At 64.3% G+C, this 53867-nt stretch carries 56 protein-coding genes and 1 pseudogene; 19 read left to right on the forward strand and 38 right to left on the reverse strand.

Translation table 11 applies throughout. The features are described 5' to 3' along the window. On the forward strand, positions 1-1311 hold a 1311-nt coding region (locus F1542_RS05720), incomplete at its 5' end, for a DUF6056 family protein (RefSeq protein WP_227672514.1). Between the two features lie 111 nt (positions 1312-1422). Here F1542_RS05720 and F1542_RS05725 read toward each other — a convergent pair. Continuing rightward, on the reverse strand, positions 1423-1719 hold the full coding sequence (locus F1542_RS05725) for a hypothetical protein (RefSeq protein ID WP_193732197.1): 297 nt from the start codon (positions 1717-1719) through the stop codon (positions 1423-1425). Between the two features lie 182 nt (positions 1720-1901). Between F1542_RS05725 and F1542_RS05730 the strand changes: the two genes are divergently transcribed. Further along, positions 1902-2090 (forward strand): hypothetical protein, encoded by a 189-nt coding sequence (locus tag F1542_RS05730; RefSeq protein ID WP_193732198.1) that lies wholly within the window; start codon positions 1902-1904, stop codon positions 2088-2090. A 231-nt stretch (positions 2091-2321) separates the two neighbouring features. Here F1542_RS05730 and F1542_RS05735 read toward each other — a convergent pair whose 3' ends face one another. The 4 genes from F1542_RS05735 to F1542_RS05750 form a co-directional block, all read right to left on the reverse strand. Beyond that, a complete protein-coding gene (locus tag F1542_RS05735; protein ID WP_193732199.1) occupies positions 2322-2618 on the reverse strand; it encodes a hypothetical protein in 297 nt (98 codons plus the stop codon). Positions 2619-2722: 104 nt separating this feature from the next. Further along, positions 2723-3757 (reverse strand): alcohol dehydrogenase AdhP, encoded by a 1035-nt coding sequence (gene adhP / locus F1542_RS05740; protein ID WP_193732200.1) that lies wholly within the window; start codon positions 3755-3757, stop codon positions 2723-2725. A 142-nt stretch (positions 3758-3899) separates the two neighbouring features. Then, complete coding sequence (gene metC / locus F1542_RS05745) at positions 3900-5159, reverse strand: cystathionine beta-lyase (protein WP_193732201.1); 1260 nt, start codon at positions 5157-5159, stop codon at positions 3900-3902. Between the two features lie 11 nt (positions 5160-5170). Continuing rightward, positions 5171-6019 (reverse strand): sulfurtransferase, encoded by an 849-nt coding sequence (locus tag F1542_RS05750; RefSeq protein WP_193732202.1) that lies wholly within the window; start codon positions 6017-6019, stop codon positions 5171-5173. A 118-nt stretch (positions 6020-6137) separates the two neighbouring features. On the opposite strand from F1542_RS05750, the gene F1542_RS05755 reads away from it, so the two are divergent. Continuing rightward, complete coding sequence (locus F1542_RS05755; protein ID WP_193732203.1) at positions 6138-7214, forward strand: AI-2E family transporter; 1077 nt, start codon at positions 6138-6140, stop codon at positions 7212-7214. After that, positions 7211-7909: an endonuclease/exonuclease/phosphatase family protein gene (locus F1542_RS05760; protein WP_193732204.1), complete on the forward strand. Its 699-nt coding sequence runs from the start codon at positions 7211-7213 to the stop codon at positions 7907-7909. The genes F1542_RS05755 and F1542_RS05760 overlap by 4 nt, the downstream gene beginning before the upstream one ends. A 9-nt stretch (positions 7910-7918) precedes the next feature. Here the strand turns inward: F1542_RS05760 and F1542_RS05765 are convergent, their stop codons facing one another. From F1542_RS05765 to F1542_RS05775, 3 genes are all read right to left on the reverse strand, one after another. Continuing rightward, positions 7919-8320, reverse strand: a complete 402-nt coding sequence (locus F1542_RS05765) for a cytochrome c3 family protein (protein ID WP_227672515.1) — start codon at positions 8318-8320, stop codon at positions 7919-7921. Continuing rightward, the gene (locus F1542_RS05770) at positions 8308-9012 is read right to left on the reverse strand and encodes a ferric reductase-like transmembrane domain-containing protein (RefSeq protein WP_193732205.1); all 705 of its coding nucleotides are present in this window, start codon (positions 9010-9012) and stop codon (positions 8308-8310) included. Before F1542_RS05770 ends, F1542_RS05765 begins: the two co-directional genes overlap by 13 nt. 204 nt (positions 9013-9216) lie before the next feature. Beyond that, entirely contained in the window at positions 9217-10635 is a 1419-nt protein-coding gene (locus tag F1542_RS05775) for a phospholipase D-like domain-containing protein (RefSeq protein ID WP_193732206.1), read from the reverse strand. 121 nt (positions 10636-10756) lie between these two features. Between F1542_RS05775 and F1542_RS05780 the strand changes: the two genes are divergently transcribed. Then, positions 10757-11155 (forward strand): YraN family protein, encoded by a 399-nt coding sequence (locus tag F1542_RS05780; protein WP_227672516.1) that lies wholly within the window; start codon positions 10757-10759, stop codon positions 11153-11155. Positions 11156-11170: 15 nt separating this feature from the next. Here F1542_RS05780 and F1542_RS05785 read toward each other — a convergent pair whose 3' ends face one another. The 10 genes from F1542_RS05785 to purB form a co-directional block, all read right to left on the reverse strand. Next, positions 11171-11503 carry a hypothetical protein gene (locus F1542_RS05785; RefSeq protein ID WP_193732207.1) on the reverse strand — a complete coding sequence of 111 codons (333 nt, stop codon included), beginning with the start codon at positions 11501-11503 and terminating at the stop codon, positions 11171-11173. 142 nt (positions 11504-11645) lie between these two features. Next, positions 11646-11981 carry a Grx4 family monothiol glutaredoxin gene (grxD, locus tag F1542_RS05790; RefSeq protein ID WP_193732208.1) on the reverse strand — a complete coding sequence of 112 codons (336 nt, stop codon included), beginning with the start codon at positions 11979-11981 and terminating at the stop codon, positions 11646-11648. Between the two features lie 37 nt (positions 11982-12018). Continuing rightward, a complete protein-coding gene (locus tag F1542_RS05795) occupies positions 12019-12252 on the reverse strand; it encodes a BolA family protein (RefSeq protein ID WP_010507967.1) in 234 nt (77 codons plus the stop codon). Between the two features lie 19 nt (positions 12253-12271). After that, the gene (purL, locus tag F1542_RS05800; protein WP_193732209.1) at positions 12272-14482 is read right to left on the reverse strand and encodes a phosphoribosylformylglycinamidine synthase subunit PurL; all 2211 of its coding nucleotides are present in this window, start codon (positions 14480-14482) and stop codon (positions 12272-12274) included. Continuing rightward, positions 14479-15183 carry a phosphoribosylformylglycinamidine synthase subunit PurQ gene (purQ, locus tag F1542_RS05805; protein WP_193732245.1) on the reverse strand — a complete coding sequence of 235 codons (705 nt, stop codon included), beginning with the start codon at positions 15181-15183 and terminating at the stop codon, positions 14479-14481. Before purQ ends, purL begins: the two co-directional genes overlap by 4 nt. Further along, positions 15180-15563 carry a Rap1a/Tai family immunity protein gene (locus F1542_RS05810; protein WP_193732210.1) on the reverse strand — a complete coding sequence of 128 codons (384 nt, stop codon included), beginning with the start codon at positions 15561-15563 and terminating at the stop codon, positions 15180-15182. The genes purQ and F1542_RS05810 overlap by 4 nt, the downstream gene beginning before the upstream one ends. Then, a complete protein-coding gene (gene purS / locus F1542_RS05815; protein WP_193732211.1) occupies positions 15560-15802 on the reverse strand; it encodes a phosphoribosylformylglycinamidine synthase subunit PurS in 243 nt (80 codons plus the stop codon). Before purS ends, F1542_RS05810 begins: the two co-directional genes overlap by 4 nt. Continuing rightward, complete coding sequence (purC, locus tag F1542_RS05820; RefSeq protein WP_061274201.1) at positions 15799-16563, reverse strand: phosphoribosylaminoimidazolesuccinocarboxamide synthase; 765 nt, start codon at positions 16561-16563, stop codon at positions 15799-15801. The genes purS and purC overlap by 4 nt, the downstream gene beginning before the upstream one ends. Before the next feature lie 131 nt (positions 16564-16694). Then, entirely contained in the window at positions 16695-17438 is a 744-nt protein-coding gene (locus tag F1542_RS05825) for an NRDE family protein (protein ID WP_193732212.1), read from the reverse strand. A gap of 50 nt (positions 17439-17488) precedes the next feature. Beyond that, entirely contained in the window at positions 17489-18841 is a 1353-nt protein-coding gene (purB, locus tag F1542_RS05830) for an adenylosuccinate lyase (protein WP_193732213.1), read from the reverse strand. A 236-nt stretch (positions 18842-19077) separates the two neighbouring features. Here purB and F1542_RS05835 point away from each other — a divergent pair, with 236 nt between their 5' ends. The 4 genes from F1542_RS05835 to F1542_RS05850 are packed head-to-tail and all read left to right on the forward strand — an operon-like array spanning position 19078 to position 22652. Further along, the gene (locus F1542_RS05835; RefSeq protein WP_193732214.1) at positions 19078-19683 is read left to right on the forward strand and encodes a YjbE family putative metal transport protein; all 606 of its coding nucleotides are present in this window, start codon (positions 19078-19080) and stop codon (positions 19681-19683) included. Then, on the forward strand, positions 19683-21653 hold the full coding sequence (locus tag F1542_RS17405) for a lytic transglycosylase domain-containing protein (protein ID WP_193732215.1): 1971 nt from the start codon (positions 19683-19685) through the stop codon (positions 21651-21653). Before F1542_RS05835 ends, F1542_RS17405 begins: the two co-directional genes overlap by 1 nt. Then, positions 21653-22117, forward strand: coding sequence for a phosphatidylglycerophosphatase A (locus tag F1542_RS05845; RefSeq protein ID WP_193732216.1), 465 nt, complete (start codon positions 21653-21655; stop codon positions 22115-22117). Before F1542_RS17405 ends, F1542_RS05845 begins: the two co-directional genes overlap by 1 nt. Positions 22118-22148: 31 nt before the next feature. Continuing rightward, positions 22149-22652 (forward strand): CinA family protein, encoded by a 504-nt coding sequence (locus F1542_RS05850; RefSeq protein ID WP_193732217.1) that lies wholly within the window; start codon positions 22149-22151, stop codon positions 22650-22652. An 18-nt stretch (positions 22653-22670) separates the two neighbouring features. On the opposite strand, the gene F1542_RS05855 is transcribed toward F1542_RS05850, so the two are convergent. The 14 genes from F1542_RS05855 to F1542_RS05920 form a co-directional block, all read right to left on the reverse strand. After that, positions 22671-22961 carry a hypothetical protein gene (locus tag F1542_RS05855; RefSeq protein WP_193732218.1) on the reverse strand — a complete coding sequence of 97 codons (291 nt, stop codon included), beginning with the start codon at positions 22959-22961 and terminating at the stop codon, positions 22671-22673. 39 nt (positions 22962-23000) lie between these two features. Beyond that, complete coding sequence (locus F1542_RS05860) at positions 23001-23489, reverse strand: type II toxin-antitoxin system RatA family toxin (RefSeq protein WP_193732219.1); 489 nt, start codon at positions 23487-23489, stop codon at positions 23001-23003. Next, entirely contained in the window at positions 23489-24481 is a 993-nt protein-coding gene (gene lipA, locus F1542_RS05865; RefSeq protein WP_193732220.1) for a lipoyl synthase, read from the reverse strand. Before lipA ends, F1542_RS05860 begins: the two co-directional genes overlap by 1 nt. Positions 24482-24717: 236 nt before the next feature. After that, the gene (gene lpdA / locus F1542_RS05870) at positions 24718-26127 is read right to left on the reverse strand and encodes a dihydrolipoyl dehydrogenase (RefSeq protein WP_193732221.1); all 1410 of its coding nucleotides are present in this window, start codon (positions 26125-26127) and stop codon (positions 24718-24720) included. Positions 26128-26139: 12 nt separating this feature from the next. After that, entirely contained in the window at positions 26140-27402 is a 1263-nt protein-coding gene (locus tag F1542_RS05875; protein ID WP_193732222.1) for a pyruvate dehydrogenase complex dihydrolipoamide acetyltransferase, read from the reverse strand. A 14-nt stretch (positions 27403-27416) separates the two neighbouring features. After that, complete coding sequence (locus tag F1542_RS05880) at positions 27417-28787, reverse strand: pyruvate dehydrogenase complex E1 component subunit beta (protein WP_193732223.1); 1371 nt, start codon at positions 28785-28787, stop codon at positions 27417-27419. Positions 28788-28794: 7 nt separating this feature from the next. Beyond that, positions 28795-29754, reverse strand: coding sequence for a pyruvate dehydrogenase (acetyl-transferring) E1 component subunit alpha (gene pdhA, locus F1542_RS05885; protein ID WP_227672521.1), 960 nt, complete (start codon positions 29752-29754; stop codon positions 28795-28797). Between the two features lie 133 nt (positions 29755-29887). Beyond that, positions 29888-30379, reverse strand: coding sequence for a cyclic pyranopterin monophosphate synthase MoaC (gene moaC, locus F1542_RS05890; protein WP_193732225.1), 492 nt, complete (start codon positions 30377-30379; stop codon positions 29888-29890). Further along, entirely contained in the window at positions 30376-31251 is an 876-nt protein-coding gene (gene trpC / locus F1542_RS05895; protein ID WP_193732246.1) for an indole-3-glycerol phosphate synthase TrpC, read from the reverse strand. The genes moaC and trpC overlap by 4 nt, the downstream gene beginning before the upstream one ends. A gap of 18 nt (positions 31252-31269) precedes the next feature. Continuing rightward, on the reverse strand, positions 31270-32664 hold the full coding sequence (trpD, locus tag F1542_RS05900; RefSeq protein ID WP_193732226.1) for an anthranilate phosphoribosyltransferase: 1395 nt from the start codon (positions 32662-32664) through the stop codon (positions 31270-31272). Between the two features lie 6 nt (positions 32665-32670). Then, positions 32671-33267 (reverse strand): aminodeoxychorismate/anthranilate synthase component II, encoded by a 597-nt coding sequence (locus tag F1542_RS05905; protein ID WP_193732247.1) that lies wholly within the window; start codon positions 33265-33267, stop codon positions 32671-32673. Between the two features lie 241 nt (positions 33268-33508). Beyond that, the gene (gene trpE, locus F1542_RS05910; RefSeq protein WP_193732227.1) at positions 33509-35077 is read right to left on the reverse strand and encodes an anthranilate synthase component I; all 1569 of its coding nucleotides are present in this window, start codon (positions 35075-35077) and stop codon (positions 33509-33511) included. Further along, a complete protein-coding gene (locus F1542_RS05915) occupies positions 35074-37065 on the reverse strand; it encodes a peptidylprolyl isomerase (RefSeq protein WP_193732228.1) in 1992 nt (663 codons plus the stop codon). The genes trpE and F1542_RS05915 overlap by 4 nt, the downstream gene beginning before the upstream one ends. 45 nt (positions 37066-37110) lie before the next feature. Continuing rightward, entirely contained in the window at positions 37111-37254 is a 144-nt protein-coding gene (locus F1542_RS05920) for a hypothetical protein (RefSeq protein ID WP_193732229.1), read from the reverse strand. 18 nt (positions 37255-37272) lie between these two features. On the opposite strand from F1542_RS05920, the gene tpiA reads away from it, so the two are divergent. The 4 genes from tpiA to kdsA all read left to right on the forward strand — a co-directional run bounded on the left by tpiA (position 37273) and on the right by kdsA (position 40967). Beyond that, positions 37273-38016, forward strand: coding sequence for a triose-phosphate isomerase (gene tpiA, locus F1542_RS05925; protein ID WP_193732230.1), 744 nt, complete (start codon positions 37273-37275; stop codon positions 38014-38016). A 37-nt stretch (positions 38017-38053) separates the two neighbouring features. Next, positions 38054-38350 carry a preprotein translocase subunit SecG gene (gene secG, locus F1542_RS05930; protein ID WP_193732231.1) on the forward strand — a complete coding sequence of 99 codons (297 nt, stop codon included), beginning with the start codon at positions 38054-38056 and terminating at the stop codon, positions 38348-38350. A 128-nt stretch (positions 38351-38478) separates the two neighbouring features. Then, entirely contained in the window at positions 38479-40122 is a 1644-nt protein-coding gene (locus tag F1542_RS05935) for a CTP synthase (protein ID WP_193732232.1), read from the forward strand. Then, positions 40119-40967, forward strand: coding sequence for a 3-deoxy-8-phosphooctulonate synthase (kdsA, locus tag F1542_RS05940; protein WP_193732233.1), 849 nt, complete (start codon positions 40119-40121; stop codon positions 40965-40967). Before F1542_RS05935 ends, kdsA begins: the two co-directional genes overlap by 4 nt. A 267-nt stretch (positions 40968-41234) precedes the next feature. On the opposite strand, the gene F1542_RS05945 is transcribed toward kdsA, so the two are convergent. The 3 genes from F1542_RS05945 to F1542_RS05955 all read right to left on the reverse strand — a co-directional run bounded on the left by F1542_RS05945 (position 41235) and on the right by F1542_RS05955 (position 44399). After that, entirely contained in the window at positions 41235-42308 is a 1074-nt protein-coding gene (locus F1542_RS05945; protein ID WP_193732234.1) for a glycosyltransferase family 4 protein, read from the reverse strand. Between the two features lie 60 nt (positions 42309-42368). Beyond that, positions 42369-43529, reverse strand: a complete 1161-nt coding sequence (locus tag F1542_RS05950; protein ID WP_227672517.1) for a hypothetical protein — start codon at positions 43527-43529, stop codon at positions 42369-42371. Positions 43530-43628: 99 nt separating this feature from the next. Beyond that, positions 43629-44399, reverse strand: a complete 771-nt coding sequence (locus F1542_RS05955; protein ID WP_193732236.1) for a helix-turn-helix transcriptional regulator — start codon at positions 44397-44399, stop codon at positions 43629-43631. A gap of 56 nt (positions 44400-44455) precedes the next feature. On the opposite strand from F1542_RS05955, the gene F1542_RS05960 reads away from it, so the two are divergent. Next, entirely contained in the window at positions 44456-45769 is a 1314-nt protein-coding gene (locus tag F1542_RS05960) for a P1 family peptidase (RefSeq protein ID WP_227672518.1), read from the forward strand. 305 nt (positions 45770-46074) lie between these two features. Next, positions 46075-46602, forward strand: coding sequence for a superoxide dismutase[Cu-Zn] (gene sodC, locus F1542_RS05965; RefSeq protein ID WP_193732237.1), 528 nt, complete (start codon positions 46075-46077; stop codon positions 46600-46602). A 161-nt stretch (positions 46603-46763) separates the two neighbouring features. Here the strand turns inward: sodC and F1542_RS05970 are convergent, their stop codons facing one another. Continuing rightward, positions 46764-49031 (reverse strand): TonB-dependent siderophore receptor, encoded by a 2268-nt coding sequence (locus F1542_RS05970; protein ID WP_193732238.1) that lies wholly within the window; start codon positions 49029-49031, stop codon positions 46764-46766. A gap of 373 nt (positions 49032-49404) precedes the next feature. Here F1542_RS05970 and F1542_RS05975 point away from each other — a divergent pair, with 373 nt between their 5' ends. After that, a complete protein-coding gene (locus F1542_RS05975) occupies positions 49405-49695 on the forward strand; it encodes a hypothetical protein (RefSeq protein ID WP_193732239.1) in 291 nt (96 codons plus the stop codon). A 490-nt stretch (positions 49696-50185) separates the two neighbouring features. Here the strand turns inward: F1542_RS05975 and guaA are convergent, their stop codons facing one another. After that, positions 50186-51787: a glutamine-hydrolyzing GMP synthase gene (gene guaA / locus F1542_RS05980; protein WP_193732249.1), complete on the reverse strand. Its 1602-nt coding sequence runs from the start codon at positions 51785-51787 to the stop codon at positions 50186-50188. 168 nt (positions 51788-51955) lie between these two features. On the opposite strand from guaA, the gene F1542_RS05985 reads away from it, so the two are divergent. From F1542_RS05985 to F1542_RS05995, 3 genes are all read left to right on the forward strand, one after another. Then, on the forward strand, positions 51956-52345 hold the full coding sequence (locus F1542_RS05985) for a hypothetical protein (protein WP_193732240.1): 390 nt from the start codon (positions 51956-51958) through the stop codon (positions 52343-52345). A 96-nt stretch (positions 52346-52441) separates the two neighbouring features. Then, on the forward strand, positions 52442-52948 hold the full coding sequence (locus tag F1542_RS05990) for an NUDIX hydrolase (RefSeq protein WP_193732241.1): 507 nt from the start codon (positions 52442-52444) through the stop codon (positions 52946-52948). Next, on the forward strand, positions 52945-53292 hold the full coding sequence (locus F1542_RS05995) for a response regulator (protein ID WP_193732242.1): 348 nt from the start codon (positions 52945-52947) through the stop codon (positions 53290-53292). The genes F1542_RS05990 and F1542_RS05995 overlap by 4 nt, the downstream gene beginning before the upstream one ends. Positions 53293-53400: 108 nt before the next feature. Here the strand turns inward: F1542_RS05995 and F1542_RS06000 are convergent. Next, positions 53401-53867: pseudogene (locus F1542_RS06000) on the reverse strand (4-amino-4-deoxy-L-arabinose transferase); the annotation flags it as partial.

A 53867-nucleotide genomic window follows, 5' to 3' on the forward strand; every position in this document is an offset into this window, starting at 1 on the left:
ATCCCCCCCCGCCCCGAACCCGGTGAACGGGTCGGGCTGGCGCTGTGCTTTGCTTTCCTGCTGTGGGCCAACTGGGTCACGCCGCTATGGGCGGATGATTACTGCCGCACCATGCCGTTCAACCCCACCACCATCGTGCGGATTGTCTGGGGCAATTACAATTTCTGGACGGGACGGTGGTTCACCACGCTGGTGACCTTTTTCGTGCTGGACCTGCGTCCCTATGGGTCACTTGCGGCCTTTGCGGTGGTGAATGCGGGCATTTTCACCTTTCTGGTCCGTGTCGTGGTGCATATGTGTCGTGCGGCGGCGGGCCAGCCCGCCCCTGCCCGCTGGCGGGACGGGGTAGCGCAGTACCTGCTTGTGTTCCTCATGCTATGGTGGCTGCCGCGCACCATTGGCGAGGTCGCGTTGTGGAAAACCGGGGCCATTGGCTATCTGTGGCCTGTCGCGGGGGAAACGTGGCTGCTGTCGCGCATCCTGTCGCGCCGCACGGACATGAACATGGCGCAGCATGTCGCCACTTTCCTGATCGCCACGTTCCTTGAACCGCTTTCGCTGCTGCTGACACTGGTGCTGGCAGGGGACGCGGCGCGGGCGTGGAAGCGGGGCCAACGCGCGCCATGGCCACTGCTGTGCAGCCATGGGCTGGGCACGCTGATGCTGGGGATCGCGCCGGGCAACTATGTGCGCATGCGCACCATGACGCCCAGTCCGGTCATGGACCGGCTGGATGGGCTGCTGGGCAATCTTGGCAGCCTGTTTGACCCGTTCTGGCTGCCATTTGTGGCGGTGATCGGTATCGGCCTGTTCCTGGGCCGGCGGCAGGCGCTGTTTCCCGCCAGCCTGCGCGCGGGGCACGGGATATGGTTTGTCGGGCTGGCGCTGGCCTATATGGCGCTGCTGATCATGTTCCCACGTGAAGCCCTGGCCGCGCGGGTGTCCTTTCCCGCCAGCGTGCTGCTGGTGTGCTACCTGACCTGCCTGCTGTTTACCTGTCCCGTCGGGCCGGTTTTCAGTCGGGTCGTGGCGTCGGGCTGTGCCGGGCTGGCTGTCATGCATATGGCCATTGTGGTGCCCGATTTTGTGCGTCTGGCGCGCATAAGCCACGACCGGGTGGCCAGCACCCGCGAACAGGTGGCGCGTGACCAGCCGGTTGTCCTGCCCCGCGTCACGATGGGGCCACGGCACAAACTGCTTTATGTGCGCAAGGACATTATTTTCGTGGGTATCAACCCCGACCCGCACAACATGCTGACCATGTGTTTCGCGCAGGCCATGGGGGCATCATCCGTCCGGTCCGTGCCATGACGGATGATAAAAGGTGATAAAAGTCTTCGGGTGCCGCCTTTTTTCAAAAAAGGCGGCGTTTGCCAAAGCCTTTGGAAAAAAAGCTTCACCAAAAACTTTTACTTTGACCTCTTACTGACCACCGTTACCGGGCGGCGGCGCGGACTGCGCGCCCCCTTCGGGCGGGCCATTTTCGGGCGGCTGCTGCTGGTTTTCACGCGCTTCCTTGCGCGCATGGTGGCGTCGCGCCATGCCTGCGGCACAACCGGCCGCCGCCCCGCCCTTGCCATGGCCACTGCCAACGAAATGCCCCGCCACGCCACCGGCGACGGCCCCCTTTACGCAGCCCCCCGGTTCCGCCTGCGCCGCAAGCGGCAGGGCGAGGACAGTCGTGGTGGCAAGGGCCAATGCGGTACGCCTGAAAAACATATCTTATCCCATCAAATTGGTGTTGAAGCCTTTCAACGGTGGATACTGTCCGGGGTTCCCCCGTTTCGTTCCGGCACGGTTTCAAGGGGTATCAGGGAACGGCAGTCATGCAGGGGCAATGGTTGCCAGCCACCGTGGCATCTTTCATCCTCTGCCCATCAACCCAACGGGAGACTGCCGACATGGCCAAAGAACCGACAGACGTCATCCACGCCGCCCTGATCCACGCCGCCGCCACCCTGACGGCCGCGAAAAAGGACGTGATGGAAAAGGCTTCCCCTGACGAGGTGAAGAAGCATTTCAAGACCTTCCTTCACACGCTGGAAGAAGGCTGGCGCGAGCATGAGGCAGGCGATCACCACCATTCCTGATCGCAGGGCATGAATGCACGAAAGGGGGGCGGTACCATCTGGCACCGCCCCCCTTTTTTTCATGTTTCCCGGACGGACCGGGGCCATGCACGCGCTGGTATCCCCGCAAAATGTCCGGCAACCATATGAAAGTTTCTGGTGAAGCTTTTTTCAGGAAGCTTCAGAAAACGCCGCTTTTTTAAAAAAGGCGATACCCAAAAAATTTCCTGTTTTATCAGTATATTATTCCAATCAGCGATGCCCTGTGAAGAACTGGCTCATGTCGCCCTTGGTATCATGGCCCCACTTGTCCAGCTTCTTGCCGGTCCGGTTGCCCCAGTCCTTGGCATTGTCGGTCTTTTCCGCCGCCTTTTCGTGTGCTTCATGGGCCTTTTCACGGGTTTCCGCGCTGGTTTCGTGTGACTTCAGGCGTACTTCACATTCCGCATGATCCGTAACGCCGTCACAGGCATCCGCCAATGCCGGGGCCAGGGTTGCCACGTTCAGTCCGGTTGCGCACAGCCCTGCCAGAATCAGCGTCTTTTTCATGATTACCTTACCTGTCCTAAATGGTTTGTCAGATGCGGGCACGGACGCACCGGACGTCCATGCCGTGTCTGTATGCCAAACGCACCCGGCAACGCGGAGTTGCCTTACGCCCCGTTGCGGAAATCCAGCACCACGCGCCCCTGCACCCGGCCGTGCTCCAGATTGTCGAAAATGGTGTTGATGTTTTCCAGCCTGTCGGGGCTGACCACCGTCGTGACCTTGCCATCGGTAAAGAAGGACATGGCTTCGATCATGTCCAGCCGCGTGCCGACAATGGACCCGCGCACGGTCGTGCCGTTCATGACCATGTCAAAGATGGACAGCGGGAAGTCACCGGGCGGCAGGCCGTTCAGCACCACCGTGCCGCCACGCCGTGCGTACCCCACCGCCTGGCTGAACGCCTTGTCCGACACGGCGGTGACCAGCACGCCATGCGTGCCGCCCGTCTGTTCACGGATATACGCGACGGGATCCTGCTTCAGCGCATTGACGGTCACGCGCGCGCCCAGCCTGCGGGCTTCCGCCAGCTTTTCATCGCTGATATCCACCGCCGCAACATTCAGGCCCATGGCCACGGCGTACTGGATGGCCATCTGCCCCAGCCCCCCCGCGCCGGAAATGGCGACCCATTCCCCGGCCCGGGTATCGGTCATCTTCAGGCCCTTGTACACCGTCAGCCCCGCGCACAGCACGGGCGCCGTCTTGATCGGGTCGATGTCCTTGGGCAGGTGGGCGACGTAATTGGGATCGGCCACCACGTATTCGGCAAAGCAGCCATTGACGGAATAGCCTGTGTCCTCCTGCTTTTCACACAGGGTCTCCCACCCGCCCAGGCAGTGTTCGCAATGCCCGCAGGCCGAATACAGCCACGGCACGCCTACCACGTCGCCGGTCTTGATCCAGTTGACGTTGCTGCCGACCTCGACCACATGGCCGATCCCCTCATGCCCCGGAATGAACGGGGGCCTGGGCTTGGTGGGCCAGTCGCCACGGGCGGCATGCAGGTCGGTATGGCAGACGCCGCAGGCATCGACCTTGACCAGGATCTGGTTGGCGTTGATCTGCGGAATGTCCAGTTCCTCGATCGTCAGCGGCTTGCCGAATTCCCGTACAACCGCAGCCTTCATCTTTCCAGCCATCTTGCACCTTCCGTTCCGATGTCATGGCCCCGGCCATGGAGCCACCATTCCTGCGCCCCCCGCCCGGCCGGCATGGCCGGGCGGGGGGCATCATGTGTGGGCCAAGTGTCCCATCCCTGCCCCGTCGCAACCTTGATCTACGTCAGCCGGTCCCCCGCCCTGCGCGGGCGGCAGACATGCCATCCAGACCACGCGCCAGATCGGCCACCAGCAATGTGCCCGCCTCCAGCCCCACATGCAGCCTGCAGGCCGGCCCCGCACCGGTAACCGACGGGCAGGAACGCGAGATCCCGCCCGTGGTGGGCAGCACAAGGCTTTCGTACCCGCCCCATGACGCGCCAATGCCGAAATGCTGCAGGCCATCAATCATGGCGGTCAGGTCCGCCTGCGTGAAGCCCGCGTCAAACACCACGCCGAACAGCGAGGACGCGCCACTGAAATCCCGCGCCCAGTATTCATGCCCCGGGCAGGACGGCAGGGCGGGATGCAGCACGCGATGCACCTCGGGCCGGGACTGCAGCCACAGCGCCACCCCCAGCGCGGTGGCCGCCTGGCGTTCCAGCCGCGCGCCCATGGTGCGCAGCCCGCGCAGGGTCAGCCAGCAGTCATCCGGCCCCGCCGTCTGCCCCGCCTGTATCGCCGTGTCGCGCAATGGCCGCCAGTGCGCATCCGACGCCACCGTGACCGCGCCGATGATGGTGTCGGAATGGCCCGCCGCGTATTTGGTCAGCGCCTGCACCGAGACATGCGCCCCATGCGCGAACGGGTTGAACAGGCCGATGCCCCATGTGTTGTCCACCACCAGCGTGGCCCCCGCGCGGGCGGCAAGGCGGCCGAGCATGGGCACATCCTGCACCTCGAACGAATGGCTGCCGGGGCTTTCGGCAAAGATCAGGCGGGTATTGGGCTGCACCAGCGCCTGCAGTTCATCCTCGCCCGCCATGGGCGGGAAGTAGGTGACCTCCACGCCAAAGCGCCGCAGCACCCTGTCGGCAAAGCGCCGGGTGGGACCATAGACGGAATCGGACAGCAGGCAGTGATCCCCCGCCTGCAGGTAGGCCAGCAGCGGCAGCGTGCAGGCCGCAAGCCCCGATGGCACGACCTGCGCCTGGGTGCCGCCCTCGATTTCGGCAATGACCGCTTCCAGCCTGTGCTGGATGGGCGTGCCCATGGCGCCGTAAATCAGTTCCGGCCCGTAGCGGCCATGCCCGGCGCGGTCCATGGCCTCCAGACTGGAAAACAGCACGGTGGACCCGCGCCCGGCGGCGGGATTGACGAATACGCCCCTGTCGCCTTCGGGCGCATCACGCCCCATCTGGACAAGCCGCGTGGACATGTCGCGCCAGCCGCGCACGACGCGTTCAAGCAGGTCAGGCGGCACCAGCGCCATGGGATCGGTCATGTCGTCCGCCCTTACGCGCCGCACACGATGGGCGAATCAGGCGTGGACGCCCATTCCGCCCATGACCCGTCATAGACCGCGGGTTCCCCCGCGCCGGCCCCGATACTGACCAGCGCGAGCGCGATCATGCACGCGGTCATGCCGCTGCCGCATGAACATGTCACGGCCGTGCCGTCGGTCACGCCAAGGCTGGCGAATTTTTCCTTCAGCGCGTCAACCGGCAGGAAGCGGCCATTGTCATCCAGCAGTTCGGTATAGGGCAGGCTGCGCGCGCCGGGCATGTGGCCGGATTCGATCCCGGCGCGGGGTTCGGGGTCGCGGCCTTCGAACCGGCCCCGGCTGCGCGCATCCAGGATCAGCCCCGGCAGGCGGCCCTGCACGATATCCAGCACGTCGCCCGTCCCATGTAGCCGACCGTAGCGCGGGCGGCTGACAAACGGCGCGGGGGCGGCAAGGTCCGGGCCGCTTTCCAGTGGCAGGCCAGCACTTTTCCACGCGGCCAGCCCGCCTTCAAGCACCTGCACCCGTTCATGGCCGAACAGGCGCGTCAGCCACCATGCGCGCGCGGCACATGCCATGCCGTCCTGGTCATAGAAAACGATGTGTTTCGTGTTCGCCATGCCGCGTTCGGTCGCAAGGCGGGCGAAGCGGGCCTGACCGGGGATGGTGTGCGGCAGGGGGGAATCCGGGTCGGAGAACGTGTCGATGTCAAACCGCACGGCACCGGCGATATGGGCATTGGCAAAACGCTGCTGCGGGTCGAAGGCCTGTCCCGGCAGCGCCATGGAGGCATCAAGCACAAGGATGTCGCCATGCTGGATGGCCTGTGCCAGGTCGGTGGCTGAAATCAGCGGATGCATACCTTCTCCCGGTGTTTAGGAATTGCGTGTCGCACAATAAGGTGCAGCATACGGCAAGGGAACGAAAGTCCTGAACATTTGTCTTTCGTTTAATGGCAGGAGGGGATAGGCCACCGTTATGGTCGAACGTATCATGATGGGACTGATGCTGGGGGGGATCGCATTCGGCTGCGTCCTGATCCTGTATCCGTTCATGACCGCCCTGCTGTGGGCTGCGATCCTGACCTTTTCCACGTGGCCGGTGTTCATGCGGCTGCGGCGGCACATGTCGCTGCTGCCCGCGGCCCTGATCATGACGGTGCTGTGCGCGCTGGTGCTGGTGGTGCCGCTGGCCGCCGTGGTATCCAACGGCATTGCCGATGTCCCGGCGACACTGCAGTACATGGTGGACGCGGTGGGTACGCTGCACCTGCCGCCACTGCCCGCGCGCATTGCGCATATTCCGCATTTCGGCCCTGAAATTGTTGAAAAATGGCAGAAATGGTCGGTTGATATCGGCAGCATAGACCAGATCGTGCGCCCCTATGCCGGGCGCATCGGGCAATCGATCCTGACCGGCATGATGCAGCTGGCCAGCGGGCTGGCGCACCTGGCCATGGCGCTGTTCATTTCCTTTTTCTTCTGGCTGGGCGGGGATGCGCTGGGGGATACCTTTGTCGCCGTGGTGCGCAGGATCGCGGGCGTGTACGCCGACCGGATCCTGCGCATCGTGGGCCGGACCATACGTGGCACGGTGTACGGCATTCTTGGCACCGCCATCATCCAGGGCATCCTGACCAGCATCGGTTTCGCCATCGCGGGTATTTCCAGCCCCGTGCTGCTGGGGGCTGTCACCGCCTTTGTCGCGGTGCTGCCGATCGGCGCGCCGCTGATCTGGATTCCCGCCGCCGTGTTCCTGCTGCTGACCCATCATCCGGGCTGGGGCATTTTCCTGCTGCTGTATGGCACGATCATCGTATCGGGGGCGGACCATGTCATCCGGCCCATGTTCATCGCGCGCGGGGCGCAGATGCCCTACCTGCTGACGGTGCTGGGCGTGCTGGGGGGCGTGCTGACCTTCGGGGGCCTGGGCATTTTCCTTGGGCCCGTGCTGATTGGCGTGGGCTATACCCTGACTGCCGAATTCGCTGCCGGTGATCCCCGGTCCAAAGACCCCATTCCTGATGAGATACGCGAGCCGTTTATCGAACCATGACCCTAGCGCGCCCCTACCTTCGCCTGCCCTCCATCCAGCCCCGGCACGGCACCCCGCCACAGATGGACCTGACCCCGCCCGAGCGTGAGGGCGAGGCGATCAAGATCGTCAGCTGGAACCTGCTGCGCCGCATCGGGGCGACGGTGCGCGACGTGATCGACCTGATCCGCACCGAACGGCCCGACCTCATGCTGATGCAGGAAGCGACGGTGGAAATCGACACCCTGCCCACGCTGATCGGCGGGCATTACGCACGCTCCCCCCTGCCCGGCCGCATACACGGGCTGGCATGCTGGAGCCCGTGGCCCTACCGCCGCCAGCCGCTGACCTGTACCCTGCCCGCGGGCACGCTGATCCGCCGCGTGGCCCAGATTGTCGATTGCGGAACGGTGACGGTGGCCAATGTCCACCTTTCGCACGGGCAGCTGCTCAACCGCAGGCAGTTGCGCCGCGTCGTGCAGATCCTGCCGCATCAGGCCGCCATCCTGGGCGATTTCAACCAGGTCGGTCCCGCCCTGATCCGGCATTTCCATGACGTGGGGCCACGCGAACCGACGCACCGCATGGCCGACATGCTGCCCATCCGGCTGGACCGCTGCCTTGTGCGCGGCCTGACCTGTGTCGAACGCCACGTGATCGAGAATTACGCATCCGACCACCGCCCCATTTCCGTCCTGCTCAGACCCATGCGCTGACCCTGCCGGTCAGAACAGCCGCCCATGCGCCGGTATGTCGGGCCTGCGGGCATGGCAGTCGCGGCATTCATGCACCGGTCCTGCCTGCCGTCCCTGCTGCTGCAGGTTCAGGTGGCAGCCTTCGCACAGTTCATGGAACTGGTCACGGATGATGGGGGCCAGTTGCGGCGTTTCCTTGTGGCAGGCAATGCAGGTGCGGTGTGTTGCCGGCGTTACCACCGGCCTTAGGAAATCATGGTGGCAGGTGACGCAGTTATAGCCACCATGCGCGCGGTGGTGGAACACAAGGGGAATGTCCTGCCCCGTTGCGACCGTCATCCGGTGCCCTGCCACCAGCAGGGCGAACAGGCCCGCAAGCCCGACAACCGTCAGCACGGGCGCCATCGCGCGCCGCAGGGTTAATGCCGCCATAACACGAACACCACCGTTTCGAACGCACCCACGCACAGCATGATGCCTGCCAGCCTGCGGGCCAGATACGCCGTATGCAGCCGCCGCCTGCGCCCGTCGTGGCGGGCGGGCATGCGCGCCAGCAGCCAGCGTTCCCCCACCGGCAGCACGCAGGCGACCACGGCAATCCCGATGCACATCCAGACCTGCCACCACCGGGCCACATGCACCCGCGTCGCCACGACATGAAAGACCGAGGCCCCCAGCACCGCCATCGCCAGCAATGCATGTGACCGGCGGAACATCGCCGCCGTCGCATAAAGCCCACGCCGCACGCGCTGCAATGCAAGGCATGGCGTGATGACCGCCAGTAGCGCCGCCGCGGCACCGAACTGCATGCCGGGTGCGCCCGATGGCCACAGATCGTACAGTGTCTGCGGATCAACCCATATGACCATCCCGGCATGCAGCGCCACACACCCGACAAACAGCCATGCCAGCCAGCGGTGCAGGGTCAGGAAAAACCGGCCGTCAAAAAAGGGTTCGGGCAGCGGGCGTCCGGTCAGGGCAAACAGCGCAAGCAGGAAAAACAGCGCCGAAAACCCGCACAGCATGCTGCCTTCCCACGCGGTGGACAGGTGCATGACGCCGCAGGACCAGAAACACAGCAGGAAAACGCTATAGGCTGCGCATAATGGCAGGATCAGGAACATGCGACACGCGCCATATGTGGCATGGCCATAAGGGACTGCTTCAGGGAAATCTGTTGATAGAACGTAGTAAAGATTTTTGGTGACGCTGTTTTCAAAAAGCTTCGGAAGACGCTGCCTTTTTGAAAAAAGGTGGCACCCGGAAACTTTTATTGCTTATATGAAATGATAGGCATGCATGCCCACCCCTGTCAATTTGCCCCTTCCCTACAGGTAAGGCAGGAACAGCCGCGCCGCCGCATCACGCATTTTCAGCGGGAAGGACCGGCGGTCCAGGTCATGATGCGTCAGGCGCACATGGCGGTGGGTGGCGATGAAATCATCAATCATGGTCGCCAGTACCTCGTCATACGCTTCCAGGTTTATTTCAAAGTTCAGCCGCAGACTGCGCACGTCCAGATTGGAACTGCCGACAAATGACCAGTGCCGGTCCACCACCATAAGCTTGGAATGGTTGAACGGTGGCCGCGCCAGCCAGATCCGGCAGCCCGAATCAAGGAAACGCGGCAGGTTGGCCGACCGCGCCCAGTCCAGCAGGATATGGTTGCTGTGCCATGGCACGACGATATCGACCTCGATCCCGCGCATGGACGCAAGCGCAAGTGCGGTCAGGAACCGGTCATCGGGCAGGAAATATGGCGTCATGATCCGGATGCTGCGCCGCGCCAGGGTGAAGGCCTGCAGCATGGTGTATTCGATCTTTTCCAGATCCATGTCCGGACCTGCGGTCACGACGCGGCTCAGGCTGGGGCCATGGCTGTCCTGACGCGGGAAGTAGATGTCCGCCGTCAGTTCCTCGCCACGGGTAAAGGCCCAGTCACGGGCAAAAGCCTCGCTCAACTGGTGGACGATCGGGCCTTTTACTTCAAAATGCGTATCCGATACCGGGTGACGGGGATGGGATGCGGCAATGTTTTCCACGCCGATGTTCAGGCCACCCATGAAACCGGTCAGCCCGTCCACCACCAGTATCTTCTTGTGGTCGCGCATGTTGATGAACGGCATGCGCCACGGCAGCATGGAATGCATGAACCGCCCCACCGGCACGCCCGCATCATGCAGGATGCGCCCCACGCCACAGTTGAAATACCCCGACCCCACGCCATCAACCAGCACGCGCACCTGCGCGCCACGCCTGTGGGCTGCGATCAGCGCATCACAGAACTGCCGCCCGATCCGGTCATCACGGAAAATGTACGAACACATCAGCACGCTGTGCCGCGCGCCGTTGATGGCATCCAGCATGCGGGGATAGACGGTGTCCCCATCATGCAGGGGCATGATCGCGTTACCGCCCAGCAGCGGCCGGCCGGTCAGCTTGCCCACCATGGAAGCCAGCGGCGCGAACACCCCGGATTCGTCACGCCGCCATTGCGATGACATGGTGCGGCTGCGCCACGGGTGCTGTCCCGCCATGCGCCGCGCGCGCCGGTGCACGCGGTTGATGCCGAACATCAGGTACAGCGCCCCGCCCGTCAGCGGCATGAGCACGGTCACGCCAATCCAGCCGATGGACGCCCCGACATCGCGCTTGGTCAGCAGCACATGCACCACCACCGCCGTGATAATGGACACGCGCGCCAGCAGCAGGCAAAGATCCCATATGGTCAGGAAATGAAGAAGCATGTCGCACATCCTGTCGCGGCCCGCGGCGTTCCCCCATGGCCGGCAAGGCCCGGTCGTGCTGCCTGCTATATCCTACCAGCCGGGTTTTACACACCCATCTCCGCTGCGGGAAAAACAAAGCATGACAACGCGTAACGCTGCCCCTGTTCCCTTTCACCGCCAACGGCGCGGCAGGCGGGCCTGCGCGGATGGCATGGCGGCGGAACGGCTGGCGATCGCGGATATTCAGGCCCGTGGCGGACAGGTGCTGCTGCACCGTGCCCGCACGCGATGGGGGGAAGTGGATATCGTGGCGCTGCACGACGGCTGCCTGATCTTTGCCGAGGTCAAGGCCCGCCCGTCCCTGCTGGCAGCGGGAGAAGCGATCCGCCCGGCGCAGGTGGCGCGCATCACGAACGCCGCGCAGTTTTTATGCGCGGCCAACCCGCACTGGGTTTACGACAGCATCCGCTTCGATCTGTGCGCGGTGCTGCCAGGCAATGTCGTGGAATGGATACCGGACGCCTTCAGGCAGTACTGAGGGCGCTGTCCGGGATCAGGTGCGGTGGCGGGCCGCCGTGGGGTGAATATGGTGGGCCATCGTGCCATGCGGGTGATAGACGATGGTATGGACCATGGTGTGCCGCGTATGGGCCGCCGTGCTGTGATTGGCCGCCATCAGGACCGGGGCGCCATGACGACCCGCGCGGCGGGCATAGGCCACATGCCGGACCGGCGGCGGGGCCGCGGTCAGCGCACCCAGTGTCAGCCGGTCGGCTTCCATGTCCGTCACGGCGTGGGTACGGGCATGGGCGGGGGTTACGATACTGCCAACAAGACCTGCGCCAAGCAGTAACATTGTAGCAAAACGCAAGTCGCTATAGCGCATCAGGCCCCCTTGTTTTTCAAACCTGCACGAAGCTAGGCGAAAGCACGGGCGCGACGCAAGGGATCTTGTCCACAAAACATGAAACGGGCGGAACATTTCTGTCCCGCCCGTCCAGATCCACCATGATATGGCGCGTACGCACTCAGGCCGCGGCGGTGGCGATGCCCTTTTCCACCAGCAGCTTTTCCAGCTCGCCGGTCTGGTACATTTCCGTCACGATATCGCAGCCACCAACGAATTCGCCCTTGATGTAAAGCTGCGGCACCGTCGGCCAGTTGGAGAAATCCTTGATGCCCTGGCGCAGTTCGGGATCCGCCAGCACGTTTTCGGTCTTGAACGGCACGCCAAGGTGCTTGAGCACCTGCACCACGCGCGCGGAGAAGCCGCACTGCGGGAAGTTGGCGTCGCCCTTCATGTACAGCATGACGGGATTGGCGTCGATCTGCGCCTGGATGCGCTGTGCGATTGTTTCAGCCATTGTTTTCGTTTCCTGCGTTGGGGGTAAGAATCCGTGGTCAGTCCGGGGTCTGCGTCTGCAGGGCCAGGGCGTGCAGCTTGCCGCCCATGTGTCCCTGCAGCGCATTATAGACCAGCTGGTGCTGCCGCACGCGTGGCAGGCCACGAAAGGCCTCGCTCACGACACGGCAGGCATAGTGGTCCCCGTCGCCCGCCAGATCATCGATCTGGATCTTCGCGTCAGGCAGGGCTTCGCGGATATAGGTTTCGATTTCCTGTGCCGTCATTGCCATCTGGCTTAAAACTCCTGCCCTATCGGTCCATCAGTCGCGGAAAGAATTCGGAATGCACCGCGAGCAGACGTGCCTTGGATATTGTGGACCCGCTGGGCAATGTCAAACCCTGCCCGCCCGAACGGCCCAGCCTGCGGCATGGCACATCCGCCTTTGCCGCAAGGGTGGCCAGCGCCTGCCCGTCGCGCACGGCGACGACATAGCGCGACTGGTCTTCACCAAACCAGAAGGCTTCGGGCCGCATGCCCGACTGCGGCGCGTCCAGCACGCAGCCCGCCTGCCCCGCCATGACCATTTCGGTCACCGCCACCAGCACGCCACCATCTGCCACGTCATGACAGGCGATGACGGTGCCATCAAGGATCAGGCCACGCACGAAGTCACCATTGCGCCGTTCGGCCGCCAGGTCGAGTTCGGGCGGTTCCCCATCCTGCGCGCCAAGGATCTCACGCAGCCAGATCGACTGGCCAAGCTGGCCCTTCGTTTCCCCCAGCAGCATGATGTCGCAGCCATCGGGCATTTCCAGCCCGACCGCCTTGCGCACGTCCTCCAGCACGCCCAGGCCGCCAATGGCGGGGGTGGGCAGGATGGACTGTGACGTGCCATCCGGCGCGCGGGTTTCGTTGTACAGCGAGACATTGCCACTGACGACCGGGAAATCCAGCGCGCGGCAGGCGTCGCCCATGCCCGCGATGGCATCGACAAACTGGCCCATCACCTCCGGCTTTTCAGGCGAGCCGAAGTTGAGGTTGTCGGTCACCGCCAGCGGGCGCGCGCCGGTCGCGGTAATGTTGCGCCATGCCTCGGCCACGGCCTGCGCGCCACCCAGCTTCGCATTGGCGCGGCAGTAGCGCGGCGTGCAGTCGGTGGTCAGCGCCAGGCCGATTTCCGTGTCCTCGACCTTCACGATCGCCGCATCGGCCGCACCGGGACGGCGCACCGTCTGCCCGCCCACCGTGCTGTCGTACTGGTTGTACACCCATGCGCGCGATGCCAGATCGGGGCAGCCGATCAGCCGGATCAGCGCCTGTTCCACGCCCACGGGGTCGATGATCGGCTCCATCGGCTGCGGCTTCAGTGCGGGCGCCGTGGGGCGATGGTAGACCGGGGCCTGATCGGCCAGCGGGGCCAGCGGAATGTCGGCTTCCACTTCGCCCTTGTGACGGATCACGATGTTGCCGGTATCGGTCAGGTGGCCGATGACGGCAAAATCCAGTTCCCACTTGTCAAAAATGGCGCGGGCCTGTTCCGTGCGGTCGGGACGCAGCACGATCAGCATGCGTTCCTGACTTTCGGACAGCATCATTTCATATGCCGTCATGCCGCGTTCGCGCTGCGGCACGTTATCCAGGTCAAGGTCGATGCCAACCCCGCCCTTGCCCGCCATTTCAACCGACGAGGAGGTCAGGCCGGCAGCCCCCATGTCCTGAATGGCCACGATGGCGTCGGTCGCCATCAGTTCCAGACAGGCCTCGATCAGCAGCTTTTCGACAAACGGGTCGCCCACCTGCACGGTCGGGCGCTTGGCCAGCGCGTCCTCGTCAAATTCGGACGATGACATGGTGGCCCCGTGGATGCCGTCGCGCCCGGTCTTGGACCCGACATAGATCACCGGGTTGCCAACGCCTGCGGCCGCTGACAGGAAAATACGGTCCTGCCGTGCCACGCCCACCGTCATGGCGTTGACCAGCGGGTTGCCATCGTATGCGGGGTGGAAGTTGATTTCGCCCCCCACGGTCGGCACGCCCACGCAGTTGCCATAGCCGCCCACGCCGCGCACCACGCCATCAACGATACGGCGGGTCTGCGGGTTGTTGGGATCACCAAAACGCAGGGCGTTGAGGTTGGCTACGGGCCGTGCGCCCATGGTGAACACATCGCGCAGGATACCGCCCACGCCCGTCGCCGCCCCCTGATAGGGTTCGATGAAGGAGGGGTGGTTATGGCTTTCCATCTTGAAGATGGCTGCCAGCCCATGGCCGATATCGACCACGCCTGCGTTTTCACCGGGGCCGTGGATGACCCACGGGGCCTTGGTCGGCAGGGTTTTCAGGAACGCGCGTGACGATTTGTACGAGCAGTGTTCCGACCACATGACCGAGAAAATGCCCAGTTCGGTAAACGTGGGCGTGCGGCCCATGATCGACAGGACATTGCCGTATTCTTCCGCCGTCAGGCCGAATTCGCGCGCCAGTGCCGCATCAACGGGGCGCGGTGACTTTGCACTCATCCGACCAGTGCCTCCACAAGTCCCGTAAACAGGGGTTTTCCATCCTCGCCGCCCATCAGCGGATCAACCAGATCCTCCGGGTGGGGCATCATGCCGCAGATCCGCAGGTTTTCGCTGAACACGCCGGCAATGGCGTTCATGGACCCGTTGGGGTTCAGCTGCGGGTCGCCTTCATCCACGCGGCCATCTTCGGCCACGTAGCGGAAGGCCACGCGGTCCGTGTCCTCCAGCATGCGGATGGTGTCGGGGCTGGCGATGTAATTGCCATCACCATGCGCCATGGGGGTGCGGAACACATCGCCCTTCGCCCAGTGGCGGGTGAACGGCGTATCGTTACGTTCCACGCGCAGGAAGCAGTCCTGCGACAAAAAACGCAGCGCCGCGTTGCGCAGCAATGCGCCGGGCAGCAGCTGCGCTTCGGTCAGGATCTGGAACCCGTTGCACACGCCCAGGATATGCCCGCCCTTTGCCGCGAATTCGCGGATGGCGGCCATGATCGGCGCATGGGCGGCCATGGCGCCACAGCGCAGGTAATCGCCATAGCTGAAGCCGCCGGGCAGCACCACAAGGTCACAGCCCGCGGGCAGCGCCGCCTCCCGGTGCCACACCATGGCGGGCGCCCGGCCGGTCACGCCGCGCAGGGCAATGGCCATGTCACGTTCGCGGTTGGTGCCGGGGAAAACTACAATCGCCGCCTTCATTTGCTGCCGCCGCACGGATAGGATTCATGAAGTGCGGTGAACACGGCCTCCCCCGCCGGGCGGGACAGCGTGTCACGGTGGTCCTTCATCCAGCTTACGACCTTGGTGCGCAGGTCCGCCGTGGGGGTTGCGGGGGTTATGCAGAAGGCCGAGACGTCCTTGGTGTCCTTTTCGGCATTACGCTCGAACAGGTGGTCAAGGGCTCCGGAATCGGCAACGCCGGAAATATAGGCGTCACAGATGCCGGTACCGGCGGGCTTGGTGCAGAGTGAACCAAGCTGCTCGCCCGTCAGGCGCGACAGGCGCTGCGCGGATGCATGGGCTGCTGGCAGCCCGACAGCCATGATGCAGCCAAGGGCAAGAAGGCGGGCGATCTTCATCCAACGACCTCCGTTGTGAAGTCCTCGATCACAAGGTTGGCCAGCAGCGCGCGCGCCATGGCGTCGGCCTGCGCGCGGGCGCGTTCGCGGTCGGTTTCGTCAATGTCCAGTTCGATCACGCGCCCGATGCGGACTTCGCCCACATTCTTGAAATCCAGCACGTGCAGGGCGTGTTCCACCGCCTTGCCCTGCGGGTCGAGAACGCCTTCCTTCAGCATGACGGTCACACGCACCTTCATTGCATTACCTCCGGTCCCTTCATGTCGGAATTCGTGGCCTCGGGCAGGATACCCAGGCGCATCGCAACTTCCTGATATGCTTCCTCAACCTTGCCCATGTCCTTGCGGAAACGGTCCTTGTCCAGTTTCTCGCTGGTCTTGGCGTCCCACAGGCGGCAGTTATCGGGCGAGATTTCATCCGCCAGCACGATACGCATGTTGTCGCCCTCGAACAGGCGGCCGAATTCCAGCTTGAAATCGACAAGGATGATGCCGATGCCCATGAACAGGCCGCACAGGAAGTCGTTCACGCGCATGCTCAGCGCCACGATGTCTTCCATGTCATGCGGGCAGGCCCAGCCGAAGGCGGTGATGTGTTCCTCACTCACCATCGGGTCATTCAGGGCGTCGTTCTTGTAATAGAATTCGATGATCGGGCGCGGCAGGCGCGTGCCTTCCTGAATGCCCAGCCGCTTGGACAGCGAACCCGCGGCGACGTTGCGCACCACGACTTCCAGCGGAATGATCTCGACTTCGCGGATCAGCTGTTCGCGCATGTTCAGGCGACGGATGAAATGGGTGGGGATCCCGATATCATGCAGCCGCAGCATGAGGTGTTCGCTGATACGGTTGTTCAGCACCCCCTTGCCGGTGATGATGCCCTTTTTCGCGCCGTTGCCGGCGCTGGCGTCATCCTTGAAATACTGCACGAGGGTGCCCGGTTCGGGCCCCTCGAAAAGGATCTTGGCTTTTCCTTCGTAAAGCTGGCGGCGGCGGCCCATACTCGTCCTTCACATAACGCTGCGGGGACGGGCCGGGAGTGGCCCCTCCCCTGATCTGCGGGATCCGTTGTCGGCATGATCCCTGATGATGCGCATGGCATAGCAGCGATCCGGCCCGGAAGATACCATATTTACCCTGCCTGCGCGCCCGGGGCTGACAGGTTGATGGGCTGGTAGCCCACGCGGTCCGGGGCGCCGGCGGCGAAAAACCATGAATGCCGCCCGTCGCGCGCCACCCCGATGGCCGACGAACTGCAGGTGCCAAAGCCCGAACGCGGCGGGATGTTCAGCTCGCTGCCCGCGGGCAGCGAACGGTCGGACAGCAGCGTGGTCCATGCCGTCCATTGCGGCGGCACGGGACGCATGGCCGCGCGGAACCGCGGCAGGTGGCGGGCGATGCGCGGCATGGCCATGTCATCGGGGTCGGTGGTGGCGACCATGTGCACGCCGGGCGCCAGTGGCTCGACCTGTGGCTGGCCATAGCCGGGACCACGGATGAAAAAGGCGTCATCACCATCGGCCACGATCATGTTGAACGACCGCCATGCGCCCGCGTCGATCGTGGCGATATGCGCCACGGCGTCGCGCGCGGTGGGAAAACGCCCGGCCAGCAGCGGCAGCGCCCCGCGTGAGTTCTTGCCCGGCATCGGGCCAAGGCTGCCCACGCGGTTCATGATCCCCGCCACAACGCCCGCATCATTCAGCGTCAGCCACGACCCGCCCGCGACCTGGTCCTGCCCGCCCACGACATCAGGCTGCCCCGGCCAGTGCCGCCCCGGTGGCAGCCATGGCCGGTCAAGGCGTTCATCACGGTTGGCCGCCATCAGCAGCGGCCATTCCTGGGCCGGGTCGTGGGAAATGACGACTGTGCACACGCCTTGATATCCTGCTGTTGTTTGCGTCAGGCCACGGGTGGTCCGTGGGGTCAGTCCCGCGCGGGGCCGGGCTCACCAAACACGCGGCTGTAGGTATGGTCGATCTGGCGCAGGTGGGCATTGCTGTCCATGGCCGCGTCCAGCACTTCGGGCGGCACCCGGCCCGCGACCTCGGGGTCGGCGTCCAGGTTCTCGCGGAAGGTCCTTGCGCCCTTCTGGCCCAGCTTCGTCCATGTCTCCATGGCGTTGCGCTGGACGATGCGGTACGCATCCTCGCGCAGGATGCCCGCGCGCGCCAGCGCCAGCAGCACCTCGCCCGAATGCACCACCCCGCCCAGGCTGTCGATGTTGGCCTGCATCTGATCGGGATAGACCACCAGCTTTTCCATCATGCCCGCAAGCCGCATCAGCGCGAAGTCGAGGCCAATCGTGCCATCGGGGCAGATGTTACGCTCGACCGAGGAATGGCTGATGTCACGTTCATGCCACAGCGCCACGTTCTCCAGCGCCGGGATGACGTGCGCGCGCACAAGGCGCGCCAGCCCCGTCAGGTTTTCCGACAGCACCGGGTTGCGCTTGTGCGGCATGGCGGACGAACCCTTCTGCCCCTTGTGGAAGAACTCCTCCGCCTCACGCACTTCCGAACGCTGCAGGTGGCGCACTTCGGTCGCCAGACGCTCTATCCCGCTGGCGATCACCGCCAGCGCGCAGAAATACGCCGCATGCCGGTCGCGGGGGATCACCTGCGTGGACACGCCTTCGGGTTCCAGACCCAGCTTCACGGCCACGTATTCCTCAACGCGCGGGTCGATATGGGCATAGGTGCCCACCGCGCCGGAAATGGCGCAGACGGCGATTTCCGCACGCGCGCGGACCAGGCGTTCACGGTTGCGGGCGAATTCGGCATAATGCCCCGCGATCTTCAGGCCGAATGAAGTCGGCTCGGCATGGATTGCGTGGCTGCGGCCGATGGTCAGGGTATGCTTGTGTTCGAACGCCCGGCGCTTCAGCGCCGCCAGCACCGCGTCCAGATCGGCCAGCAGCAGGTCGGTCGCCTGCACCATCTGCACCGACAGGCAGGTGTCCAGCACGTCGGACGATGTCATGCCCAGATGCACGAAGCGGCTGTCCGGCCCCACCTTTTCCGCCAGCCACGTCAGGAACGCGATCACGTCGTGGCGGGTTTCGGCCTCGATTTCATCAATGCGGTCAAGGTCCGCCTGTGAAAAGGCGGCCATGGCGGCATCGCCCTTCGTGCGGATGGTCTTTGCGGCCTCGGCCGGGATCGCGCCATATTCCGCCATGGCTTCACAGGCCAGGGCCTCGATCTCGAACCAGATTCGGTAACGGTTCTCTGGCGACCAGATGGCGGCCATGACGGGGCGGGTATAGCGCGGTACCATGTTCTCGGGCTTCCTTTGCACAGATGGGCGATACGGGATCAGGCGGCCTTCCTAGCCAATTCTGCCGCGTGCGTCTCCCTTATATTCACCTATATTCACCTGTGATTCATAACGTGGCATATAACACGCGCCGGAACGGGTGTGTTTGCATGATGCGGGCGGCAAACGGCATAAAGCGATTGTGAAACCCCGCGCCATTCCCGCCGTGGCCCATTGTCCCAGGAACGTATCTGTCCATGTCCGCCATTTTTTCCGCCTCCTCCCTGTACGCACTGGCGCAGGTTGTCCTGATTGACGTGACGCTGGCGGGGGACAACGCCATCGTGGTGGGGATGGCGGTGCGCAACCTGCCGCATTCCTCGCGCCGAATCGCCATCCTGTGCGGCGTGCTGGGGGCGGCGGTCATCCGCATCTGCCTGGCGCTGGTGGCGGTCAGGCTGCTGGCCATCATCGGGCTGACGCTGGCGGGCGGGCTTCTGCTTTTGTGGGTATGCTGGCGCATGTACCGTGAAATGGGCGGCGACGCCCATGCCGAAGGGGATGCCCCCGCGCCTGCCTCGCTGCGCAACGCCATCATCCGCATCATCGTGGCCGACCTGTCCATGAGCCTTGATAACGTGCTGGCGGTGGCCGGTGCGGCGGGCGAGCACATGGGCGTGCTGGTGGCGGGGCTGGTCATATCGGTGGTGCTGATGGCGGTGGCGGCGTCGCTGATCGCGCGCCTGCTGGAACGCTATCGCTGGATTTCGTGGGTCGGGCTGCTGGTGGTGCTGGCGGTGGCGATCGAACTGATCGTCAAGGGCGGGGGCGAGGTCTGGACCCATGTGGGGAGCGGCGCATAATGCCGCGCCGGGGCCGCCCCGGTCGCGTTGCGGCATGGGGCGTTGCGGCGGGACTGGCGCTGCTGGCCACGACCCCGCTGCATGCGGCCCCTGCCGCACCGCAGGGCAACTGGCCCACGCCTGGACAGGCCGCGACCGGCAATGCCGATGATGACCCCGTCGCCGCCAAGCTGCTGGTTTACCTGCGCCTGCTGTCGGTCGGCGGCACGGCGGAGGAATACGCCACTTTCCTGAACGAAAACCCTTCATGGCCACAGCGTGCGCTACTGCTGGCGCGTTTCCAGCAGAAGCTGGCGGCCGAACCCGATGATACGGTGGCCGGCGCGTTATGCGACCGCCAGCAGTTGACGGACGTGCATGCGCTGGTGCGCTGTGCGCACGCAACGCCCCGCCCGGCCGCACTGGACAGCTGGGCGCGGGTTGCGTGGGTCAACCGCGCCGATACGCAGCCTGATGCGCAGGCCATGCTGTCCACCTTCGGCCCCGTGCTGACGCCACAGGACCACTGGCTGCGTTTCGACCGGCAGGAACGCGCGGGCAGGATTGACGCGGCAACGAAGCAGGTCGTCATGCTGGACACCATCCAGCAGCCCGTCGCCCGCGCCCGCCTGGCCTTCCGCCGCAATGACCCGGATGCCGAGGACACGCTGGCCACCCTGCCGCCCGAACAGCAGGCCGATGGCGCGCTGGTACTGGACCGCCTGCGCTGGCTGCACCATGCGCAGCGGCTGGATGAGGCCCTGGCCCTGTGGCACGAACGCGGGGTGGAAACCGAAAAACAGCAGACCCCGGCGGTTGCCGCGGTTTTCTGGCGCGAACGCGACGCGATGGCGCGCGACCTGCTGCTGGCCCACCGCACGGATGATGCGCTGTTCATGGCCGATGACAGCGCCGATACCGGGTCGGCCACCCGGTACGACGCCCTGTTCCTGACCGGGTGGATCCGGCTGGAATACCTGCATGATGCCGACCATGCGCTGGCGGATTTCACGCCACTGGCGCAGGCCGTGCCCGTCATTACCCGCAGTCGCGGGCTGTACTGGGCCGGGCGCGCGCTCTGGGCGCAGGGACGGCACGGCGCGGCAAGGGCGCAGTGGCAGCAGGCGGCGGCCCTGGCCAACACGTTTTATGGGCAGATGGCCATTGAACGGCTGGCGGGCGACAGCATGAACCAGCTGATCGTGCCCGATCAGGCGGGGCGGCAGATCCGCGGCTATCTGCTGCGCGAACGCGAACCCGCGCCCAGTGTGGCCGATTCCGTGCATTTCGACACAAGTGACCTGGCCCGCGCGGCCGAAATACTGGTGGCGTGGGGCGACCGGCACCATGCCCGTGACTTCATCCTGGCCCTTGATGCGCAGGATACCGGCCCGATGAAGCATGTGCTGGCCGCGCGCATGGCCACCCGACTGGGCATTCCCGATGCCGCCGTGATGGTGGCGCGCCTGGCGGGCAAGGACGGGCTGACGCTGGTCCATGAAGGCTGGCCGCGTGCCTATGCCCCGCCCACGTCCACCCTGCCCGCCGATGTGGAACTGGCGGTGGCGCGGCAGGAAAGCGGGTTTGACGCGGGCGTGGTCAGCCCCGCCCACGCGGTGGGACTGATGCAGCTGCTGGTCCCCACCGCGCGTGAGGTGGCGCGCAAGGCCGGGCTGAACGTGAATGTCAGCGCGGCCAGCCTGACCGACCCGCAGCTGAACATGCGGCTGGGGGCGGCGTTCCTGGCGGATATCGCGCAGCGTATGGGTGGCGCCGTGCCCTATGTGGCCGCCGCCTACAATGCGGGGCCGCACCGCACGGATACCTGGCTCATGACACTGGGCAACCCCGCGCGTGACACGCCCCAGCCGGACGCCATGCTGGACTGGATCGAGAGCATCCCCTTCGGGGAGACGCGCAACTACGTTGAACGGGTGGAGGAAAACATGGCCATTTACCAGGCAACCGATCCGGCGCTGGGCCACGGCTGATGGCGCGCCCCCTGTCCCACCTGATCGCAAGTTTTGGCGGCACGGGGTTCGCCCCGCGCGCGCCGGGCACCGTGGGGTCGCTGGCGGCCCTGATCGTGGGGGTGCCGCTGCTGGGCCACTGGATCTGGATGGCGCTGGCGGTGCTGGTGTGCACGGCGGTGGGATATCGCGCCACGCAGCTTGCCTCCAACGGGAAGGATCACGGCTGGATCGTGATTGATGAGGTCGCGGGCATGTGGCTGGCCATGTTCCCGCTCGCCCCCCTGCGCCTGTCCGCCCTGCGGTGGGCGGACGGGCTGTGGCTGCTGCTGGCGTTTGCCCTGTTCCGCCTGTTTGACATTACCAAGCCCGGCCCGGTGGGCTGGTTCGACCGCAGGCATGACGCCATGGGCATCATGGGGGACGATATCGTGGCGGGAATCATGGCAGGCATCATCCTGACAGGCATCCGTTTCCTGGCGTGATGCGTTAGGACGGGAAAGGAGACCATACCGGATGTTACCTGATACATTCCTTGCCCACATGCCCGACGCGCTGGCCCGCTTCCGTTCGGCGGGATGCCGGGTCGTCACGGCGGAAAGCTGCACCGGCGGCCTGCTGGCGGCCGCCCTGACCGAGGCCGCCGGGTCGTCGGATGTGGTGTGCGGCGGATTTGTCACCTATTCCAACAGCATGAAGGCCCATGCGCTGGGCGTGCCCGCAAAGCTGCTGGAACAGTACGGCGCGGTCAGCCGCGAAGTCGCGGCCGCCATGGCGCAGGGCGCGCTGGCCCATGCGCCGGACGCCAACCTGTCCGTCGCCATTACCGGCATTGCCGGTCCCGGCGGGGCGACAGTGGGCAAGCCGGTGGGACTGGTCTGGTTTGCCGTGGCCACCAATGGCACGGTGGATACGGTGTCCCATCTTTTCGCGGGGGAACGGTGGGATGTGCGCACGCAGGCCGTGCGCACGGCGCTGGCCCTGCTGCTGGACCATGCGGGGCGGCTGTCGGCGGAATAGCCGCTGCTTCAGAAAGCGTTAGTATCCGGCAACCGTGCTGCCCGTTTCAGGCACGCGGATGACCGGTGCGGTCTGGCCCGTGCCCTCGGCCTGCACCGGGTGGCCGGAGCTGGCGACGGGAGCGGCAGGCGCGGTCTTGAGTGACGCACGGGCCTTCTGCAGGCTCTGGTCATTCAGGTCGGCGGTTTCCGCATCACTGGCGGCAACGGATTCCCGGCTGGCGTGATGGGACGACGCGGGCGCTGCAGACGCAGGCTGCGCCATGCACAGCAGCACGCCCCCTGCCATGGCGGTCATAATGATTTTCATGATGGGTATTTCCCTGTCCGGTTTTACGTAAGGGGGATGTCAGGCGTTCCCGGCCTTGGCCGGGCCAACGGGTTGCGCAGGTGCCGCAACGGCGGGCGGCGGCCCGTAGATGTCACGCGCCCGACGGATGAAGGCCGAAACCATAAGCCGCACCGCTTCGTTGAACACCACGCCGATCGCCGCCTGCAGCAGGCGGGAGCGGAATTCGAAATCCACGAAGAAATCAACCAGGCAGCCACGCGGTTCCGGGGTGAAGGTCCACACGTTGTTCAGGTAACGGAACGGTCCCTTTTCATAACTGACGCGGATGGTGCCGGGCGCTTCCAGCAGGACACGACTGGTGAACGTCTCCCGGAAGGGACCAAAGCCAATGGTCAGGTCAGCCACCAGTTCATCCGCCGTGCGGGTACGCACGCGCGCACTGGTGCACCACGGCAGGAACTGGGGGTATTTCCCGACGTCGGCCACCAGGTCAAAAAGCTGGCTGGGGGTATAGGCGATAAGCCGACGTTCGGCATGGGTGGGCATCACTTCATCTCCGTTGCGCCACGTTCTGTCCGCAGGCGTTGTTCACGTGCGGCGCGCAATTCCGCAAAATCAGAATCCGCATGGTACGACGACCGTGTCAGTGGCGAGGAACTGACCTGCAGGAACCCCTTTACACGGGCCATGCCTGCATAATCGGCGAATTCATCGGGCGTTACGAACCGGGCCACCGCAGCATGCTTCACTGTTGGTTGGAGATATTGTCCCAGGGTGATGAAATCAACGTCCGCAATCCGCAGGTCATCCATGACCTGAAGTATTTCGGCCCGTTCTTCCCCCAGCCCCAGCATCAGCCCCGATTTGGTGAAGATGGACGGGTCCAGCCGCTTCACGTCATCCAGCAGGCGCATCGACTGGTAATACCGCGCGCCGGGCCGGATGGTGGGATACAGCCGGGGCACGGTCTCCAGGTTATGGTTGAATACATCAGGCCGCGCGGCCACCACCACCTCCAGGCTGCCGGGCTTGCGCAGGAAGTCGGGGGTCAGGATTTCAATGGTGGTATCCGGGGCGGCCGCGCGTATGGCCGCGATCACGCGCGCGAAGTGATGCGCGCCACCATCGGGCAGGTCGTCACGGTCCACCGATGTTATGACAACGTGCCGCAGGCCCAGCTTCGCCACCGCATCGGCCACGCGCTGCGGTTCATCCGCGTCCAGCGCATGCGGCAGGCCCGTGGTGACATTGCAGAACGCGCACGCACGGGTGCAGATTTCGCCCATGATCATCATGGTGGCGTGGCGCTGGGACCAGCATTCACCGATATTGGGGCAGGCTGCTTCCTCGCACACCGTGACCAGCTTGTTGTCGCGCATGAGCTTGCGCGTCTCGTGATAGGTCGGGTGGTTGGGCGCGCGCACGCGGATCCATTCGGGCTTGCGCGCGATGGGGTTGTCGGGCCGGTGTGCCTTTTCCGGGTGCCGCTGTGCGGCCTCCCCTTTCTTCCGGTGATCGATCATCAAACGCACGGACATGACGCAAAAATTCCCGTAAACAGGCAGATAACCAGAAGTGTAACGCCTGCCCCACCACGTCAAGCGTTCTTGCCACCTTCGCCCCGGCCGGGGATCACAACCGCACGATCAGCCCGGCCATCCCCTGCGTTTCAGACAACAGAAAGTTTCTGGTGAAGCTTCTTGCAAAAAGCTTCAGGGAACGCCGCCTTTTTGAAAAAAGGCGGCGCCCAAAAAAAATTCCCCTTTTTTATCAATCAGATATGCAGTGCCCCGTCATAGGCCGCCAGCACCGCTTCGTGCATGGTTTCCGATATGGTGGGATGCGGGAAGATGGTTTCCTTCAGTTCCGCGTCCGTCAGTTCCCCGGTGCGGGCAATGACGTAACCCTGGATCATCTCGGTCACTTCGGCACCGACCATGTGGGCGCCCAGCAATTCACCGGTGGCGTCGTCAAATATGGTCTTGACCATGCCCTCCGGCTCCCCCATCGCAATCGCCTTGCCATTGCCGATGAAGGGGAAGCGCCCGATACGCAGCTTATGACCCGCAGCCTTCGCCTTTTCCTCTGTCATGCCAACCGATGCCACCTGCGGGCGGCAATAGGTGCAGCCGGGAATGTTCAGCGGGTGGATCGGGTGGACGGTGCGGCCCGCGATCTGTTCGGCCACCATCACGCCTTCATGGCTGGCCTTGTGCGCAAGCCACGGGGCGCCGGCGATGTCGCCAATGGCATACACCCCCTTTTCCCCCGTGCGGCAATAGGGATCGACCTTGATATGGGTGCGGTCCACTTCGATCCCGGTGCCCTCCAGGCCGATATTCTCGACATTGCCGACAATGCCGACCGCCGAGATCACGCGTTCCACCATGACCTGCTGCACCTTGCCGCCCACGGTCACGTCAATGGTGACGGCATTGTCGCCCTTGCGGATCGCGCCCAGCTTCGCCCCGGTCAGGATCTTCATCCCCTGCTTTTCCAGCGCCTTGCGGGCAAAGGCGCTGATTTCCGCATCTTCCACCGGCAGGATGCGGTCGGCGACTTCCACAATCGTCACCTCCGCGCCCATGTTGCGGTAGAAGGAGGCAAATTCGACCCCGATCGCCCCTGACCCGATCACCAGCAGGCTGCGCGGCAGTTCCCCGGGCACCATCGCCTCACGATAGGACCAGACCAGCTTGCCATCGGGTTCCAGACCCGGCAGCACGCGGGCACGCGCGCCCGTGGCCACGACCACGTTGGGCGCGGTCAGGGTGGCGGTTTCCTTCCCATCCACGCTGACCGATACCTTGCGCTGTCCGCCCGCAGTACCCGCCAGCCTGCCAAAGCCGTTGATGACCGTGACCTTGTGCTTTTTCAGCAGGTGCGCGACACCGGCGGAAAGCTGGGCCGCGACATTGCGTGACCGCTTGATGACCCTGGCGAAGTCAAAGCGCACATTGTCCGCCGCAAACCCGAATTCGCCAAGGTTGTGCAGCAGGTGGTTGATTTCGGACGCGCGCAGCAGCGCCTTGGTCGGGATACAGCCCCAGTTGAGGCAGATGCCCCCAAGCTGGGCGGCCTCGACCACCGCGACCTTCAGCCCAAGCTGGCCCGCGCGGATGGCCGCGACATAACCGCCCGGCCCGCCGCCGATGATAATGACATCAAATTGCGTGGTGCTCATCAGACCGTTTCCTCAGACCACAAGGCTCATGGGGTTTTCGACCACGTTGCGGAAGGCTGATACCCATTCCGCCGCCAGCGCGCCGTCCACCACGCGGTGGTCAACCGACAGGGTCACGGTCATGACGGTGGCGATGGTGATTTCATCCCCCTTCACCACCGGCCTGCGCTCACCCGCCGCAATGGCCAGGATACCGGCCTGTGGCGGGTTGAGGATGGCGGAAAACGCCTTCACCCCATACATCCCCATGTTGGAGATCGAGAACGTGCCGCCCTGGAATTCCTCCGGCTTCAGCTTGCCCGCGCGCGCGCGGGTGGCCAGGTCGCGGATTTCGGTGCTGATCTGGCGCAGGCCCTTGGTGTCGGCACGGCGCACGATGGGCGTAATCAGCCCGTCGGGGATGGAGACGGCAACAGAAATATCCACGTCGTCATATACCAGCGTCGCATCATCGCTGTACGCCACGTTCACCTTCGGCACGCGGCGCAGCGTAAGGGCTGCGGCCTTCACCAGCATGTCGTTGACGGAAATCTTGTACGCGCCCGGCCCCTCGGCGGGGGATGCGGCGTTCAGCTGCCTGCGCAGCGCCATCAGCGCGTCAAGCTGCACATCCATTTCCACATAGAAATGCGGAACGGTGGTCTTGGCTTCCGTCAGCCTGCGCGCGATCACCTTGCGCATGGTGGAATGCGGCACGCTTTCATACCCGGCACCAGCCTCCACCGGGGCCACCGCCGGGGTTGCGGGTTTCGGCGCGGGGGCCGGGGCCTGCGGTGCGCTGGCGGCCTGTTCCACGTCCCGGCGCACGATGCGGCCGTTGGGGCCGCTGCCCTTCAGCGTGGACAGGTCAATGCCCTTGCCTGCCGCGATCCGGCGCGCCAGCGGGGAGGCGAAAACCCGCTTCCCCGTGCCCGCCGGGGCGGCCTGCGGCGCGGGGGCCGCGCTGGCCGCGGCAGGTGCCGCCGTCGCCACGGGGGCCGGAGCCGCCGCCGGGGTCGCAGGGGCGGACACGGCGGTGTCAGGCACACTTTCGCCTTCGGCCACCAGTATGCCGATGGGGGTGTTGACGGCGATGCCTTCCGTCCCTTCCGGGATCAGGATACGGCCCAGCACGCCTTCATCCACGGCCTCGACTTCCATCGTGGCCTTGTCGGTCTCGATTTCCGCAATCACGTCGCCTGCGGCAATCGCCTCGCCTTCCGCCTTGACCCAGCGGGCCAGCTTGCCTTCCTTCATGGTGGGCGACAGGGCGGGCATCAGGATGTTGATGGACATCGTGCGATCCCCCTTCACACAACCTGCCGGACGGCATTGATGATCCAGTCCGGGTTGGGCAGCGCGAGTTTTTCAAGGTTGGCGGCGAACGGCATGGGCACATCGGCCCCGGCCACGCGCACCGGTGGCGCGTCAAGGTAGTCAAAGGCGTGTTCGATCACCTGCATGGCGATTTCCGCGCCAATGCCCGCGAACGGCCAGCCTTCTTCCACCGTGACCAGGCGGCTGGTCTTCTTCACGCTGTCCACCACGGTCTGGGTATCCAGCGGGCGGATGGTGCGCAGGTTGATGACCTCGGCCTCGATCCCCTGCTCCGCCAGTTTCGCCGCCGCTTCCAGCGCCGTGCCCACCATGATGGAGAAGGTGACGATGGTCACGTCCGTGCCCGCGCGCTCGATCTTCGCCTTGCCGATCGGCAGGATGAAGTCCTCATCCACCGGACAGGGGAAACGCTGTCCGTACAGGATTTCGTTTTCAAGGAAGATGACCGGGTTGGGATCGCGGATGGCGGCGCGCAGCAGGCCCTTGGCGTCCGCTGCCGACCAGGGCGCCACCACCTTCAGCCCCGGCACATGGCCGTACCAGCTTGCGTAACACTGCGAATGCTGCGCGCCCACGCGGGCAGCCGCGCCATTGGGGCCACGGAACACGATGGGGCACGACATCTGCCCGCCCGACATGTAGCGCGTCTTGGCGGCGGAATTGATGATCTGGTCAATGGCCTGCATGGCGAAGTTCATGGTCATGAACTCGACAATCGGCTTGAGCCCGGTCAGCGCGGCGCCGATGGCCATGCCGGTAAAGCCCTGTTCGGTAATGGGGGTGTCGATCACCCGCTTTTCGCCAAACTGGTCCAGCAACCCCTGCGAGACCTTGTACGCGCCCTGGTACTGGGCCACTTCCTCACCGATCAGGAACACGTCCCCGTCCCGCGCCAGCTCGGCGGCCATGGCGTCGCGCAGGGCTTCGCGCACGGTAATCTCGGCGGTTTCGCCCCAGTCCTTTTCCGGCTGGGCGGATACGGGCGGCGCGCTGGGGGCGGCTGGCGTCGGGCCACAGGACGGCGATGCGGCAGGGGCCGCAGCCGCACCGGCAGCCGCCGCGCCGGGGGCAGCAGTGGCAGGCTGCGCGTCCGCGTCCTCACCTTCGGCCAGCACGATGGCGATGGGCGTGTTGACGGCCACGTTTTCCGTCCCCTCGGGGATCAGGATGCGACCCATGATGCCTTCATCCACGGCCTCGACTTCCATCGTGGCCTTGTCGGTCTCGATTTCCGCAATCACGTCGCCAGCCGCAATGGCCTCGCCCGGCCTGCGCAGCCAGCGTGCCACCTTGCCCTCCTTCATCGTGGGGGACAGGGCGGGCATGAGTATTTCTGTTGCCATCTTTAATTCAGCTTCCTACCAGAATGTCCGTCCACAGTTCCGAGGGATCAGGCTCGGGACTGGTCTGGGCAAACTCCGCCGCGTCAAGCACGACCGCCTTGACCTTGTCATCCATCGCCTTCAGGTCGCTTTCGGCAACGCCGCGTTCCAGCAGTTCGCGGCGCACGCGGTCGATGGGGTCATGGTTCTTGCGGATTTCGTCCACTTCCGAACGCTGGCGGTATTTCGCCGGGTCGGACATGGAATGGCCACGGTAGCGGTAGGTATCGACCTCCATCAGCACCGGGCCCTTGCCCGCGCGGCAATGCGCCACGGCTTCGGCCGCGGCGGCCCGCACGGCCTCGACATCCATGCCATCGACATACATGCCCGGAATGCCCCACGGTTCCCCATTACGCCACAATGCCTTGGACGCGGAGGAACGTTCGACACTGGTGCCCATGCCGTAACGGTTGTTTTCCAGCACGAACAGGCAGGGCAGCTTGTGGAGTGCCGCAAGGTTGAAGCTTTCGTAAACCTGCCCCTGGTTCGATGCGCCTTCACCATAATACGTGACCGAGACTTCGTCCGTGCCGCGGTACTTGTTCGCGAACGCAAGCCCGATCCCCAGCGAGACCTGCGCGCCGACAATGCCATGCCCGCCATAGAAATGCTTCTCGGAGGAGAACATGTGCATGGACCCGCCCTTGCCGTGGGAATAGCCGCCCTCACGCCCGGTCAGTTCCGCCATCACCCCGCGCGGGTCCATGCCGGCGGCCAGCATCTGCCCGTGGTCACGGTAGGAGGTGATGATCTTGTCCCCCTGCTTCAGCTCCATCTGGATCCCGACCACGACCGCTTCCTGCCCGATATACAGATGGCAGAAACCGCCGATCAGCCCCATGCCATACAGCTGGCCCGCGCGTTCTTCAAACCGGCGGATCAGCACCATCTGGTAATAGGCTTCCTTCAGGTCGGCCTCGGTCATGGTCCGGCTGTTATGTCCACCGGACAGGCCGGGATCTGTCTCGTTACTCATCAAACGTCCTCAGGTTCATGTTTCCTGCGCCGTGCCGGTGCGGGCACGGCAATCGGGGCCAGCGCCGAAAACCGGCATGCCGTCATGGTGTGACGGCACGGTCATAAGTACCCGACGCCCCGCCGGATTTATGGATCACGTGTATCTGACCGATTTCCATGTCCCGTTCCACCGCCTTGCACATGTCATACAGCGTCAGAGCCGCGACGGAGGCCGCGGTCAGGGCCTCCATCTCCACCCCGGTCGGCCCGGTGGTGCGCACGCGGGCGGTGATCTCGATCCCCTCGCCCGCCGTATCGGGTGTCAGCTCCACCTTTACCGATGATATGGCCAGCGGATGGCACAGCGGGATCAGGTCCGACGTTTTCTTGGCCGCCATGATGCCCGCGATGCGCGCGGTGGCCAGCACGTCGCCCTTTGGCATCTCCCCCGACAGGATCATGGCCAGCGTCGCGGGGCGCATCCTGATATGCCCGTGCGCCACGGCTTCGCGCCGCGTATCGGGCTTGGCCGAGACATCGACCATGACCGCATGCCCCGCCGCATCAAGGTGTGACAGGCGCGTGCCCGTCATGGCGCGGCGCTGTCCGCCGGCGCGTCCGGCGCGGTGCCCAGCAGGGCATGCACGGCGGCCCCCACGTCCTCATGCCGCAGCAGGCTTTCCCCCACCAGGAAGCCCGATGCGCCAACGGCGTTCAGCTTCACCACGTCGGCATGGGTGCGGATGCCGCTTTCGGATACGATGATCCGGTCAGGCGGCACCAGCGGGGCCAGGCGGCAGGTGGTTTCAATATCGGTCTGCAGCGTTTTCAGGTTGCGGTTGTTGATGCCGATCAGCGAGGTATCAAGGGCAAGGGCGCGGTTCAGTTCGCCCTCGTCATGCACTTCCACCAGCACGTCCATGTCCAGCCCGCGCGCGATGTCCAGCAGTTCGGCCGCTTCCGCATCGGTCAGGATCGCCATGATCAGCAGGATGCAGTCCGCCCCGATCAGGCGGCTTTCATGCACCTGCCACGGGTCGATGATGAAATCCTTGCGCAGCAGCGGCAGCTTGCACGCCTCACGCACGCGCGTCAGGTCTTCCGCGCAGCCGTGGAAGCACGACCCTTCCGTCAGGACCGAAAGGCACGCGGCCCCCGCCTTTTCATATTCCTGCGCGATCACGGTCGGTTCGTAATCGGGGCGCAGGATACCGGCGGATGGCGACGCCTTCTTGATTTCCGCGATCAGCCCGATCTGGTGATCGGCGGTCTTCTGCTTCAGCGCCTGACCGAAGCCGCGCGGCGGCGTGGTCACTTCGCGCGCGCGCGCCGTGATTTCCTTCAGCGGGGTGACCTTGGCACGCTGCGCCACGTCCACCCGGGTCCGTGCACAGATGCGTTCCAGAACATCGGGAATGCTGTCCACATCCGCCGGCTGGACACTACCTGTCTGGGGGGGGGTCATTGGCGTGTCGTTCATTTTCTACCCTGTTACTCTGTTTGGCATGTCCGCCCGGAAATTCCGGACAGCCTCCAGCACGGCCGCGACCGCACCCTTATCAAGCGCATCGGCCGCAAGGCCGACATTCGCGCGTAGGACGGCATGATCGATTGCGCCGCCCCGGATAATACTGTCGCCCCGCCCCGCCACGTGCAATGCCACCGCGGCATTCAGCAGCACGGTATCACGATAGGCACCGCGCGCGCCCTGCGCCAGCGCGCGCAGGGCCGCGGCATTATGCGCGGGCGCGCCACCGGCAATGGCCGAAATCGGCGCGGGCGCAAGCCCCGCCTGCCCTGCATCCACGATCAGGGACATGACCTGCCCGTCTTCAAGGATGGTGGCATGGTTGGGACCGGCCAGGGTCAGTTCGTCAATGTACCGCCCCGCGCCGCAATCCCCGCATATGGCCCATACGCGCGCCGACCCGGTCGCCTGCAGTGTCCGGACCATGGGGGCCAGCCAGTCGGGGGAAAACACGCCCACCATCTGCCGCGCAACCCCCGCGGGGTTACACAGCGGGCCAAGCAGGTTGAAAATGGTGCGAAAGCCCAGCGCGCGGCGCACCGCCCCCACATGCCGCATGGCGGGATGGTGATTTGTGGCGGCAAGGAAGGCCAGCTTATGCTCCGCCACCATGGCACCGATATGCCCGTGGTCCACCGGCAGCGGCACACCCAGTTCCAGCAGCACGTCCGTCGCCCCCGAGCGCGAGGACAGCGCGCGATTGCCATGCTTGACCACCGGCACCCCCAGGGCGGCCAGCACGAACGCCACGGCGGTGGACACATTCAGCGTGCCCAGCCCGTCGCCCCCCGTGCCGCATACGTCAATCGCCCCCGGCGGCATGCCGGGCACCGCCACCATGCGCGCGCGCATGGCGCGTACGGCGGCTTCCAGTTCGGTCACGGTTTCCCCGCGCATGTGCAGCGCGGTCAGGAAGGCCGCCAGCCCGCCCGCGGGCACAAGCCCGTCCATGATCTGGTCAAAGGCCACCTGCGCCATAGCCGCATCCAGCGCACGGCCCGCCAGCGTCCAGTCCAGTATTTCGCGGAATTCCGGCGTCATGGCCGCAGCCGCGGGCACAGTGGCGCCCGGCCCGGCTGCCGTCGTGGCATCGGCGTCCGGCATCCCGCCCGCAGGCGCGCGGTTACGCAGTTCGGCTTCCAGTTCCACCGGGTCGGACAGGATGCGGCCCTGGATGTACAGCCCGGTCAGGAAGGCGATGGCGGGAATTTCTTCCATCGCGCCCGCCTTGATGGCATCCAGCGCGGCCTTGACCTGTTCAGGCGCCACGACTTCGCCGCCCGCGACACGTCCCGGAAGATCGCGGAACGTGGTGCTGGCGGCCGAGGCGCTGTCCCTGCTGCTGGCCATCGCCGTTCAGGCGGCCTTGCGCGGCGTGTTGGTGCCGCGTGCGATGGACAGGAAATTGGCCATGATTTCGTGGCCGTATTCCGATGCAATGCTTTCGGGGTGGAACTGCACGCCAAAGATCGGCAGCGTCGCGTGCCGCAGGCCCATGATGACCCCGTCGGACGTATGCGCGGTCGCCACCAGCGTATCGGGCAGGCTGTCGGGATCAACCGTCAGGCTGTGGTAACGGGTGGCGTTGAACGGGTCGGGCAGGCCGGCAAAGATATCGGTCCCGTCATGGTACACCGGCGAGACCTTGCCATGCATCGGCACGGGCGAACGCACGACCCTGCCGCCAAAGACCTGACCGATGGCCTGATGGCCAAGGCAGACGCCAAAGACTGGCACCTTTCCCGCCGCCGCCGCGATCAGGTCACAGCAGATCCCGGCCTCGTTCGGGGAACAGGGGCCGGGTGAAATGACAATCGCTTCCGGCTTCAGCGCCAGCGCGTCGTCCACGCTGATCGCATCGTTGCGGTATACTTCACACGTTTCCCCCAGATCGCCCAGGTAGTGAACGAGGTTGAACGTGAAGCTGTCATAATTGTCGATCAGAAGGATCATGGGCGTATCATGGCTTTTCCGCTGGGCCGGGTCAAACCTTCTGGCATGGCCTGGCATGTCTTGCCGTTCCTTACCATGTACGCAGGGGTCATGAAATCACCTTGCGAAATGTTTCAGGTCCCTGCCATTGAAACGGGCCGCAAACCCGGAGATGTTCCTGGTGAAGCTATTTTCAAAACGCTTCAGGAAAGAACGCCGCCTTTTTTGAAAAAAGGCGGCGCCCAAAAACTTTCGTCCCCGTTTACGGGGCATCTCCCGTGGCGAAGCGCACCGCCTCCTCCGCCGCGCGGAACAGGGCGCGGGCCTTCTGGCGGGTTTCCTCATATTCCGCGTCGGGCACGCTGTCGGCCACGACGCCACAGCCCGCCTGCACGTACATCCGCCCGTCCTTGACCACCGCCATGCGCAGGCCGATGCAGGTATCCATGTCCCCATCCGGGCCGAAATAGCCGATGCACCCGGCATAGGTGGCGCGCCGGGTCGGCTCGACCTCGTCAATGATTTCCATGGCGCGGATCTTGGGCGCACCGGTCAGGGTGCCGGCGGGGAAGCCCGACATCAGCGCGTCCAGTGCCTCAAGGTCGGGGCGCAGCGTTCCCTCCACATTCGACGAGATGTGCATGACATGGCTGAAACGTTCGATCACGAACTGCTCCGTCACCTTTACCGAACCCAGTTCGCACACCCTGCCCACGTCGTTGCGGCCAAGGTCGATCAGCATCAGGTGCTCGGCGCGTTCCTTGGGATCGGCCAGCAGTTCGGCCTCCAGCGCCAGATCCTCCACTGTCGTGCGGCCACGCGGGCGGGTACCGGCCAGCGGGCGCACGGTCATGGTGCCTTCGCGCAGGCGCACCAGGATTTCGGGCGAGGACCCGACAAGACTGAACCCGTCCAGGTCAAGGTAGAACAGGAACGGTGCCGGGTTGATCCGCCGCAGCGCGCGGTACAGCGCGAATGGCGGCAGGGTGAAGGCCGCGCTGAAACGCTGGCTGGGCACGATCTGGAATGCGTCCCCCGCCGCGATATAGTCCTGCAGCCTGCGCACCACGTTGCAGAATTCCTCCCGCGTCATGGTGGATTGCGGCACGGGGGCCGCGATCTCGCCCGCTGGCCCGTCAGGCAGTTCAACCGGGGTGGACAGCGCCGCGCGGGCCTGCTGCAGGCGGTCCTGTGCCGCATCCCACACGGCTTCGGCTGTCTGGCCCGGCATGGGACGCAGGGGGGCGGCCAGCAGCAGTTCGTCACGCACCGTGTCGAATATCGCGAACAGGCCGGGCCGGATCATGATGCCTTCGGGCAGGTCGAGGTCATCGGCCGGCATGTCGGGCAGGTGTTCGACCTGCCGGATCATGTCATAGCCGAGGTAGCCGAACACGCCGCCGGTCATGGGCGGCAGCCCTTCGGGCAGGTCCATGCGGCTTGCGTGCAGGATGCGGCGCAGGGACACCAGCGGCGCGTCTGTTTCAGGTACGAAGGCATGGGTGGCGGCTGCCGGGTCGGTGCATACGCTGGCCCGCCCGTCATGGCAGCGCCAGATCAGGTCGGGCAGCAGGCCGATGACCGAATATCGCCCGCGCGACGTACCGCCCTCGACACTTTCCAGCAGGAAGGCGTTATGCCCGCCATTGCCGCCGCCATGGCTGCGCGCAAGGCGTGACAGCCGCAGGAAGGCGGCCACCGGCGTCAGCAGGTCCGCAGGCTCCACCCGCCATGCCACGGTACTCCTGCCCGCGCGCAGGTCGGCCAGGGCCGCCTCGCGCCGGGCGGCATCAACGGGCCGGAAGGAGGGGCGTGGGGCGTGTGCTGTCACTGTGCTGTTCCCGTGTTCTGGCTGCCTGTTACCTCCGCCATGACCGCATGGATGGCGGAATTGTTCGGCCTGGGCTTCACCACGCCTTCCAGCGCGTTGCCGTAGCCCATTTCGATATCATCGCCCATCGACTGGGTCAGGCCCGCGCGCACGCGGTCATACAGGTTCTTCTGCGTGGCCGGGTCGGGGTGGTTGATGGCCGTAAGCGTCGCGACGACGTAAGAATCCCCCGCCTCCGTCATCACGCTCTGCCCGGGCTGGGTCAGGCGGAAGATCAGGGCAGCGACCTCACGCGGGATTTCCGGCGCGGGCTGCATGGGGGAAATCGGCTGGCTGTGTTCCAGCCCGGCAATGGCGGGGCTGACATGGCCCAGACCGCCCTGCCCCTGTGCCTGCGTGTAATACGCGGTGGCCTGCTGGTCGGCCATGTGGCGGCGGGCATCGGCCATCCAGGCCTGCGCCACGCGTGGACCGGCCTCATCCAGCGTCAGGGCATGGCCCGGGGTCACGCCGTCAACCGATACCGCGTACCACATGCCATCCGGCCCCTGCACCAGTTCGGGGTTCGCCCCCTTCGCCTGTGAAAAAATGCGCGCCACGATCGCCTGCCGTGCGGCATCACTGCCCGGGATTGGGGCGGGCGTGCCGTCATGTGTCAGGCCGGATGCATCCACATCACCCGATACGGCGGCAGCCCCCAGATCGGTCGGGATGGAATCCAGCCCGCCACCGGCAATGGTGTCCTGCAGCTTCTGCACCCGGTCGGCCAACAGCGCCTGCGCGCGGGAATGGGCGATCTGGTCATGCAGCGCCTGTCGCACCTCCCCGAACGGGGTGGCGTGGGCGGGGGTGACGCCGGTTACGCGAAAGACGACCCAGCCGCCCTCGCTCCTGATCGGTCCCTGTGTCGCGTTGGCGGGGGCGGCAAAGATCTGCTTGCCAAGGTCGGCGGAAGGCACGTCGCTGACCTTCATGCCCGGCAGTTCGACCGCGGCCGCGTCCTTGCCCGCGCTTTTCTGAACCTGCGCCCATGCGCTACCGTCCGTCCACTGCGCGCGCAGGGCCGTGGCGCGGGCTTCGGTCGGCACGGTCACGATCTGCACGTCACGGCGTTCGGGCGCGTTGAAGGTCTGGGCCTGCGCGTCATACGCCTTGTGCAGGTCATCATCCGAAATGGCGATCTGGCGACCGATCGTATCCGCCGACAGCACGACAATGCGGGCATGGCGGAATTCGGGTGCGACGAATTCCCACGGGTGGTTGGCATGGTAGCGCGCAAGCTGGGCTGCCGTGGGGGTGGCCGCGGGCTGCTGGCTGTCAAACGGCACGCGCACCAGGTCGATGGTGCGGGTCTGGGCTTCGAAATCGAACAGGCGGCGGGCCATCACGCCGGGCACGGTGGCGCCATCGCGAATCGGCTGCAGCAGCACGCGCGAGGCCTGTTCCTGCCGCACCAGGTCAACCAGCCGCCCTTCGGACATGCCGGTGCGGCGCAGGCGGTCATTGAACAGCGCACGGTCGAACTGCCCGTCACGCCCCTTGAACGCGGGAATGGAGAAGATTTCGTCACGCACCACGGAATCGGGCACGATCAGGCCGTGGCGGTCGGCCGCTTCGGCAATTTCGGCCTGCAGCACAAGGCGGGTCAGCACCTGCTGGGCGATCTGTTCGCGCGTGGCGGCCGGGATCTGTGACGGATCGGACAGGTGCATGGACTGCGCGACCTGCGGCATTTCGGACTGCAGCGCGTTCTGGTACGACTGCACCAGGATGGGGCGGTCACCCACGCGGGCCACGACATCGGCGCGTTCGGTGCCGATGTTCATCAGCACGTCGCCCACGCCAAACCCGATGAAGGCAAGGAAAAACAGCCCGGCGACGATGCGGCCCACCCATGAATCGACAAACACGCGATACAGAAAAGATAGCATGAAAAACCCTGCGCCAGCACCAAGACAAAGCCGGATGGAACAGGGCGTGCGCACCATGCGCACCCGTACGGGCGCCCTGTTTTCCGGTCGGGCACCATACGGTCACGCCAGCGGTTTGACCAGCACAAGGATGCACGCACGCCCGCGATGCGGCGCATGCGGGTTGCAACCGGGGTCACGCCATGGTGTAGGCTGCACCCCCATGACAACCATGCCACGCGCCGCGCAGGCGGTGCGCCACGGCATGGGCGCAGGAGTGGAAACATGAAGCAGATAATTGTCGGCAACTGGAAAATGAATGGCCTGAGCGCGGATGCCGACGCGCTGGTGGACGGGCTGGCTGCGGAACTGGCCACGCTGTCCCCCCGGGCCGATGTCGTGGTCTGCCCGCCGTTCACGCAGCTGGCCCGCCTTGCGCCAAAGCTGAAGCAGGCCGGGATCAGGCTAGGCGCGCAGGACTGCCACAAGGATAAATCCGGTGCCCATACCGGCGACATTTCCGCCCCCATGCTGGTGGACCTGGGGGTGGAATACGTCATCCTGGGCCATTCCGAACGCCGGGCCGAACACCATGAGCTGGATGAGACCGTGCGCGAAAAGACGGTCGCCGCCATGGCGGCGGGCCTGACGCCCATCGTCTGCGTGGGCGAAAACGACGACCAGCGTTCGTCCGGGGATTCGCAGGCCACCGTGGGCTGGCAGCTTGAGGGGTCCCTGCCGCAGGGGTTCAGGGGGATTGTCGCGTACGAACCGATCTGGGCCATCGGCACGGGACAGGCCGCGTCACAGCAGGATATTGCCGACATGGCCGCCTTTATCCGCGCCGAACTGGTGCGGCAGTTCGGGGATGGTGGCAAAACGATCCAAATCCTTTATGGTGGCTCCGTCAATGAACGCAATGTCACCGATATCCTGCCTGTCGAACACGTGGACGGGGCGCTGGTGGGCAGTGCCAGCCTGAAGGCCGACGCCTTCGTGCCGCTTGTCCGCGCCGCCCGCGCTTCGTGATTGCCGCCCGGCGGACGGGGATCTACTGGAAAGACGCATGATCACAGTTCTTCTTCTACTGCACCTGTTCGTCACCATCGCGCTGATCGGGACCATCCTGATCCAGCGCAGCGAGGGCGGTGGCCTTGGAATCGGCGGGTCCCAGGGCATGGGTTCCTTCATGTCCGGGCGCGGGACGGCAACGCTGCTCACGCGTTCGACCGCCGTGCTGGGCACCGCCTTCATGGTGCTGTCGCTGACGCTGGCGGTCATGAACCGCGGGGCATCGACCGGTGCGGGGCATGATATCCTGGCCCAGCCGCCCGGCCCGGCCGCACCCGCCACAACACCCTGATATCAGGCGGTTTTTCACAGAAACAACCAACGCCCCCGCACGCTGTGCCGGGGCGTTTTCCATTTTTTCGGCCCGTAGCGCGTCGTAGCCTTTGCAGCGCGGGCGCAAGCTGTGTAGAAAGGCCATCCATGACGCGGTTTGTATTCATCACCGGCGGCGTGGTGTCCTCCCTCGGCAAAGGCATTGCTTCGGCTGCCCTTGCTGCCCTGCTCCAGGCCCGTGGCTATCGGGTCCGGTTGCGCAAGCTTGACCCCTACCTGAATGTCGATCCGGGGACGATGAGTCCCTATCAGCACGGCGAGGTCTTCGTGACCGATGACGGGGCTGAAACGGATCTTGACCTTGGCCATTACGAACGCTTTACGGGTGTGCATGCCACCCGGGCGGACAATGCCACGACGGGGCAGATCTATTCCGGCGTGATCGCGCGCGAACGGCGTGGCGACTACCTGGGTGCGACCGTACAGGTCATCCCCCACATCACCGACTCGATCAAGGAAACGATCGTGGCGGATACCGAGGACCTTGATTTCGTCCTCGTGGAAATCGGCGGCACGGTGGGCGATATCGAAAGCCTGCCCTTCCTTGAATCCATCCGGCAGCTGCGCAACGACCTTGGCCCCGACCAGACGATGTTCATCCACCTTACCCTGCTGCCATGGATCGCGGCGGCGGGTGAGCTGAAAACCAAGCCCACGCAGCATTCCGTCAAGGAACTGCAGAATGTCGGCATCCAGCCGCAGATGCTGGTCTGCCGGTCGGACCGGGAAATACCCGACAACGAACGTCGCAAGATCGCAAGCTTCTGCAACGTGCGCCCGCAGGCCGTGATTGCGGCGCGCGACGTGGACACGATCTATGCCTGCCCCATCTCGTACCATGCCGAGGGCATGGATACCGAGGTGCTGCACCATTTCGGCCTGCCCACGACGCCCGACCCCGACCTGTCGCGGTGGGAAAAGATCGTGGACGCCGTCCGCCACCCCGACCGCGAGGTGCTGGTGACGGTGGTGGGCAAGTACACCGCCCTGCTGGACAGCTACAAATCCCTGATCGAGGCATTGCAGCATGGCGGCATCGCCAACCGTGCGCGCGTGCGCCTGAACTGGGTCGAGGCGGAAGATTTCGAGAAATCGGATGACGCGGTGAACAGCCTTGCCCGCAGCGACGCCATCCTGGTGCCCGGCGGCTTTGGCGAACGCGGGTCGGAAGGCAAGATCCGCGCGGTGAAATACGCGCGTGAAAACAACATCCCGTTCATGGGCATCTGCTTTGGCATGCAGATGGCTGTGATCGAATGCGCGCGCAACCTTGCGGGCATCAAGGATGCGTCGTCCACCGAATTCGGCCCGACCGACCAGCCGCTGGTGGGCCTCATGACCGAATGGGCGCGCGGCAACGAACTGCTGCGCCGGCGTGAAGGCGGCGAGATGGGCGGCACCATGCGCCTGGGCGCCTATCCTGCAAAGCTGGCCGAAGGGTCGCGGGCGGCACAGACCTATGGCCGCACCGATATCCGCGAACGCCACCGCCACCGTTACGAGGTCAACAACCATTACCGGGAGCAGCTGGAAAAGACCGGCCTGCGCTTTTCGGGCATGTCGCCCGACGGCATCCTGCCCGAAGTGGTGGAATATCCCGACCACCCGTGGTTCATCGCGGTGCAGTACCACCCCGAGCTGATTTCCAAGCCGTTTGACCCGCATCCGCTGTTCTCCGGCTTCATCAAGGCCGCTGCGACCAAGGCGGCGGAAAAGGGCGCGAAGCGGTGACCGACCATCACGCCATAACCATCGGCAGCGTTACGGTCAGCAACGAAGCCCCCTTCGTGCTGATCGCGGGGCCATGCCAGATCGAATCCCTGCAGCAGGCCACTGAAGTGGCCGATGCGCTGCATGGGATTGCGACGAAACTGGGCATCGGGCTGATCTACAAAAGCTCGTTCGACAAGGCCAACCGCACCTCCATCAACGGCGCGCGCGGCGTGGGCATGGCGCAGGGGCTGGATATCCTGTCACAGGTGCGCGCGCGCTTCGGCATGCCGGTGCTGACCGACGTACACCTGCCCGACCAGTGCGCCCCGGTGGCGGAAGTGGCCGACGTGCTGCAGATCCCGGCCTTCCTGTGCCGCCAGACCGACCTTTTGCTGGCGGCGGGGCAGACGGGGGCGGCCATCAACATCAAGAAGGGGCAGTTCCTGGCCCCATGGGACATGGCCAATGTCGCGGCCAAGGTTGCCTCAACCGGCAATGACCGCATCATGCTGTGTGAACGCGGCACGTCATTTGGCTACAACACGCTGGTCAATGACATGCGCGCCCTGCCGATCATGGCGGGCACCGGCCATCCCGTAATCTATGACGCCACCCATTCGGTGCAGCAGCCCGGCGGCCTGGGGTCGGCTTCGGGCGGTCAGCGGGTGTTTGCACCCATCCTGGCCCGCGCCGCACTGGCCATTGGCGTGGCCGGGCTGTTCATTGAAACCCATCCCGACCCCGATACCGCGCCGAGTGATGGCGCGACCATGCTGCCGCTGGAATGCATGGAAGACCTGCTGGCCACCCTGCTGCAGTATGACCGGCTGACCAAGCAGAACCCGCCGGACGTCATCATCTGATCCCCCCGTACCCCTTGCCACAATTGGAAGGGGTACACTTCCCCCCGGTCATGGAATGCCCGAAAACCGCGCTTTCCTGCGGTCTGTAGCGCCATGGGCCGGCGGGGTGTACCCCTGTTCCCTCCGTACCCCTTACTTAACAATTTGTTTGACGAAGCCAGGTAGATCAGGTGCCGTGGGAAGTTTGGGAAAATAGGGGTACGGAGGGAACAGAGGGTACACGCCGCGGTTTTCCGGGCTTTTTGCGTACCCCTTGGCGTGTACCCCTTACCCCGCCATGCGCTGCAGGATCGCGGTGCCGGCGCGGCTGAAGGCCTGTGCGTTGAAACTGCGCATGATCCATTCACGCGCGGCCTGTCCCATGACGGCCATCTGACCCGGCTGGCGCAGGGTGGCTTCCAGCCTGCGGGCCAGCGCGCCGGGCTGCCGGGGCGGCAGTTTCCATCCCGTCACCCCGTCCACGATGGACCGGCCCATTTCCCCCACATCGCTGCCCAGTACCGGCAGGCCCATGTTCATGGCTTCGTGGGCGGCAATGCAGAACCCTTCGTAAAATGATGGCTGCACATACAGGTGGCATTGCCGCAGGAAGGCCGCCGTATCCTCGACATAGCCCGCGAAATGCACGTTATCCAGCCCGTGGCGCAGGCAGAAGGCACGCAGGCGGTCGTGTTCCGCCCCCTCCCCGCCAATGGTGACGCGGTACGGCGGCAGCCCCGGCACGTCACGCAACTGGACCAGCGCGCGACACAGCACATCGTACCCCTTGCTGGCATGCAGCCGCCCGAGCGAGCCGATCCGCACTTCCTCCCCCGGTCGCCACGCCGGCGCAGGCGTCACATCGGGCCAGGCGCGGAAGATGGGCCAGCACATGACGCGGCTGCCCGGCAGGGCCAGCCTTTTGCGGGTCAGGGCGGTGACATAGGCGGAATCCCCCACCCAGATCCGGCTGCGTTCCTTCATCATCTGCAACAGCGCAAGGTTGGTGGGCAGGAGGAAGGCATTATGCTGCCAGCTGACCACGGGAATGCGCCGCCATGCCCCCACCATCTGCCCCAGCAGGGTCGCCCGTGTAAGCGATGTCCAGATATGGGTGGGCCGGACATGGCGCACCCATGCATCCAGATCGGCCAGGTGCCGGGGTATCGGGGCATCATCCGCGCCCAGCACCACGGGTTCCAGCCCCGCGCGGCGCAGGTGGGGCATGGCCCGCCCGTTGCGCCGCGACAGGGCTGCTACATGCACATCATGCCCGCACTGACGGAAAACACTGGTAATGGCCGGTATGGGCAGGGCCGCGCCGCCGCCTTCAAATGTATTGATGATATAGGCAATGCGCATGGCCTCCCTCATCCATTCCATGGATCCGCGGCGGACCATAGCACCACGCGCATCAGGGGTTCAGGGGTTCCGGGCTTTATCCTGTAACAAAAAGTAAACAATTTCCCGTGCCGCGCGGTGGGCGGCGGTTTCGCCCGTAACCGTATGGAATGTTTCGCTGAATGCGGCCTGCTGGCGCGGGGCGAATTCGCGCTGGCGCGCATTCGCCACCGCCAGGGCATGGGGCAGTTCGCTGACGCTGTCGATCACCTGCCCCAGGTTCCAGTGCGCGTAGCTGGGATTGCCCTGCCAGCGCGCGCCGTGGGAATTGAGGAAGATGCACGGCCGGGGGCGCGCGATCCATTCATAGACCTGGCTGCTGGCATCACCCAGATAGATGTCGGCAGCCAGGACATAGGTCATGTCCACCGAATTCTGGCTGCCGGTGTCAATGCGGATATGCGACAGGTTGCGCAGGCGTTCGGGGATCAGTCGGCGCAGGCGCACGCGGCGGTGTTCGACCGATGTATGCAGCCTGCGGCGGAACAGCATGACATGCGGGGCGAAGATCAGGTTGTAGTCGTCCTGCCGCGCGAACCATTCCAGCACGTCCATGCCCATGTCCCACCATGATGACAGGACCGGGTCGAAATGCGGGTTGTACAGGACCGTGGGCCGGTCGTTGTCAAACAGGCGCGGGTGGCGCGTCATGTCCACGGTGTCAAATTTGGGATAACCGACAATGGCGTTGTGGCCGGGGCGGATCAGCTGCCGGTCCAGCATGCGGTCGCGCGTCTTGGTTCCGGGCAGCAGCACAAGATCGAAAAACCGGGTTACGTCGCGAAACCCGATGGAGCGGTCCCCCGCCCCATGCGGGAAATAGATCAGCCGGATATCAAGGTTGAAATGGCTTTTCAGCAGGGCCGATGTGGTTTCGGGCACCACCAGCGCATCAAACCCGCGAAACAGGTCCACATTTTCGCGCAGGTTGGCAATGCGGCGGAACGGCACCACCGCCTGCGCCACCAGGTTTATGGCCCGCGACACCCGCCCGATATCAATGCGGACAAAGCGCACGCGGTCCACGCAGGGTGCTATGGTCCTGCGCACATGTGCTTCCTGCGCGGGGGTGGAGGTCACGACCGTCACGTCCTGCCCCAGCGCCACCAGTTCACAGATGATCGGCGCGGTGTGCGAGACCTGATGGATGCAGTCGTGGTTGAACAGGAAACCGATCTTCATGGGCCGCAATGTCATGATAGGGATGGTGTGGCATACAGCGCGCAGTCAGGGATGGGAACCCTCTGGCTGCATGTCCCGGCCATTGCCGCATGCGGGCGGTCAGCGCGCCATGCGCCCCGACAGCAGCGCAAAGACCTCCGCCTGCGTGGAAACGCCCAGCTTTTCATAGATGTTGCGACGGTGGACCTTGATCGTATGCGGCGAGATCCGCATTGACTGCGCGATGGACTTGGTCGAATGCCCCGCCTGCATCAGCACCATCACATCCATTTCACGCGCGGTCAGGCGGGGACAGCCAAGGCGTTCCAGCACGGCCTGCAGGTCCTCGCCGGCATTGCCTGCCTGCGCGCCCCCCGTTCCCAGCCGGACCGCCAGCACCATAAGCGGCAGCACCCACGCAGCATAAAGCTGCAGCACCCCCATATCCGCCGCCGAAAACACCCCGCGTGAGCCAAGGGACAGCGAAATGACCCGCCCGCCCCCGATCGGGGCCAGGAACTGCACTTCGTCATGATCGACCATATGGCGGTAATAGGTCTGGTAATACTCGGTCTGGCGGAACAGTTCGGGAGCGATATCATCTATATGGTACAGCCCCGCTTCGGGACCGGACAGGGCAAAGCGGCAGAACGGGTCCAGCAGGTGAAGCCGCGCCAGATAGTCATGCAGCAGCGCATCGGCCGCCGCATCATCCGGGCAGTCAGCCAGCACGACCGGCCTGTGCCCGGGCTGGAAAATCATCGCGACCCATGTATCGAACGCCACCTGCCGATGCAGGAAGGTGGTCAGCCGCCGCCAGAAATCCGCATTCCCCACATCCCCGACCAGCTTGCCCAGGGCCGCGTGGAACGCCAGGTCGCTTACCTCCATCCCATACTTCCAAAGCAGTACATGCGCATCCCCCTTCCGCTTGATACCCGGCCGCCATGGCGGATGCTACCAAAGGCTTTCGTTACGGGCCAGCACCATACGGCCCCGGCCCGCCGCAACATGCCGCCACCATGCACAACAGCCACAAGGAATGCGTAATGACGGATATCTCGCGCCGCGCCATCATGACCGGAGGCCTTGGCCTGCTGGGGGCCACCGCCCTGACCACCCACGCCCTGTCCCCCACCGCCGCGCATGCCGCATCGCCCCCGCAGGCTGCGCGCCCGCGTGCCCGCGCGCTGGGCCTGCCCATGCAGGGGCAGACCGGCCCGGACAATGCCATTACCGATGTCGCGGGCGTGCGGGTCGGGCATACCACCCTTATATCCGGGCATGGGGACCATGCGGTGCGCAGCGGGGTCACGGCCATCCTGCCGCGTGCGCCGGGCGCGCTCATGCAGCCGTGCTGGGCCGGGACGTTTTCCATGAACGGGAACGGGGAAATGACCGGCACCCACTGGATCGAGGAAGCGGGCTGGTTCATGGGGCCGATCGCCATTACCAACACCTGTTCCATCGGCACCGCGCACCAGGCCGTGGCCCGGTGGATGGTGCGCAGTTTTCCCGACCGCATGGGCGAGGACATCTGGCCCCTGCCGGTCGTGGCCGAAACCTATGACGGATGGCTGAACGATATTGGCGGGTTCCACGTCACCGAACGCCACGTTCTGGACGCCATCCGAAACGCCCGCACCGGCCCGGTGGCCGAAGGCAACGTGGGCGGCGGCACCGGCATGATCACGTATGAATTCAAGGGCGGCATCGGCACGTCATCGCGCCAGGTGGAAACCAGCGCGGGCCAGTACACCGTGGGCGTGCTGGTGCAGGCCAATAACGGCATCCGCCCGTGGCTGAAGGTCTGCGGCGCGCCGGTGGGACTGGTGATGAAGGAAGACGAGGTCTGGACGAAGGAAAAAGGCTCCATCATCATCATTGTCGCGACCGACGCCCCGCTCATGCCCACGCAGTTGCGCCGCATGGCCAAGCGCGCGGGTATTGGCATGGGGCGCTTGGGCACGCCGTCGGGCAATGATTCGGGTGACCTGTACCTGGCCTTCACCACTGCCAATGATCCCGGTGAATACCCGGTAAAGGACCGCGTGCATATCGACGCCCTGAATGATGATGACATGGACGCCATGTTCATGGGGGTTGTGCAGGCGGTGGAGGAATCCGCCATCAACGCCCTGCTGGGCGCGCGCACCATGACCGGTCGCCGCAACCGGACGGTCCATGCCATAGACCCCGAGCGCCTGCGTGACCTGGTGCTGAAGGCGAACGAACCCTTTGCCCATGCCGATCGGGGATAAGGCGGCGTATTCCGAAGCGTTCTGAAAACAGCGCCACCGGAGACATCTTCATGGTTTCCCCGACGCCGTGCGGTATTCAGCACAAAGTGAATTCCGTCGCCCGTCACGTCCCCTACCGTGTTCACGCACGGGTTCGGGCATCGTGCGCGGCGGCGGGGGAACGCGGGACAGGTTCCGGGTTATTGCGAACAGGTCTTAATTCCGGCACGCTGCCGTAGACAGGGATGCATCATGCCGGTGCAGGGAATATCTGCCGGCATGGTCATGCTGCCCCTTCGCACGAACGGGAATAAGGATAAACGACCATGTTCACACCACGCCTGAAACTGCTGGCCGTCCTTGCCGGACTGGCCACCCTGCCCACCATGGCCCATGCCGCGGGTACGGCGTCGGGTACGCTGATCGGCAATGATGGCACCGACCACGGCACCGTGCAGGTCACGGATGCCCCCCGTGGCGTACTGCTGCGCATTACGGCCAAGGGGCTGATCCCAGGCTGGCACGGGATCCATTTCCATGAAAAGGGCGATTGCGGGCCGCCGAAGTTTACCTCCGCCGGGGCGCATGTCCATGCGGCGACACCCGTTGTGCATGGCCTGCTGAATGCGAACGCCAATGACGCGGGCGACCTGCCCAACCTGTTTGTCAGTCAGGACGGGACGGCAACGGTGGAGATGTATTCCACGCTGGTTTCCCTCAACGGCGCGGATGGCCGCCCTGCCCTGCTGGATGCGGACGGATCGGCGCTGGTGATCCACGCCAACCCCGATGATTACCGCACCCAGCCCATTGGCGGCGCGGGGGATCGCGTGGCCTGCGGGGTCATACACTGATATCACGATACGGTTTCCGGTTGCATTCAACGGTTGCGACCGGAAACCATGCTTCAAAATACAGAAGTTTCTGGTGAAGCTTTTTTCAAAAAGCTTCAAGGAACGCCGCCTTTTTGAATAAAGGCGGCACCCAGGAACTTTTATTACTTCCGTACGGCTTTTTACAGGTCGGCACTGATCGAGAACTTGAAGGTCTCCGGGTCCCCCATGACAAGATCGCTCTGGTAAACCGAAGCCCAGTAGCGCTGGTTGCCAATGTTATCGACCTCGAAGCGCGCGGTCAGCGGTTTCTTTGCCGCAAGGAAAGTATAGCGCGCACCAAGGTCAAAACGTGACCATGCCGGCAGGTGCGTCGAATTGGCATTGTTGAACTGCTGCTTGCCCGTGCTGATGACACGGCCCACCAGTGTCAGCCCCTTCACGAACGGCACGTCGTATTCAAGGTTGCCGTTGATGGTATAGTTCGGCACGCCAATCACGGTCTTGCCGTTATATTCGCCGCCCGCCGTATTCATCTGCTTTGCATCAATCAACGTCAGGCCACCGTTGAAGCGCAGCCCGCGCAGGATTTCCCCATTGAAGGTCAGTTCCATGCCCCGGTTACGCTGCCGGCCATTCTGTGTGTACAGCATCTGCCCGGTATTGCCGTAGGCTTCGGTCATGCCCTGCGGCATGGCGGTCTGGAAAAATGCCACACCTGCGGCAAAGCGGCCCACGTCATACTTGGCGCCCACTTCGTACTGGGTACTTTGGTACGGGGCAAAGACCTGCCCGGCATTGACGTAGGTCGCCCCCACCGTCTGCCCCGCCGACAGTCCCTGGATACGGTTGAAATACAGGGCCGCATGTTTGACCGGATGGATGACAAGGCCAATGACGGGCGAGAACGCCGCCGCATCGTAATGCGTATCCAGCTTGCCACTGCCATACAGGAAGGAATCCGACAGGATATCCTGGTACCGGAAGCCCCCCGTCAGCGCGATGCGGTCGTGCCAGAACGTCATGGTATCCGACAGGAACAGGCTGTACAGCTTGTTCCACGCCACCCGGCCGGGATTGTTCAGGCTGCCGCCGCTATAGGTTTCCTGCGGGGTAAACTGCGTGGGGTGATAAATGTTGCCCGCCACCGGGGTCCAGGCCATGGAAAAGGCGGAGTCCGATTCCTCCCATATCGCCGACCCGCCCGCGTTGATTTCGTGCCTGATCGGGCCGGTGGTGACATGGGCATGGATACCGGCCTGCGTGGCCTCGTTCATGACGTTGTACGCATCCGCCATGGCGCCCACGGTGCCGGCCCCGGTGCGGGAGTTGGTCAGCGTGGTGGTGGCGTAATTGCCCATTTCATTGCCGCCCTGCGCGCCGAATTTGCCGTAAGCGGTAATGTGGCTGCCAAAATCATGTTCGATGTTCAGCGTGCCGAACAGGTAGCTCAGGTCGGTATAGGCCCAGCGCTGCCCCCAGTTTTCCGACGGCGCGGTCGCCTTTGGCGCGGGCATGCCATCGGCCAGACCGTAGACGATGATCGCGCTGCGCCCGCCATAAACCTGCTGTTTCTGGTAATTCATGTTCATGTCGATGCGCGTGTCGTCATTGTGCCAGTCAAAGGCCGCGCCAAGGGCCACATCATCGCGCCGTTCGCCCTTGATGGCCGTTTCCCCGTCCATGCCGGCGGCATTGAAGCGGAAGCCGAAGGCATGGTCGCGGCCGAACCGGCGGCTTATGTCAAACGCGCCACCGCCCTGTCCGCTGCTGGTGTAATCGCCGGTAATGCGCGTGATATCCGTTGCCGCCGCACGCTTGGGGATCAGGTTGACATTGCCGCCAATGGCCGAACCACCGGGGGCCGCGCCGTTGAGGAAGGCACTGGCACCGTTGAGCACCTGCACTGAATCATAAAGCTGGGGCGAGACAAGCTGGCGTGGGGTCACGCCATACAGGCCGTCAATGGCCACGTCATCGCCATACAGCGTGAAACCGCGGATCTGGAACAGCTGCGCGTAATTGCCGTACCCCATTGTCGTACGCACGGTGGGATCGTTCAGCAGCACGTCGCCCAGTGTCTGTGACTGCTGGTTCAGGATCAGGCTGGAATTGTAGCTGCGGATGTTGAAGGGCACGTCCAGCCCCTTCTTCTTGCCCAATGCGCCCAGATCGCCACCGCTGCTGACATACATGCGGTTCCTGCGCGCGGCGGTGACGACCATGTCCTCGTGTCGGGACGCGGGGCTGTCCGGTGTGGCGTCCGCCTGTGCCACCGCACTGTCCGCCGGGGTCCGGTCCGGCTGTGCGCGGGGTGTGGAGGCGGGCCTGGCCTTCTGTGGCACGGCACTGTCCACGCCAGTTGCGGCGCGGACCGCCACCGGAGCGCCCAAACCCACCAGCAGGCTGGCGGCGCAGATGGTGCTCAGGCAAAGCGTACGAAGACTCATTGATCAAAGCTCACACTGTGACGGTTCCCGGCAGCTTATTTAGCAATTGAGAGTGAATTGCAATATCAAATATGCACCTTTCCCAACCCGTCCCGGACGGGCGTGCATGTGCTGGCATATCCTGCCCTGCCCCGGCCACACCGCGCCCGTTGCATGGCCTTACTGGAAATATATCCGGAAAACCGGGCGCCCGGCCCCGGCCATTGCCAGCGGGCGGCACGGGACGATCCGGGAAATATTGCCCCCCATGCAGGCCCGGCAACGGACACAAGCAACCTTTTGTAAATCTTCACACACATCGATACTTCAACCGGTTGTCCCATATCGGGGACAGGACGGTGCCTGTATCGAATATCCTGCAGGCCCCTGCGTCATGGGGCAAAGCCCGGCCTGCCCTGCCAGCAGCCGGAAACAGGAAACCGGATGCGCGTCATTTAATCTGGACCTGACAGATAACAGCCCGTGGCTGCGCGATGCGCCTGTCGTTCGGTTCGACATTCCTGATGCATTGCCAATACCAGCAGCATGGCATGGACCGGCATGGTCATGCCTGCCCCAAGGCTATTGGCAGAACAGGAATGATGCCAAAATTTATGAAAATTCACGACAGTATTTTTATTTCCATTTTGCCATGCAGTATTTCTTTATACCCGGTTTTTCTTAAACTTCGGGGCATGTCGCTAGTTAGTCCCGATGACTGCCGGTTGTATTCATCAACCGTCCGGCGGATTTCACTGTCCCATGCATTCCACCGGGCTGGGAAACGTCCGGTCGCATCAATGCCATCCTTCCATTTAGCAAACGGCCATGCGGTTGCCCCCTGAACGACACGATATTTCCTAGCCAGTTCATATCATTCGATTGATGCAGGCCGCCGTCAGTAGAATGGGGAAATGTGGGCATGCCCTGTATGCTGATCTAAAAATGGATATTCAGCACCATTATTTGGCATGAAATAAAACAGCAATACAAAATAGGAAATGCATTGCCAAAACAGAATATCAGAACGCGTTACTGGTTCCGATATGGCGTTCCATATCCACCCACAAAAAATCCCTCAGGACGCATGCCCAAACGGACATGAATCCTGAAGGATAATAAAAACAGAATGTATTTATAATATAGACGCTTTATTTATTGGAAATAATACTCACTCATTCCCACTCAATCGTTCCCGGCGGCTTGGACGTAATGTCATAGGTCACGCGGTTGACGCCACGCACTTCATTGACGATCCGCCCGGCCACGCGGTTGAGGAAGGACATGTCAAAGGGGTAGATATCCGCCGTCATGCCGTCGGTGCTGGTCACCGCGCGCAGGGCGCAGGCGTAATCATATGTGCGGCCATCGCCCATGACACCCACGGTGCGGACCGGCAGCAGCACGGCAAAGGCCTGCCAGATGGCGTCATACAGGCCAGCGGCACGGATTTCCTCAAGGAAGATCGAATCAACCCGCCGCAGCAGGTCCAGCTTTTCGCGCGTGATGGCGCCGGGGATACGGATGGCAAGCCCCGGCCCGGGGAACGGGTGGCGGCCGACGATCGCTTCGGGAATATCCATCTCCCGGCCCAGTTCGCGCACCTCGTCCTTGAACAGTTCACGCAGCGGCTCGACCAGCTTCATCTTCATCCGTTCCGGCAGGCCGCCCACATTGTGGTGCGACTTGATGGTGACGGACGGGCCACCGGTGAAGCTGACACTTTCGATCACGTCGGGGTACAGCGTGCCCTGCGCCAGGAATTCGGCGCCACCCAGCTTGGCGGCTTCTTCCTCGAACACTTCAATAAACAGGCGGCCAATGGTCTTGCGCTTGATTTCGGGGTCGCTCACCCCTTCCAGCGCGTTCAGGAACAGGTCGGACGCGTCACGGTGGATCAGGTGGATGTTGAAGCGGTCACGGAAGGTGCGGATCACTTCATCCGCCTCACCCGCGCGCAGGATGCCGGGATCAACGAAAATGCAGGTCAGCTGGTCGCCAATGGCCTGATGGATCAGCACGGCGGCGACCGAGGAATCCACCCCGCCCGACAGGCCGCAGATCACGCGCCCCTTGCCCACCTGCTGGCGGATGCGGGCGATTTCCATTTCACGGAAGCCAGCCATGGTCCACGTGCCCCGGCAGCCCGCGACATCATGGGTGAAATTGCGCAGCAGGGCCGCGCCATGCGGGGTATGCACCACTTCGGGGTGGAACTGCACGCCATACAGGCGGCGGCCTTCGTCGGCGATGATCGCGAACGGCGCGCCCTCGCTCACGGCCACGGCCTGGAAACCGGGCGGCAGCTTTGTCACGCGGTCGCCGTGGCTCATCCACACCTGTTCACGCCCGCCGCGCGCCCATGTGCCACGGAACAGGGCACAGTCCTTTATGATATCGATATGCGCACGGCCGAATTCACGATGTTCGGATGTCTCCACCGTGCCACCCAGCTGGCGGCACATGGCCTGCTGGCCGTAGCATATGCCCAGCACCGGCACATTCAGGGCGAACACCACCTCGGGGATGGTCGGCGCGTCCCTGTCCAGCACGCTGGCGGGGCTGCCGGACAGGATGATGCCCTTGGGCGCAAAGGCGCGAATCCGCTCGGCCGTGCTGGAATACGGCCAGATTTCGCAATACACCCCGCTTTCACGCACGCGCCGGGCAATCAGCTGGGTGACCTGGCTGCCGAAATCCAGGATCAGGATACGATCCTCATGCAGGGATTCATCAAGTCCTTCGACAGGGGCGGCGGTCTTCGCGGTATCGTTCATCATGTATCTTTCGGTCGCGGCATTATCGATAAACTAGGCTTCCAGCATGAGCCGGGAACATATTGCAAGGGTGGGATAGTCTTTCCCGCGCAGATAGCACAATATACGCATTCAGGCAGGCCCTGTCTTTCCTGTCGGTTCCGACAAACCGGATCATATGGTTGTTTCATGACTGCACGTTCATTCCTGCTGGCGGCCGCCTGCGTGGCCTGCCTTTCCCTTGCCGCTTCCCCCGCGCGCGCCGATGCCAAGAATGACCCGCAGGGGTTATGGACGGGGCAACTGGTGCGTGATCAGGGCAACTGCACCACCGAAACCGGCAATACCTCGACCTTCCAGATCGGCACGAAACGCATGACGTTCACCCCCGCCGATGGCTCCATCGCGCTGACGGGCGTGCCGCAGAAAAATGCCGACCTGTACCATACCGAAACCGTGGTCAGGCAGGCATCGGGTGCGGCCTTTCCCATGGTGTTCGAAGCCCGCCCCGAAGGCGACACGATGGTCGGCACCTATGGCACCCCGCGCTGCCGGGCGCATATCGTGCTGAAACGCTAGCGTTTTTCCTGCCTGCCGGGTCGTGTTCACGCAATCGGGAACAAAGTGGTCCGATACAGGCATGGATGCCGGGCCTCGATCCGATATATTCCCTATATGGCTGATAACATGACACTAGCCGGGGCTGTCCTGTCCATTGTGGTCCGTAACGGGCGCATGCTGCTGGTCTGCAGGCGCAACCCGCCGGACCAGGGGCTGTGGGGTTTTCCCGGCGGCCGCATCGAATATGGCGAAAGCTATCTGGACGCCGCAGCGCGCGAACTGCGGGAGGAAACCGGCTTCATCACCCATGCCGAAGGCACGCTGACGGCCTTTGACCTGATCGACCGTGACAGCGCGGGCCGGATCCGCTTCCACTACCTGATCGTGGCCGTGCAATGCCATGACAATGGCTGGACCGACATCGCGGCGGGTTATGATGCGTGTGACGTGGGGTGGTTTGACCTGGCGCAGGTGCGCGCCAGTCCCGCCGCCTTCAGCCCCGGCCTGCTGGAACTGGGTACGCTGGCCCTGTCCCCGCGTGGCATCGCCCCATGGCCGGTAGCCGCACAGATACGCACCCCCGCCCCCCATTCCACCCGGACCGAGAGCATTCCGTCATGACCCAGATTTCTGCCCTGATTGTCGAGGATGAGGCGACGATAGCGGAACTGGTCGCCACCATGCTGGAGGCAAACGGCATCCATGCCACCATAAGCCCCGACGTGGCGGACGCCATGCAGCGGATCGGGACGACGCGCTTTACGCTGGCGCTGGTGGACCTGACGCTGCCCGATGGCGACCCCGATGCCCTGATCGCCACGGCACAGGCCCAGGGCTGCCATGTGATCGTGATGAGCGGCGACCCCGACCGTCTGGCCGGTTACGCGCCGCTGCCGCTGCTGGAAAAACCCTTCCGCATGAAGGCATTGCTGGAACAGGTGCGTCAGGTTGCCCCGGCAGCCTGATCCTGAACGCTTCAGAAGCAAGGGGTTTTGGTTCAGCTTTTTTCAAAAAGCTTCAGGCAACGCCGCCTTTTTGAAAAAAGGCGGCGCCCGGAAACTTTTAATGCTGTGCTACGGCGTGGGTAGCCTGACGATGGTGCTGCGCTGTGCAGGCGACAGATCCGGACGCAGGCTGACACGATACAGGGTGACACGTTCCGCCACCCTTTTGCGTCGTCCGCGCGTCAGGGTGGCAACCGGCTGGACCGACGTGAAATCATCCCGGTCAAAATCACGGCGGGGATTACAGACCATGATCCCCTCCCCCGCCACGTCATGCGGCAGGTTGAACAGCGCCCAGCGCGGTTCCATCCCCACCACGACCCGGCCGGGCATGACCGTGGCCAGTTCCGCCGCCGTGCCGTAATCACACGCGGCAATGAAATCGCCCGGTCCCGCATGGTCCGCAATCCGGGTGGCCAGATCGCGCCAGCCCGCCATCTGCCGCAACGCCACATCCGTATGGGCCGACAGCGGCAGCGGGGCAAGCAGCGCCTGCATGTAAACCAGCGCGCCAAACATGACACCGCCCCCAACCG

The organism is Komagataeibacter sp. FXV3, assembly GCF_015155755.1.
Lineage (GTDB): Bacteria > Pseudomonadota > Alphaproteobacteria > Acetobacterales > Acetobacteraceae > Komagataeibacter.

What these genes read in the sequence shown, in the direction of transcription:
- trpD (WP_193732226.1), bottom strand. Translation starts at nt 32,664, where the DNA reads ATGGCCAGCAGCAGGGACAGCGCCTCGGCCGCCAGCACCACGTTCCGC.
- F1542_RS05775 (WP_193732206.1), bottom strand. Translation starts at nt 10,635, where the DNA reads ATGCTTCTTCATTTCCTGACCATATGGGATCTTTGCCTGCTGCTGGCG.
- F1542_RS05960 (WP_227672518.1), top strand. Translation starts at nt 44,456, where the DNA reads ATGGCGGATGCTACCAAAGGCTTTCGTTACGGGCCAGCACCATACGGC.
- F1542_RS05880 (WP_193732223.1), bottom strand. Translation starts at nt 28,787, where the DNA reads ATGGCAACAGAAATACTCATGCCCGCCCTGTCCCCCACGATGAAGGAG.
- purC (WP_061274201.1), bottom strand. Translation starts at nt 16,563, where the DNA reads ATGGGCCGCCGCCGCCAGCTTTACGAAGGAAAAGCCAAGATCCTTTTC.
- purB (WP_193732213.1), bottom strand. Translation starts at nt 18,841, where the DNA reads ATGGTACCGCGCTATACCCGCCCCGTCATGGCCGCCATCTGGTCGCCA.
- metC (WP_193732201.1), bottom strand. Translation starts at nt 5,159, where the DNA reads ATGACCGATCCCATGGCGCTGGTGCCGCCTGACCTGCTTGAACGCGTC.
- F1542_RS05950 (WP_227672517.1), bottom strand. Translation starts at nt 43,529, where the DNA reads ATGAAGATCGGTTTCCTGTTCAACCACGACTGCATCCATCAGGTCTCG.
- trpC (WP_193732246.1), bottom strand. Translation starts at nt 31,251, where the DNA reads ATGACCCCCCCCCAGACAGGTAGTGTCCAGCCGGCGGATGTGGACAGC.
- F1542_RS05810 (WP_193732210.1), bottom strand. Translation starts at nt 15,563, where the DNA reads ATGAAGATCGCCCGCCTTCTTGCCCTTGGCTGCATCATGGCTGTCGGG.
- F1542_RS05725 (WP_193732197.1), bottom strand. Translation starts at nt 1,719, where the DNA reads ATGTTTTTCAGGCGTACCGCATTGGCCCTTGCCACCACGACTGTCCTC.
- pdhA (WP_227672521.1), bottom strand. Translation starts at nt 29,754, where the DNA reads ATGACCGAGGCCGACCTGAAGGAAGCCTATTACCAGATGGTGCTGATC.
- guaA (WP_193732249.1), bottom strand. Translation starts at nt 51,787, where the DNA reads ATGAACGATACCGCGAAGACCGCCGCCCCTGTCGAAGGACTTGATGAA.
- F1542_RS05855 (WP_193732218.1), bottom strand. Translation starts at nt 22,961, where the DNA reads ATGAAAATCATTATGACCGCCATGGCAGGGGGCGTGCTGCTGTGCATG.
- F1542_RS05905 (WP_193732247.1), bottom strand. Translation starts at nt 33,267, where the DNA reads ATGATCCTTCTGATCGACAATTATGACAGCTTCACGTTCAACCTCGTT.
- F1542_RS05875 (WP_193732222.1), bottom strand. Translation starts at nt 27,402, where the DNA reads ATGTCCATCAACATCCTGATGCCCGCCCTGTCGCCCACCATGAAGGAA.
- F1542_RS05765 (WP_227672515.1), bottom strand. Translation starts at nt 8,320, where the DNA reads ATGGCGGCATTAACCCTGCGGCGCGCGATGGCGCCCGTGCTGACGGTT.
- F1542_RS17405 (WP_193732215.1), top strand. Translation starts at nt 19,683, where the DNA reads ATGCCGCGCCGGGGCCGCCCCGGTCGCGTTGCGGCATGGGGCGTTGCG.
- moaC (WP_193732225.1), bottom strand. Translation starts at nt 30,379, where the DNA reads ATGACGGGCACGCGCCTGTCACACCTTGATGCGGCGGGGCATGCGGTC.
- purL (WP_193732209.1), bottom strand. Translation starts at nt 14,482, where the DNA reads ATGAGTGCAAAGTCACCGCGCCCCGTTGATGCGGCACTGGCGCGCGAA.
- grxD (WP_193732208.1), bottom strand. Translation starts at nt 11,981, where the DNA reads ATGGCTGAAACAATCGCACAGCGCATCCAGGCGCAGATCGACGCCAAT.
- purS (WP_193732211.1), bottom strand. Translation starts at nt 15,802, where the DNA reads ATGAAGGTGCGTGTGACCGTCATGCTGAAGGAAGGCGTTCTCGACCCG.
- secG (WP_193732231.1), top strand. Translation starts at nt 38,054, where the DNA reads ATGATCACAGTTCTTCTTCTACTGCACCTGTTCGTCACCATCGCGCTG.
- F1542_RS05995 (WP_193732242.1), top strand. Translation starts at nt 52,945, where the DNA reads ATGACCCAGATTTCTGCCCTGATTGTCGAGGATGAGGCGACGATAGCG.
- tpiA (WP_193732230.1), top strand. Translation starts at nt 37,273, where the DNA reads ATGAAGCAGATAATTGTCGGCAACTGGAAAATGAATGGCCTGAGCGCG.
- F1542_RS05785 (WP_193732207.1), bottom strand. Translation starts at nt 11,503, where the DNA reads ATGCGCTATAGCGACTTGCGTTTTGCTACAATGTTACTGCTTGGCGCA.
- F1542_RS05945 (WP_193732234.1), bottom strand. Translation starts at nt 42,308, where the DNA reads ATGCGCATTGCCTATATCATCAATACATTTGAAGGCGGCGGCGCGGCC.
- F1542_RS05935 (WP_193732232.1), top strand. Translation starts at nt 38,479, where the DNA reads ATGACGCGGTTTGTATTCATCACCGGCGGCGTGGTGTCCTCCCTCGGC.
- F1542_RS05970 (WP_193732238.1), bottom strand. Translation starts at nt 49,031, where the DNA reads ATGAGTCTTCGTACGCTTTGCCTGAGCACCATCTGCGCCGCCAGCCTG.
- adhP (WP_193732200.1), bottom strand. Translation starts at nt 3,757, where the DNA reads ATGGCTGGAAAGATGAAGGCTGCGGTTGTACGGGAATTCGGCAAGCCG.
- F1542_RS05780 (WP_227672516.1), top strand. Translation starts at nt 10,757, where the DNA reads ATGACAACGCGTAACGCTGCCCCTGTTCCCTTTCACCGCCAACGGCGC.
- F1542_RS05955 (WP_193732236.1), bottom strand. Translation starts at nt 44,399, where the DNA reads ATGGAGGTAAGCGACCTGGCGTTCCACGCGGCCCTGGGCAAGCTGGTC.
- F1542_RS05845 (WP_193732216.1), top strand. Translation starts at nt 21,653, where the DNA reads ATGGCGCGCCCCCTGTCCCACCTGATCGCAAGTTTTGGCGGCACGGGG.
- F1542_RS05850 (WP_193732217.1), top strand. Translation starts at nt 22,149, where the DNA reads ATGTTACCTGATACATTCCTTGCCCACATGCCCGACGCGCTGGCCCGC.
- F1542_RS05770 (WP_193732205.1), bottom strand. Translation starts at nt 9,012, where the DNA reads ATGTTCCTGATCCTGCCATTATGCGCAGCCTATAGCGTTTTCCTGCTG.
- F1542_RS05920 (WP_193732229.1), bottom strand. Translation starts at nt 37,254, where the DNA reads ATGCCGTGGCGCACCGCCTGCGCGGCGCGTGGCATGGTTGTCATGGGG.
- F1542_RS05750 (WP_193732202.1), bottom strand. Translation starts at nt 6,019, where the DNA reads ATGCATCCGCTGATTTCAGCCACCGACCTGGCACAGGCCATCCAGCAT.
- F1542_RS05975 (WP_193732239.1), top strand. Translation starts at nt 49,405, where the DNA reads ATGGGGCAAAGCCCGGCCTGCCCTGCCAGCAGCCGGAAACAGGAAACC.
- lpdA (WP_193732221.1), bottom strand. Translation starts at nt 26,127, where the DNA reads ATGAGCACCACGCAATTTGATGTCATTATCATCGGCGGCGGGCCGGGC.
- F1542_RS05730 (WP_193732198.1), top strand. Translation starts at nt 1,902, where the DNA reads ATGGCCAAAGAACCGACAGACGTCATCCACGCCGCCCTGATCCACGCC.
- F1542_RS05985 (WP_193732240.1), top strand. Translation starts at nt 51,956, where the DNA reads ATGACTGCACGTTCATTCCTGCTGGCGGCCGCCTGCGTGGCCTGCCTT.
- F1542_RS05735 (WP_193732199.1), bottom strand. Translation starts at nt 2,618, where the DNA reads ATGAAAAAGACGCTGATTCTGGCAGGGCTGTGCGCAACCGGACTGAAC.
- sodC (WP_193732237.1), top strand. Translation starts at nt 46,075, where the DNA reads ATGTTCACACCACGCCTGAAACTGCTGGCCGTCCTTGCCGGACTGGCC.
- F1542_RS05915 (WP_193732228.1), bottom strand. Translation starts at nt 37,065, where the DNA reads ATGGTGCGCACGCCCTGTTCCATCCGGCTTTGTCTTGGTGCTGGCGCA.
- lipA (WP_193732220.1), bottom strand. Translation starts at nt 24,481, where the DNA reads ATGTCCGTGCGTTTGATGATCGATCACCGGAAGAAAGGGGAGGCCGCA.
- F1542_RS05760 (WP_193732204.1), top strand. Translation starts at nt 7,211, where the DNA reads ATGACCCTAGCGCGCCCCTACCTTCGCCTGCCCTCCATCCAGCCCCGG.
- F1542_RS05795 (WP_010507967.1), bottom strand. Translation starts at nt 12,252, where the DNA reads ATGGCAATGACGGCACAGGAAATCGAAACCTATATCCGCGAAGCCCTG.
- purQ (WP_193732245.1), bottom strand. Translation starts at nt 15,183, where the DNA reads ATGAAGGCGGCGATTGTAGTTTTCCCCGGCACCAACCGCGAACGTGAC.
- F1542_RS05755 (WP_193732203.1), top strand. Translation starts at nt 6,138, where the DNA reads ATGGTCGAACGTATCATGATGGGACTGATGCTGGGGGGGATCGCATTC.
- F1542_RS05860 (WP_193732219.1), bottom strand. Translation starts at nt 23,489, where the DNA reads ATGCCCACCCATGCCGAACGTCGGCTTATCGCCTATACCCCCAGCCAG.
- F1542_RS05990 (WP_193732241.1), top strand. Translation starts at nt 52,442, where the DNA reads ATGGCTGATAACATGACACTAGCCGGGGCTGTCCTGTCCATTGTGGTC.
- F1542_RS05835 (WP_193732214.1), top strand. Translation starts at nt 19,078, where the DNA reads ATGTCCGCCATTTTTTCCGCCTCCTCCCTGTACGCACTGGCGCAGGTT.